The organism is Pseudomonas sp. LBUM1645 (genome assembly GCF_059716185.1).
Genome location: NZ_CP166811.1, coordinates 772,501 through 830,171 on the forward strand (window position 1 = coordinate 772,501; position 57,671 = coordinate 830,171).

Below are 57,671 nucleotides of genomic sequence, written 5' to 3' on the forward strand. Positions count from 1 at the left end.
CGGATAAAAGGTACTCCGGGGATAACAGGCTGATACCGCCCAAGAGTTCATATCGACGGCGGTGTTTGGCACCTCGATGTCGGCTCATCACATCCTGGGGCTGAAGCCGGTCCCAAGGGTATGGCTGTTCGCCATTTAAAGTGGTACGCGAGCTGGGTTTAGAACGTCGTGAGACAGTTCGGTCCCTATCTGCCGTGGACGTTTGAGATTTGAGAGGGGCTGCTCCTAGTACGAGAGGACCGGAGTGGACGAACCTCTGGTGTTCCGGTTGTCACGCCAGTGGCATTGCCGGGTAGCTATGTTCGGAATAGATAACCGCTGAAAGCATCTAAGCGGGAAACTAGCCTCAAGATGAGATCTCACTGGGACCTTGAGTCCCCTGAAGGGCCGTCGAAGACTACGACGTTGATAGGTTGGGTGTGTAAGCGCTGTGAGGCGTTGAGCTAACCAATACTAATTGCCCGTGAGGCTTGACCATATAACACCCAAGCAATTTGTGAACTCGAAAGAGGCCAGATTGCGGTGTGTGAAGACGAAACGAACCGAAAGTTCGAGATACTCGCAAAACACCAAACTATCGCATACCCATTCGCTGGAGCGTGAACCTGCAAAGGCCCACGACCTGGCTACCGAATTTCTTGACGACCATAGAGCATTGGAACCACCTGATCCCATCCCGAACTCAGCAGTGAAACGATGCATCGCCGATGGTAGTGTGGGGTTTCCCCATGTGAGAGTAGGTCATCGTCAAGATTAAATTCCGAAACCCCTATCTGCGTATGCAGGTAGGGGTTTTGTTTTGCCCGCAGGAAAGTTCTCACAGCAATACCGGACGGCTCCCGGCTGTCACAGTCTCCCGACAATGCTAAGGTTCGGCCCTAGCTTTTGTATTTTCCCAAGGAAGCCTTTATGCCGGACGCGACGTCCCTCAGTGCTGGTTTTATGGTGGTTCACGGCAACCGCCTGGACGAGTTGCGCAGCCTGGTGGTCAGCTGGATGCGGCGTTATCCGTTGGCTCCCTTGGAAAATGAAATTGCCCTGGTACAGAGCAACGGCATCGCCCAATGGCTGAAGCTGGCACTGGCGGAAGACCCTGAAGACGATGACACGGGCGGCTGTGGAATCGCCGCAGCCATCGACGTGCAGTTACCGGGTAGCTTCATGTGGCAGCTCTATCGCATGGTGCTTGGGCGTGACGAAATCCCGGTCAAATCCCTGCTCGATAAAGCTCCCTTGACCTGGCGTCTGATGCGCCTGCTTCCTCAGTTGATCAATCAACCGCACTTCGAACCGCTGCAGCGCTTCCTTACGAATGACACAGACTTACGTAAACGCTATCAATTGGCGGAGCGACTGGCGGACCTGTTCGACCAATATCAGGTGTACAGGGCCGATTGGCTCGAAGACTGGGCAGAAGGTCGTCATCAATTACGAAATGGCAGAGGTGAAACCAAACCTCTGACCCCGGCTAACTGCTGGCAGGCAGAGTTGTGGCGTGCGCTGTTGCTGGATGTGGGTGAACAAGGCATGGCGCAAAGCCGAGCCGGCGTCCATCAACGGTTTATCGAACGCATCAACAGCCTCGACGTCGCCCCCAGTGGATTGCCTTCACGGGTGATCGTTTTCGGGATTTCTTCACTGCCCGCTCAAGCCCTGGAAGCACTGGCGGGACTAGCCCGGTTCAGCCAGGTTCTGCTTTGCGTACATAACCCGTGTCGTCACCATTGGGCGGACATCGTCGCCGATAAAGACCTGTTGCGGCATCAATACAAGCGTCAGGCTCGCAAGAGCGGAATGCCGGTTGTGCTCGACCCGCAAACCCTTCACCAGCATGCCCATCCACTACTGGCGGCGTGGGGCAAGCAGGGGCGGGACTATATCAATCTGCTCGACAGCTACGACGATCCCAACAGCTATCGCTCGGCATTCCGCGATGGTCGTATCGACCTGTTCAGCGACAGCCAGCCACTGAACATGCTCAATCAATTGCAGGACGACACTCTTGAATTGCGTCCCTTGAACGAGACTCGCGAGCGCTGGCCGGCTGTTGATCCGGCAAAGGACGAATCGATCCGTTTTCACATCGCCCATAGTGCCCAGCGCGAAGTGGAGATCCTTCACGACCAGTTGCTTGCACGCTTCAGTGCTGATCCGGAGTTACGGCCTCGCGATGTGATCGTGATGGTCCCTGACATCGACAGCTACGCACCGCATATTCGCGCGGTGTTTGCTCAGCTTGAACGCCACGACCCGCGTTTCATTCCCTTCACGCTCGCCGATCAAGGTCAACGCGGCCGTGATCCGCTACTGATTGCTATCGAGCATCTGCTCAAACTGCCCGACAGCCGTTTCCCCGTGAGCGAGATCCTCGATCTGCTGGACGTTCCTGCACTACGCGCTCGCTTCGGTGTAGAGGAACGTGATCTGCCGACCCTGCACCGTTGGATCGAAGGCGCAGGCATCCGCTGGGGCATGAATGCCGAGCAGCGCGCGGGTCTCGGTCTGCCGCAAGAGCTGGAACAAAACAGTTGGCGTTTCGGTCTGCGGCGGATGCTGCTCGGTTATGCCGTGGGCAGTGCCAGTGCTTGCGAGGGTATCGAACCCTACGACGAGATCGGTGGTCTGGATGCCGCGCTCATTGGTCCTTTGGTCGCGCTGTTGGACGCATTGGAGATTGCCCACCAGGAACTCTCTCAACCCGCAGCTCCCAAACAATGGGGCTTTCGATTGCACGCACTGGTTCAGTTGTTTTTCCTGGCCAGTAACGAGCATGACGACTACGTGTTAGCCCAACTCGAAGAGCTGCGTGAAACCTGGCTTGAGACGTGCGAGTCAGTTGGCTTGCATGATGAATTGCCGTTGACCGTGGTCCGTGAAGCCTGGCTCGCCGGCCTTGATCAGGGTCGCTTGTCCCAGCGTTTTCTGGCCGGTGCGGTTAACTTCTGCACCTTGATGCCCATGCGCGCGATCCCGTTCAAACTGGTCTGCCTGCTGGGCATGAATGACGGGGACTACCCGCGCGCACAGCCGCCACTGGACTTCGACCTCATGGGCAGTGATTACCGCCCTGGCGATCGCTCCCGACGTGAAGATGACCGCTATCTACTGTTGGAAGCCCTGTTGTCGGCACGTGACCAACTCTATATCAGCTGGGTCGGTCGCAGCATTCGAGATAACAGTGAACGCCCTGCGTCGGTACTGATCGGCCAATTGCGGGATCATCTGGCCAGCGGCTGGCGACTGCATGATGTCGACGAAGATCTGCTTGAGGCCATCACTCAGGAACATCCACTGCAACCGTTCAGCGCCCGCTACTTCCATGAGGGCGATGATTTGTTCAGCTACGCGAATGAATGGCAGGTGCTGCATCAAACCAGTGAGTCGTCGACTGATATCGAGGTCCTTGATCCCTACGTTCAGGAGGAGCCGTTGAGTCTCGGCCAACTGCAGGACTTTCTGCGTAATCCTGTGCGACATTTCTTCAGTCAGCGACTGAAGGTGTACTTCGAAGCGGCTGAAGTGCCCTTGGCGGATGAAGAGCCATTTGTACTCGACGCGTTGCAACGTTACAGCCTTAGCGACAGCTTGCTCGAAGCGGCGCTGGGACATCTGGATAGCACCGACCAGGTACTGGAAGCACAGGCAAAACGTCTGCAAAACAGTGGGCTTCTGCCTATGGCCGGATTCGGCGAATGCCTTCAGCGAGAGTTGATCGAACCGTTGCCGGATCTGTTGCAGCGTTATCAACAGCTTTTGGCTTTATGGCCAACGCCGCTCACCAACGCTCTGCCAGTGAATCTGGAGTTGCAGGGGCTGCGTCTGGAAGGTTGGCTCAGCGGCCTGCATCAACGTGCGGACGGTGGTTTGCTATCAGTCACTACAATCCCCAACAGCATCGGCTCGATCAAGTCGCGCAAATGGCATCGGCTGACACGGCCATGGGTCAATCATCTGGTTGCCTGCGCCAGTGGTATGGCGATGACCACCGCGTTGGTGGCCAGTGACGACAGTCTGCTGCTCGGTCCGATGGCGGAGGATGCAGCGTTGCGGATTCTGGGCGACCTGTTAATGGCTTGGCAAACCGGCATGCGTCAACCACTGCCGATTGCGGTGAAGACCGGCTTCGCATGGCTTGGTCAAACTGATCCGGTCAAAGCCCAGGCCGCAGCCCGCAAGGCTTATGAGGGCGATGGCCTGACCACCGACGGCGAGCGTCGCGAAAGCCCGGCACTCGCCCGGCAGTTCGCCGACTACGACACGCTTACCGCAGACGAAACGTTCCCGGATTGGTGCAACGCGTTGTACCGGCCGCTGCTTGAAGCGCCTTGGCGTTCATTGAGCAGCGAGGAGGCGCGCTGATGACCACGAAGCCTCTGGCCTTGGCATTTCCCCTGCGCGGCAGCCAACTGATCGAAGCGAGCGCCGGGACCGGCAAGACCTTCACCATTTCTGCGCTTTATCTGCGCCTGGTCCTTGGCCACGGCGCAGAGTCGAGCGGCTTCGGACGTGAACTGTTGCCGCCACAAATCCTCGTTGTGACGTTCACCGATGCCGCGACCAAAGAATTGCGCGAACGTATCCGCACACGTCTTGCTGAAGCAGCGCGATTTTTCCGTGATGAAACACCGGCGCCCGATAGCCTTATCGCGGAGCTTCGTGAGGAGTACCTTCCCGAGCAGTGGTCCGGATGCGCGAACCGCCTGGACATCGCCGCGCAGTGGATGGACGAGGCAGCAGTTTCAACCATCCACAGTTGGTGCCAGCGCATGTTGCGCGAACACGCGTTCGACAGTGGCAGCCTGTTTACACAATCCCTGGAAACCGATCACAGCGATTTGCTGGGCGAAGTCCTGCGCGATTACTGGCGCCTGTTTTGCTACCCGATGCAAGGCGATGCGCTGAACTGGGTGCGTGGGAATTGGGGCGGTCCAGCGGCATTACTGCCGCGAGTACGTGGTTTGTTCGCCAGTGAGCGAGACAGCGTTGAAGGTAAAGAGCCTGCGGAGCTGATCACTGAGTGTCTGCAAGAGCGACGCGCAGCCTTGCTCGAACTCAAGATGCCCTGGCGCCAGTGGGCGGACGAGTTGCTTGCGATCTGTCATCAGGGCGTTGCAAGCAAGAGCGTCGACGGTCGCAAGATGCAGGCGCGCTATTTCGAACCCTGGTTTGAAAAGATCAGGGTCTGGTCTGAAGACGAATCCCTTGAGCAATTGGATATCGGTACCGGATTCACGCGCCTGACGCCCGATGGTATGGCTGAAGCCTGGAAGGGCGAAGTACCCAGTCATCCAGGACTGGATGCCATGCCCGGCCTCAAGGCCAGTCTCGATGGATTGCCGACGCCTGATGCTGCCGTGCTGCAACACGCCGCCCAGTGGGTCGGTACACGGTTCGAGGAAGAAAAGCGTCGTCGTGCGGAGATGGGCTTCGATGACATGCTGCTGCGCCTCGATGCCGCGTTGCAGTCCGATGGCGGTGAGCGGCTGGCGACCCTGATTCGCGAGCAGTTTCCGGTGGCGTTGATCGACGAGTTCCAGGACACCGACCCGGTGCAATACCGGATCTTCGAGAGCATCTATCGCATCGAAGACAACAATCCCGAATGCGGTCTGTTCCTGATCGGCGACCCCAAGCAAGCGATCTACGCGTTCCGCGGTGCCGACATCTACACCTACTTGCGCGCCCGCCAGGCCACCGCTGGCCGGCTGCATACCCTGGGTACGAATTTCCGTTCCAGCCATGGCATGGTCCGAGCGGTCAACCATGTGTTCGAGCGTGCCGAGTCTCGCGAGACCGGGCGAGGCGCGTTCCTGTTTCGTGAAAAGAATGGTGAGAACCCGGTACCGTTCCTGCCCGTCGAATCCCAAGGGCGCAAAGAAGTTCTGCACATCGACGGCCAGGTCGTGCCCGCCCTGAACATCTGGCACCTGTCCGCCGATCAGCCGCTGTCCGGCGCGGTGTACCGACAACAACTCGCCGCCGCCTGCGCCAGTGAAATCACCGCATTACTCAACGGCGGGCAACAAGGTCGCGCGGGTTTCATACAGGACGGCAAGGACTTCAGAGGGCTGCTGCCAGCGGATATCGCGATCCTGGTCCGCGACGGTAAAGAAGCCCAGGCTGTGCGTGGCGAACTCTCCGCCCGTGGCGTGCGCAGCGTCTATCTATCAGACAAGGACTCGGTGTTCGCCGCCCAAGAGGCCCACGATCTGCTGACCTGGCTCAAGGCTTGTGCCGAGCCGGATGTCGAGCGTCCACTGCGGGCCGCATTGGCCTGCATCACGCTGAACCTGTCGCTGGCTGAACTGGAGCGGTTGAATCAGGACGAACTGGCGTGGGAAGCGCGGGTCATGCAGTTCCGCCATTATCGCGAGCTCTGGCGCAAGCAGGGCGTGTTGCCAATGCTGCGTCGATTGCTGCATGACTTCCAGTTGCCACAGACATTGATCATGCGCAGTGACGGCGAGCGGGTGCTGACCAATTTGCTGCACCTGTCCGAGTTGCTGCAACAGGCGGCCGCCGAACTCGATGGTGAACAAGCGCTGATCCGTCATTTGTCCGAACATCTGGCGTTGTCCGGTCAGGCCGGCGAAGAGCAGATCCTGCGTCTGGAGAGTGACGAACAACTGGTCAAAGTCGTGACCATTCACAAGTCCAAGGGGCTTGAGTATCCCTTGGTGTTCCTGCCATTCATTTGCTCGGCGAAACCGGTGGATGGCAGCCGTCTGCCGTTGCATTACCACGACGCCACGGGCAAGGCTCAAGTGACCTTGAGGCCGACGGCCGAGTTGATTGTTCAGGCGGATGATGAGCGTCTTGCCGAGGATCTGCGCTTGCTTTACGTGGCCCTGACCCGGGCGCAACACGCCTGCTGGCTCGGAGTGACTGATCTCAAGCGCGGCAATAACAACAGCTCGGTGCTGCACCTCTCAGCATTGGGTTATCTGCTGGGCGGCGGTGCACCATTGGCCGAGTCGGCAGGTTTGAAGCGTTGGCTGGAAGACCTGCAGCAGGATTGTGCAGCGCTGAACTACGGTGAAATGCCTGAAGCGACCGTCGAGCACTACCATCCGCCGCACAACGATGCGACGTTGCTTGCTCCGCTGATACCCAAGCGCAAGGCCAGCGAAAACTGGTGGATTGCTTCCTACAGTGCCCTGCGCATTGGCGACAGCATGAGCGTGGGCACTGATGAAGCGCCGGAGAGCCCGCAGGCGCAAAAGCTATTCGACGACGAACGCCTCGATCCGCAAGCACCACGAGAAGTGGTGGCCGGTGGTGCTGATATCCATCGATTCCCTCGTGGTCCGAACCCCGGCACCTTTCTCCATGGTTTGCTCGAATGGGCCGGTGACGAAGGTTTTGCCGCCACGCCGCAAGCGGTGGAAGACGCCATTGCCCGTCGCTGCAATCGCCGTGGCTGGGAGGGCTGGATAACCGCCCTGAGCGACTGGCTAAAGCATCTGCTTACGTCCCCGCTGCATATCGGCGGCGGGCAGGCCCCAGTGGTATTCGAGCAGCTCACCCAATATCGCGTCGAGATGGAGTTCTGGTTCGCCAGTCATAAGGTCGATGTGCTCAAGCTCGATGAACTGGTGCGTCAATACACCCACAACGGCGTGGCCCGGGTGGCTGCCGAGCCGGTGTTGCTCAATGGCATGTTCAAAGGCTTCATCGACCTGACGTTCGAGCACGACGGCCGCTATTACGTCGCCGACTATAAATCCAACTGGCTGGGCGTCGATGACGCGGCCTACACCGAGCAGGCCATGGAGCAGTCGATTCTCGACAACCGTTACGACCTGCAATACGTGCTGTACCTGTTGGCCCTGCATCGCCAGCTCAAGGCGCGACTTGCCGATTACGATTACGACCGGCATGTCGGTGGCGCGCTGTACCTGTTCCTGCGTGGTACGCGTGCGTCCAGCCAAGGCGTTTATTTCGCCCGTCCTCCAGGAGAGCTGATCGAGCGTCTGGACCGGCTGTTCCAGGGCAAGCCAGAACCCAAGGCCGAACCCGCCTGGGAACAGGGAGTTTTGCTATGAGTCGCACCTTCGCTGATTTGCTGCCCACTTCATTGACAGCCGAAAGCCTTGCGGATCTGGCGCCATTGAGTCGCGCCGATGACTTGCTGTTGTTGCTGACGCGCTGGGTTGAGCGCGGCTGGCTGCGAGCGCTGGACAAAGCCTTCGTCGCTTTTCTTCATGAGCTCGCTCCCGACGATGATCCACTGGTGTTGCTGGCCGCTGCGTTGGCCAGTCATCAACTGGGCCACGGTCATGTGTGCCTGGATGTGTTCGAAACGCTCAAGGAACCAGACTTCGCCCTGTCGCTGCCACCAGAAGGTGATGTGCAAAGTGGTGCGATGTTGCTGCCGTCGCAATTGCTTGAGGCGCTGGACGGTGCCCATTGGTGCAAGGTCTTGGCCTCCAGTAGTCTGGTCGCATTGGCGGTTGATGGTCGCGAGGCGGCGCAGCATCGGCCATTGGTGTTATCGGGCAAACGCTTGTACTTGCGTCGCTACTGGGCTTACGAACGGCGTATCGACAACTCGCTGCGCCAACGGCTGGTGGAACACGAAACCACGCCGGATGATTTGTCCCAACGCCTCACCAGCTTGTTCGGCCCAGCCAGGCCCGGCGAAGTGATTGACTGGCAGAAACTCGCCTGTGCCCTCGCCACCCGCAGCGCATTCAGCATCGTTACCGGTGGCCCGGGGACCGGCAAGACGACCACGGTCGTGCGTTTGCTGGCGTTGCTCCAGGCGCCGGCAGTGGAGGCGGGCAAGCCGTTGCGTATTCGTCTCGCGGCACCCACCGGCAAGGCTGCAGCCCGCCTGACGGAGTCGATCAGTCAGCAGGTCAGAACCCTGGAAGTCGATGAAACCGTACGAGTGAAGATCCCGTCAGACGTCACCACCGTGCACCGTCTGCTCGGCAGTCGCCCCGGTACTCGACACTTCCGTCACCACGCCGATAATCGCTTGCCGCTGGATGTCTTGGTGGTGGACGAAGCCTCGATGATCGATCTGGAAATGATGGCCAACCTGCTCGATGCGTTGCCGGCCCATGCCCGTCTGGTGCTGCTCGGTGACAAGGATCAACTGGCATCGGTGGAAGCCGGCGCCGTGCTGGGCGACCTGTGCCGCGACGCCGAGGCCGGTTGGTACAGCCCACAGACTCGCGTGTGGCTGGAAACGGTCAGTGGTGAAAGCCTGGATGCCAGCGGTTTGCAGGAAGACACCCAAGGGACTCATCCGCTGGCCCAGCAAGTTGTGATGCTGCGTCATTCACGCCGGTTCGGCGAGGGCAGCGGCATCGGCCAACTGGCTCGTTGGGTTAACCAGCAGCAACCCGAGGAAGCCCGCAAGTTGTTGGCGGCTCGAAGCCATGACGACGTGTTTTCCCTGTCCCTCAAGGGGGAGCAGGACCGGGCGCTGGAACGCTTGCTGCTTGAGGGACATGGCGATGGACCGCAGGGTTATCGCAATTACCTGAGTCTCTTGCGCAGCCTGCGGCCACCGCTCGACAGCACGCTTGATGATCCCTGCTGGACCGATTGGGCTCGGCAGGTGTTGCAAGCCTTCGACGCCTTCCAATTGTTATGCGCCGTACGCAAAGGGCCGTGGGGCGTGGAAGGTTTGAATCAACGCGTGACCGCCGCGCTGCTCAAGGCTCGGCTGATCGACAGCGACCAGCAGTGGTACGAAGGTCGGCCGGTGTTGATGACCCGCAACGACTATGGTCTGGGTTTGATGAACGGCGACATCGGCATTGCCCTCAAACTGCCGGAACGCGAGGGGCCAGAGGTTGGGAAGCAGGTGCTGCGTGTGGCGTTCCCGCGTAATGATGGTCAGGGCGGCGTACGGTTTGTTCTGCCGAGCCGGCTCAATGATGTGGAAACCGTGTACGCCATGACAGTGCACAAATCCCAGGGCTCGGAATTTGCCCATACGGCGTTGATTCTGCCGGATGCCCTGAACCCTGTACTCACCAAGGAATTGATCTATACCGGGATTACCCGGGCCAAAAACTGGTTCACCCTGATCGAGCCTCGTTCCGGCGTATTCGAAGAGGCAGTGCGACGCAAGGTCAAGCGCTTGAGCGGGTTGATGCTGGAAATGGATGAGGTGAGCGCCGACTAATCGGCGAACAGGGTCTCCCGACTTTCACCCATCAACAGACCCTGATTCTTCTCAGTGACCGCACGGATGTAGTCCCACAACAGGGTGATCCGCTTGAGCTTGCGCAGGTCTTCGCGGCAGTACATCCAGAACTGTCGAGTGATGTTGATCTCTTCCGGCAACACCGGCAGCAATCGCGGATCCTGGGCCGCCAGGAAGCACGGCAGAATCGCCAGCGACCGCCCTTGCTGAGCAGCCACGAATTGCGCAATCACACTGGTGCTGCGCAGGTTGGCACTGGCGCCGGGCAGCACATTCGCCAGGTACAACAGCTCCGAGCTGAACGCCAGATCGTCGACGTAACTGATGAATGAATGTTTACCCAAGTCTGCCGGGCGGCGGATCGGTGGGTGCTTGTCGAGATAATCCTGAGTCGCGTAGAGCTGTAATTTGTAGTCACAGAGTTTGCAGCAGACGTACGGGCCATGCTCCGGGCGCTCCAGCGCGATGACGATGTCCGCCTCGCGCTTGGACAGGCTGATGAAGTGCGGCAACGGCAGGATGTCCACCGAGATTGCCGGGTAGGCGTCGACGAAATGGCTTAGCTGCGGAGTGATGAAAAAGCTGCCGAAGCCTTCGGTGCAGCCCATGCGCACATGCCCGGATAACGCGACCCCGGACCCCGAAACCTGCTCGCAGGCCATGTGCAGCGTGCTTTCAATCGACTCGGCGTAGCCCAGCAACCGCTGGCCTTCGGCGGTCAGGACAAAACCGCTGGTCCGGGATTTCTCGAACAGCAAAGTGCCCAGCGCCGCTTCCAGCGAGCTGATGCGCCTCGACACAGTGGTGTAGTCGACCGCCAGGCGCTTCGCCGCGGTGCTGGCCTTACGTGTGCGGGCGACTTCAAGGAAAAACTTGAGGTCATCCCAGTTCAACGAGCCTAGAGACGTGATGTTTTTTTGCATGATGGACCGGCTTTTATGTGCGTTCTTATTAGAAGTTTGCACATCTATACTCCAAAAACAGTCCGACAACCAATTCGCGACACACGTCTCATCTCAAGGCGACATTCTCGCCTTGGCTCCCTAGATAGCTCTCTAAATAAGAACAACGTCCCGGAGACCCAACATGAACGCATCGCTCACGCCAAACGAAACCACTGTCCAAACGGTAAAGCTGTTGATCGACGGCGAGTGGGTCGAGTCCCAAACCACCGAGTGGCACGACATCGTCAACCCGGCGACCCAGCAAGTGCTGGCGAAAGTACCGTTCGCTACCGCGCAGGAAGTCGATGCCGCCATCAGCGCCGCCCATCGCGCCTTCCAGACCTGGAAGCTGACGCCGATCGGCGCGCGGATGCGCATCATGCTCAAGCTCCAGGCGTTGATTCGCGAACACTCCAAGCGCATCGCCGTGGTGCTCAGCAACGAACAAGGCAAAACCATCGCTGACGCTGAAGGCGATATCTTCCGCGGCCTGGAAGTGGTCGAGCACGCCTGCTCCATCGGCAGCCTGCAAATGGGCGAGTTCGCCGAGAACGTTGCTGGCGGCGTCGATACCTACACCCTGCGTCAGCCAATCGGCGTTTGCGCCGGCATCACGCCGTTCAACTTCCCGGCGATGATTCCGCTGTGGATGTTCCCTATGGCCATCGCCTGCGGCAACACCTTCGTGCTCAAACCGTCCGAACAGGACCCGATGTCGACCATGCTGCTGGTGGAACTGGCGATCGAGGCCGGTGTTCCGGCGGGCGTGCTCAACGTCGTTCATGGCGGTAAAGACGTGGTGGATGCGCTCTGCACCCACAAGGACATCAAGGCTGTTTCCTTCGTCGGTTCGACCGCCGTCGGCACTCACGTCTACGACCTGGCCGGTAAACACGGCAAACGCGTGCAATCGATGATGGGCGCGAAGAACCACGCCGTTGTGCTGCCGGATGCCAACCGCGAACAAGCGCTCAACGCGTTGGTCGGTGCCGGTTTCGGTGCAGCCGGGCAACGCTGCATGGCCACATCCGTGGTGGTGCTGGTGGGCGCGGCCAAACAATGGCTGCCTGACCTGAAGGCGCTGGCGCAGAAACTCAAAGTGAATGCCGGCAGCGAGCCGGGAACTGACGTCGGTCCGGTGATTTCCAAAAAGGCCAAGGCTCGGATTCTGGATCTGATCGAGAGCGGCATCAAGGAAGGCGCCAAGCTGGAACTGGACGGTCGCGAAATCACGGTTCCAGGTTTCGAGAAGGGCAACTTTGTCGGCCCGACCCTGTTCTCCGGCGTAACCCCAGAGATGCAGATCTACACCCAGGAAATCTTCGGTCCGGTGCTGGTGGTGCTGGAAGTCGATACCCTCGATGAGGCTATCGCACTGGTCAACGCCAACCCGTTTGGCAACGGTACAGGCCTGTTCACCCAGAGCGGTGCAGCGGCGCGTAAATTCCAGACCGAAATCGACGTTGGCCAGGTCGGCATCAACATCCCGATTCCGGTGCCGGTCCCGTTCTTCAGCTTCACCGGTTCGCGCGGGTCCAAGCTCGGCGACCTCGGTCCGTATGGCAAGCAAGTGGTGCAGTTCTACACTCAGACCAAGACTGTCACCAGTCGCTGGTTCGATGACAACAGCGTCAACGACGGTGTGAACACCACCATCAACTTGCGTTAAGGAGCCGGACATGAAAATCGCTTTTATCGGTCTCGGCAACATGGGCGCGCCGATGGCGCGCAACCTGATCAAGGCCGGCCACGCACTGAACCTGGTCGACCTGAACAAAACCGTTCTGGCCGAGCTGGAACAACTGGGCGGCAGCATCAGCGCTTCGGCGCGTGAAGCCGCTCAAGGCGCAGAACTGGTGATCACCATGCTGCCAGCCGCTGTGCATGTGCGCAGCGTGTGGCTGGGTGAAGACGGCGTGCTGGCGGGGATTGGCAAGGGCGTGCCGGCAGTCGATTGCAGCACCATCGATCCGCAGACCGCACGTGATGTCGCCGCGGCGGCGGCCAAGCAAGGCGTGGCCATGGCGGATGCGCCTGTGTCGGGCGGTACTGGCGGTGCTGCGGCCGGGACCCTGACGTTTATGGTTGGCGCTACCCCTGAGCTGTTCGCCACCCTGCAACCGGTATTGGCGCAGATGGGCCGCAACATCGTCCATTGCGGCGAAGTCGGCACCGGGCAAATCGCCAAGATCTGCAACAACCTGCTGCTGGCGATCTCCATGGTCGGTGTCAGCGAAGCCATGGCGCTGGGTGATGCGCTCGGGATCGACACAACAGTGTTGGCCGGGATCATCAACAGTTCCACCGGCCGTTGCTGGAGTTCCGAGATGTACAACCCGTGGCCGGGTATCGTCGAAACGGCGCCGGCCTCGCGCGGTTACACCGGCGGTTTCGGTGCCGAACTGATGCTCAAGGATCTGGGGCTGGCCACGGAAGCGGCGCGTCAAGCGCACCAACCGGTGGTGCTCGGCGCGGTGGCTCAGCAGTTGTACCAGGCGATGAGCCAGCGTGGGGATGGTGGCAAGGACTTCTCGGCGATCATCAACAGCTATCGCAAACCTCAGTAAGGTCGGGTCTATTGCGAGTGGAGCTTTTGTGGCGAGGGAGCTTGCTCCCGCTGGTTCGCGAAGCGGACCCAGGTTCAGCGGATGCGGTGCTTCAGAAAGACTGTATTTGCTGATTTTGCGGCTGCTTCGCAACCGAGCGGGAGCAAGCTCCCTCGCCACAGGTTATGCATATTTACCGGGAAATCACGTCGGGTGATCTCCCGGTTTTTTTGTATCAGGCAAACACGAAATACTTGCGCACGGTTTCAACCACTTCCCACGTGCCTTTCATGCCCGGCTCAATGACGAAAATATCACCGGCGCGCAGATGGATCGGCTCCTTTCCTTCTGGGGTGATGATGCAGTACCCCTCGCGGAAATCGCAGTATTCCCACTTCACGTATTCCACATACCACTTGCCCGGCGTGCAGATCCAGGTGCCCATGATCTTGCTGCCGTCTTCGCTGGTGTAGGCGTTGAGGTTGACGGTGTGCGGGTCGCCTTCGAGTTTTTCCCATTTGCAGGCGTCGAGCACCGGCAGTGGGTGGGTATCGCGAAGAACGGTAATCGGTGCGGACATGATGACTCCGAGCGTTAGGGAGAACTGAAGTCGCACCCTATAGGGCTTGGTCCGGCACCAGTTGTCTGTGCTCGACATTGAGGTATCCAGAAGCGCAGCGGCCATCGTCTATTCAAACAACGCTCGACGGTGGAAACCGGCGATGGGCACGTTGAAATTTCCTCTCGATAAACCGCCGATTCCTGGCAGTTTGTGCGAAAGCCCCAGGCTTTTCCGAACGTTTTTGCAAGAACATGCACAGGTATCACTCGTATCATTCACTTCGGAAAAGGCCGAGAGCTTTGCAATGAAGAAAACAATGTCGTGGTGGGACATCAGCCCGCCCTTGAGTACCGCAACACCGACCTGGCCGGGTGATACGCCGTTCCAGGAGGAACGCGTCTGGACCTTCGGGCCTGAATGCCCGGTGAATGTCGGGCGTATCACGTTGTCGCCGCACACCGGCGCTCACGTCGATGCGCCGCTGCACTACAGCGCGGAGGGAGCAGCCATTGGCGATGTGTCGCTCGATGTCTATATCGGGCCTTGCCGGGTGTTGCATTGCCTGGACAGCGGCCGACTGGTGCAGCCTGAGCAATTGGAGAGTCGTCTGGACAACCTGCCCGAACGTGTCCTGCTGCGCACGTATCGACAAGCGCCGCTGACCAACTGGGACCCGGATTTCACCGCCGTCGCCAAAGACACCGTCGACCTGCTCGCCAGTCTCGGCGTGCGCTTGATCGGTATCGATACGCCATCGCTGGACCCGCAGCAATCCAAGACCATGGATTCGCACAACGCCGTGGCCCGTCACGGCATGGCTATTCTCGAAGGCATCGTGCTCGATGAGGTCCCGGAAGGGGACTATGAATTGATCGCGCTGCCGCTGCGCTTTGCCAACCTCGACGCCAGCCCGGTGAGGGCAATTTTGCGTCCATTGAATTCACCGCAACGTGAGGAGCCTGCTCAATGAGCCAATGTCCCTATTCACCTGCCAACCAGACAGAGGAATGGCATAACGCCGAGCTGAATTTTTCTGATTCCATGAGCTACGGCGACTACTTGGATCTGGGGCGCATTCTCAGTGCACAGCACCCGTTGTCGCCGGACCATAACGAGATGCTGTTCATCATCCAGCACCAGACGTCCGAGTTGTGGATGAAGCTGATGTTGCACGAGCTCAAGGCTGCCCGCGAACACGTCCGGCTGGGAGAGTTGCCGCCGGCCTTCAAGATGCTGGCGCGGGTCTCGCGGATTTTTGATCAACTGGTGCATGCCTGGACGGTGCTGGCTACCATGACACCCACCGAATACCATTCAATCAGGCCTTTTCTGGGGCAGTCGTCCGGTTTTCAGTCGTTTCAATACCGTGAGATCGAGTTCATTTTGGGCAACAAAAGCGCGACCCTGTTGCGCCCCCACGCCCATCGGCCGGAACTGTTGGAGGAGCTTGAAAAGGCGATCGCTACCCCTTCGCTGTATGACGAAGCGATTCGATTGATGGTCAGCGCGGGTCTGAAGATTGACCCACAGCGTTTCGAGCGTGACCCAACCCGCCCGACAGAGCATGACGCCTCGGTCGAAGCCGCCTGGCGCGAGGTCTACAAAGATCCTTCGCTTTATTGGGATCTCTATCAACTGGCCGAAAAGCTCATCGACCTCGAGGATTCGTTCCGTCAATGGCGCTTCCGCCATGTCACCACGGTTGAGCGGATCATTGGCTTTCAACCAGGAACCGGCGGCACTGAAGGTGTCGGTTATCTGCGCAAAATGCTCGATACCGTGCTGTTCCCGGAGTTGTGGCGGGTGCGTTCGACCCTTTGATCCCGTCCGTATAAAAAAGCCCCGGCATTCATTGAATGCCGGGGCTTTTTGTTGAGCTCCGGGACTATTGAGCGACTGGCAAGCCTCGATCCCTCGCTACACGCATCCGATAGAACACGTAGATGATCAAGACCCAGACCGGGATGGCGAAGACCGAGGCGCGTATCCCCGGAATCATCCACATCACGCAGATGATCATGGCCATGAACGCCAGGCACAGGTAGTTGCTGAAGGGAAACCAGAACGACTTGAAGCTTGGCACGATGCCTTGCTGGCCCATGATTTTACGAAACTTCAGGTGGGTCAGGCTGATCAGCGTCCAGTTAATCATTAGCGAGGCGACCACCAGTGCGAACAGCAACTCCAGCGCTTCATGGGGCGCGAGGTAGTTGACCAGCACGGATAACATAGTGATCAGCGCCGAGATACCCAGCGCCCGCAATGGCACGCCCTGTTTGTTCAGTTTCATCAGCGACTTCGGAGCGTCGCCCTGTTCGGCCAGGCCGTAGAGCATGCGGCTGTTGCAGTAGACGCCGCTGTTGTAAACCGAGAGCGCCGCGGTCAGTACCACGAAATTGAGGATATGTGCGGCGGTGTCGCTGCCGATCAGCGAGAAGATCTGCACGAACGGGCTGCCACTGTAGGCATCGCCCGAAGCGCCCAGGGTCTGCAGCAGTTGATCCCACGGATACAGCGAAAGCAGCACGGTGAGTGCGCCGACGTAGAAGATCAACACGCGATACACCACCTGGTTGATCGCCTTGGGAATCACCTTCCTCGGTTCGCTGGCTTCAGCGGCAGTGATGCCGACCAGCTCCAGGCCACCAAAGGAGAACATGATGAACGCCATCGACATCAGCAAACCGGTGGTGCCGTTGGGGAAGAAACCGCCGTGACTCCACAGGTTACTGACCGAAGCTTGCGGGCCCCCGGAGCCGCTGAACAGCATGTAGCAACCCAGGGCGATCATGCCGATGATCGCCACGACCTTAATGATCGCGAACCAGAACTCCATCTCGCCGAAGACTTTGACGTTCATCGTATTGATCAGGTTGACCAGCACGAAGAACACCGCCGCGCTGACCCAAGTGGGGACTTCCGGCCACCAGAACTGCACGTACTTGCCGACAGCCGTCAGCTCGGCCATGCCCACCAGCACGTACAGCACCCAATAGTTCCACCCGGACAGAAATCCGGCATAACCGCTCCAATACTTGTGGGCGAAATGGCTGAACGAACCGGCCACCGGCTCTTCGACAATCATTTCGCCCAACTGGCGCATGATCAGGAAGGCAATGAACCCGGCAATCGCATAGCCGAGGATCATCGACGGCCCGGCCGACTTGAGTACGCCGGCAGAGCCCAAAAACAGCCCGGTGCCAATTGCCCCGCCCAATGCGATCAGTTGAATATGACGATTTTTCAACCCACGCTTGAGCGTTCCCTGTTGCAAGAATTCATCCGCCATCTCGTTCCCTTCTGATTATTGTTGTCAGGCCTGATTTGAAAGATCAGATATTACTCTCGGTGAATTTTTCGTAATACAGGTGCACGCTGTCCAGTGCCTGAGTCTGCAACCAGCTCTTGATCGACTCGACCATGGGCGGTGGCCCGCAGACGTACATGTCGATCGGTGCGTCGCGCAGTTCACTGGTGTCGAAATGCTCGGCAATGTAGCCGCGCTTTCCTGCCCATTGTGGCGAAGGATCGCTGACGACCTCAGTGTAGCGAAACCCCGGAATGCGCTCGGCATAGGCCTCGATGCGTGTGCGTTCGCACAGATCGGCAGCGTCTCGCACGCCATAGTACAAATGCACCGGTTGCGCGCATCCGCGCTCGGCGAGTTCGTCGAGCATACCCAGCAGCGCGGAAAGCCCGGTTCCGCCGGCCACCAGGATCAGCGGTTTGGCGATGTGCCGCAGATAGAAGGCGCCCAGCGGTGCCTCCAAGGCGATTTCGTCACCCACCTGACAGCGTTCACGGATGTAGTTACTCATCACACCGTCGGGCAGCAAGCGAATCAGGAACTGCAGCTGATTGCTGTCGCTCGGTCGATTGGCGAACGAGTAGGAGCGCTTGCTTTGAGTCCCAGGGATCAGCAACCGGGCGTATTGCCCCGGCAAAAAATCCAGCAAGGCTGTCGTGCCGAGATCCAGATGCAGGATCGCGGTACTGGCCGAGACCTGCCTGATTTCAGTGACTTTGCCGTTGAGTTGCACGGGGCCCGAGGCATTGCACAGGCTGGAAGCGAAGTCGAAATAAAATGCCGCGTCGGACTTCACCCGAGTCTGGCAGGTGAGCATTTTGCGTTGTTGCAGGTCCTGGTTGGAGAGGGCTTCCTCATCCACATAGTCCTGGCTGTAGTCGCCCGATTCGCAGCGACCCTGGCACGTTCCGCAGACGCCTTCGCGGCAATCCAGAGGAATGTTGATGCCATTGCGCAGGGCGGCGTCGAGCAGTATTTCGTTAGGCTGTACGGGAAAGAACAGCGTTTTGCCGTCGGCAAAGCTGAACGCGACCTTGTGGTTCATGCCCCGGTCTCCATGGTTTCAGAGGTGGTAGAAATCGAGCACCGAGTTGATGGTGTCGTTGAGCAGCAGGACATGCTTGCGGGTGATCAGCCAGCTACCTGCGTGAGGCTTGAGGCGATAGGTCGCGCGGCCGTAGAACTGTTCGGACGTGGCCAGGCGATAGAACAAGGTGTGCCAGTTCAGACGCACCTCCAGCTCGCCGCCCTCGACCTCTTCGATTCGCACGTTGTTGATCAGGTGCAAGGTGCGCGGCATCGGCGTCGAGGACGCGGATTTGCCAGTGCGCAGGCGGAACACGCGGTCCTCCAGACCGGAGCGATTGGGGTAGTAGATCAGCGACATTTCGCGCTTGGGGTCGACGGTGTAAACGTGTTCCGAGTCCCATTGCGGCAGGTGAAACTCGCTGTGCTCGTCGAACAGCTTGATATAGGCGTCCCACTCCTGGGCGTCGCACAGTTCGGATTTGCGATAGAAAAACTGTTCGATCTGGTACTGCAATTGCGCATTCATGTTCACACCTCACGTAACTTCAGGGATTTCGCTTCCAGGCCATCGAGCAGGAATTTCTGCCAGTTGCTGTGCTGGTTGACGTAAAGCCCTTCGTGGGTGAATTCGGTGCCGGTCATGGCCGGGTCGATGCCGATCGACTCGCTGTTGGGCGTGGCGCCGGTTGCCCATTGGTGACTGCCACGGGAAATATCGCTCCAGCGTTCCAGGCGCGCCTGGAAACCACGCTGGGCTTCGCGGAACTCCACCAGGTCATCCGGAGTGCCCAGGCCGGACACGTTGAAGAAGTCTTCGAACTGACGAATCCGGTTTTCACGATCCGCGTCCGACTCGTTTTTGACGCCCAGGCACTGGCTGATGATTTCGGTCTTGTTCCAGGCCATCGGGCGGATAATGCGCAGTTGCGAGCTGATCTGATCGAGGAAAAACAGGCTCGGATAAATGTTCAGATTACGCAGTCGGTGCATCATCCACTCGGCTTTTTCCTGACCGTGTTCTTCGATCAGCCGCGGCATGATCGTGGCGTAACCGGAGCGCACCGTCGGGTTTGGCATGTCACTGAACAGCAGGCTGTGGCCGTTATCGAAGGCGAACCAGCCGTCATCGGTATTGGCGTCGCCGGCGCCGAGTTTGCTGTAGTCGAGGGTGGTGCCGCTGCTAGTGCCGTTCTCGCTGTTGACCTGCTGGCGGTGTTGCACGGTGGCCACGTAGTTGTAGTGGACAGTGCTGACGTGATAACCGTCGAGGCCGTTTTCGTTCTGCAATTTCCAGTTGCCGTCATACGTGTAGGCCGACTTGCCGGGCAGCACCTCCAGCTCACCGGTCGGCGATTGGGCAACCATCATGTCGAAGAACACTTTGGCGTCGCCGAGGAAGTCTTCGAGGCTGTTATCGGCATGAACATCCAGGCTGATAAACACAAACCCCTTGTAGCTCTCGATGCGTGCTTTTTTCAGGCCGCGTGTGGCCTTGTCGAACCCTTCGGGGTATTCGCCGGGCGCCTTGACCTTAACCAGGCGGCCGTCGCTTTTGTAGCACCAGGCGTGGAACGGGCAGGTGAAGGTCGACTGGTTGCCCTTGCCGACGCGGGTCAGAGTTGTGCCGCGATGCTGGCAGGCGTTGATCAACGCATTGAGCTGACCGTCACCGTCGCGGGTGATGATCATTGGCTGGCGGCCGGCGCGCATGGTGACGAAGTCGTGATGGTTGGCCAACTCACTTTCGTGACAGGCATAGATCCAGTTCTTCTCGAAGATCAGTTCCATCTCCAGATCGAACAACTGCGGTTCGGTGAAAATGTCCCGGGCGATCCGGAACACGCCGTCTGCCGGACGGAAGTCCAGGCAGCCTTCGATAAACGCTTTCCACTGCTCGACGTTTTTTTCGCCACTCATGGGTGTGTACCTTTTTTATTCGGGCCAATCGGTTGCGCTCATTAGAGAGAGTGGGGCGGGCAGGGGTCTATCCGGTTTGTCGACGAAGGCAGTCCATAAAATTTGTGCGGTAACACCCTCGTATCGAGCTGGGCAGGTACTACTCAAACAGTGCGCGAAGCGATGGACGGCTGCACCTGATTGCAGCAATCAGGTACTGTTTTGCGGGACGTCGGATGCTGTTCGATGGCGCTTGCGGGCTTCAAACCGGGCGCGTTGTCCGCTTAGTAGATGATTGCTATCCGCTGGGTTGGTACCGTCGTTTTGTGGCTTGGAACTTGCTCTTTCCTGCCTGATACGCGCCGTCAGAGCGCGCTTGAAAAATATCGCCGTGGGTGCCCCGTGATGAGTAGCAAAACTGATCCGCAGTTTCGCGACATTCGTATTGATAGCTTTGACGTTGAGGGAGCGCGGAACTGGATGTCCGGTATCTGCGGGCCCCATCGACTCGTGACCACCACTCCGGAGCGGATCCGCTTTCATCACAGCGCCAATGTGTTCAAGTCGATGGCCACAACCCTGGGCACGATTGAGTACGGTACCGACGTCACCGTCGATATCGAAGACCCCGAGCACTTCAGCAGTTACAGCCTGAGTTTGCCGTTGGTGGGCGAGCAGGAGCTGAGCAAGAACGGCAGCGTGGTGAAGTCCAATCGCGATCAAGGGGTGATCATTTCGCCGAATGAAAACCAGGTGCTGACGATCTCCGGCGATTGTCGCAAGGTCCAGGTGGTGATCACCCGCGCCGCCATGAGTGAGTCTCTGGAAGGCATGCTGCAGCGACCGCTGGATGCGCCGCTGCGTTTCGAGTCGGTGATGGATGCGGTCGACGGGGCGTCGGCATCATGGTGGCGCATGGCGCGTTATTTCATCACCGAACTGGAACGCAGCAGCGAACTGTATGAACAGGTGGCCTTCACCCGGGATGTCGAAAGCTCTTTGATCAAGGGGCTGATCCTCGCCCAGCCGAACAATTATTCCGAAGAACTGCGAGACGTGTTGGGCGTGAAGCTGCCGCACTATCTGATCCGGGCCCGGCAATACATTCACGCAAACGCCCGGGAAGCTCTGCATCTGGAAGACATCGAAGCCGCGGCCGGAGTCTCGCGCTTCAAATTGTTCGAAGCGTTCAAGAAGTACTTCGCGCTATCGCCGATGGTCTACCTGAAAAAATACCGCTTGAACGCCGTGCGTCAGGACATTCTTGAGCACGGTTCTGCGCGCAATATTTCCGAGATCGCCATGGGGTGGGGCTTCACGCACCTTGGGCGTTTTTCTGCCGAGTACCGCAAGTTGTTCGACGAATCCCCAAGCATGACTTTGCAGCGTAACGAAGCCCGGCGCATGCGCGGCTTCTGAGGATTACGACGTCCAGGGAGTTGTCGATATCTCCCTGGCGGTTTCTTTTTACTTACGCACCACCAGATCAAGCAACTCCTCTCGCTCCTTGATTTTTTGCAGGACGATTTCCGAGCGGATATCGGTGACACCTGCTGTGCGGTTCAAATGGTTGACGATGAAATCGGAGAAGTGTTTGAGGTTGCGCGCCTGGACCCGCAAAACATAGTTGCTCGCGCCGGTAATCACATAAGCGGTGACCACTTCCGGCCACAACTGAACTTTCTTGATGAAGGTCTCGTGCCAGTCCTCGACGTCCTGTCGCAACGATACATGGACGATGGCTTCCAGTTCGATTCCCAGCCGTTCGGCATTCAGTACCGCGCGATAGCCGGTGATGATTCCCTCACTTTCCAACAGGCGCAAACGGCGTAAACACGCCGACGGCGACAGGGCGACTTTCTCCGCCAATTCCTGATTGCTGATGCGGCCATCCTGTTGCAGTTGGTGCAGGATTCGCAGGTCTGTCGAGTCGAGATTCATAGTTGGAATAAATCCGCGTTTATTGGGGTTAGATTCGAATTTTCTGCGAGATAACTACTATAAGACCGCTCACTTTGCACGAAAATTCTCTAAAACATCGTTCATTATTTCTCCGCCGAGAAGGGGCGGAAAGCGCCTGAAACATGGCACTGAAACCTTGGATCGACCCGATTATCGCGATCTGCCCGGACGGCATGTCATTCAAAAAACAGGACACTCAATGACGACAAGAAACGATTGCCTGGCGCTTGATGCTCAGGATGCTCTGGCGCCACTGCGTCAGCAATTTGCACTGCCCGAAGGCGTGATCTATCTGGACGGCAACTCCCTGGGCGCGCGACCGGTTGCCGCATTGGCGCGTGCTCAAGCGGTGATCGCCGAAGAATGGGGCAATGGTCTGATCCGCAGTTGGAACAGTGCTGGCTGGCGCGACCTGTCCGAGCGTCTGGGCAACCAATTGGCCGGGCTGATTGGCGCCCGTGACGGTGAAGTGGTGGTGACCGACACCACCTCGATCAACCTGTTCAAGGTGCTCAGCGCCGCCCTGCGGGTGCAGGCCACTCGGTCGCCGAAACGGCGAGTGATCGTCACCGAATCCAACAATTTCCCGACCGATTTGTACATCGCCGAAGGTCTGGCCGACATGCTGCAACAGGGCTACACCTTGCGCCTGGTCGGTAGTCCCGAGGAGCTGCCGCAAGCAATAGACCAGGACACCGCTGTGGTAATGCTCACCCACGTCAACTACAAGACGGGCTACATGCACGACATGCAGGCCATGACCGCGCTGACCCACGAGTGTGGCGCGTTGGCCATCTGGGACCTGGCGCATTCCGCCGGTGCGGTGCCGGTCGACCTGCATCAGGCACGTGCCGATTACGCCATCGGCTGCACCTACAAGTACCTCAATGGCGGTCCAGGCTCGCAAGCATTTGTCTGGGTGTCGCCCGATCTGTGTGATCTGGTGGCGCAGCCGTTGTCTGGCTGGTTCGGGCATTCGCGGCAGTTTGCCATGGAACCTTGCTACGAGCCGAGCAAGGGTATCGCTCGTTATCTGTGCGGTACCCAGCCGATCACTTCGTTGGCGATGGTCGAGTGCGGTCTGGAAATTTTCGCCCAGACCGACATGGCCAGCCTGCGCTGCAAATCCCTGGCGCTGACTGACTTGTTCATCCAGTTGGTCGAGCAGCGTTGTGCCGCACATGAGCTGACGCTGATCACCCCGCGCGAACACACCAAGCGTGGCAGCCACGTCAGCTTCGAACATCCCGAAGGTTACGCGGTGATCCAGGCTCTGATCGCCCGTGGTGTGATCGGTGACTACCGCGAGCCGCGGATCATGCGCTTCGGCTTCACCCCGCTGTACACGACCTTCACCGAGGTCTGGGATGCGGTGCAGATCCTGGGCGAAATTCTTGATCAGAAAACCTGGTCGCAAGCGCAATTCCAAGTACGCCATAGCGTCACCTGAACCTCCGTCGTCCTTGTCCTGCTGCCGGGCTTTACCGGCAGCAGGGTTTCGGTCGCCTCCAATAAAAAGTTCTGTGAAAACACAATAATAAGGAGCACGCAGAATGAAACTGTTCCTCTGGCCCGCCTTGCCGCTCGCCATCACTAGTTGTCTCGGTCAAATGGCCTGCGCCGCCTCCGACAATGGATTCGTCGAAGACAGCAGCCTGACCCTGACTAACCGTAACTTCTATTTCTACCGCAACAACCTCAATAATCCTGGCGGTCAGAACTATCGGGACGAATGGGCTCACGGGATCATGCTCGATTACCGCTCCGGCTATACCCAGGGCACCGTGGGTTTCGGCATCGATGCCTATGCGCAACTGGGCATCAAACTCGACAGCGGCAGGGGCCGAACTGGCACCGGTTTGCTGCCGGTCGATTCCGATGGTCGCCCCGAGGATGAGTATTCCGAAGCGGGCGGTGCGCTCAAGGCGCGGATCTCGAAGACCGAACTCAAGTACGGCAACCTGACCCCGCTTAACCCGGTGTTCGGTACCGGCAATGCGCGACTGTTCACCCCTCAGGCCAATGGCTTTCAGCTGACCAGCAACGAATTGAAAGGGCTGATGTTCGACGCCGGACACTTCACTTCGGGTAACGACAGTACCTCGACCAACGACGATGGCGCCCTCAAGGCGCTGTATGCCGGGGTGGAAACCCGCAGCGTCGATTATCTGGGCGGCAGCTATGCGCTGAGTGATCAATTGAACGTCAGCCTGTACGGTTCACAATTCACCGATATCTGGCGGCAGTACTACGCCAATACCAACTACAGTTTCGCGCTGAGTGAAAACCAGTCGCTGAACCTTGATCTCAATATTTACCGCACCGATGACACTGGTCAGAGTCTGGCCGGCAAGATCGACAACACCACGTGGTCGCTGTCCGCTGCCTACAAGGTCGGCGCACACCGGTTGACCCTGGCGTACCAACGCGTCGATGGCGATGAGCCGTTCGACTATCTGGGTTTCGATCAGCAGCCGGGTACTTCGATTTTTCTCGCCAACTCGATTCAAGTCCTCGACTTCAACGCCCCCAACGAACGCTCCTGGCAATTGCGTTATGACTTGGACATGGCACCTTTCGGCGTGCCGGGCCTAAGTTTCATGTCGCGTTACGTCAGCGGTGACCATATCGACGACAGCCACTACGACGGCGGGGCCAATGGCGCTTATGGACGTTACGGCAGTGACGGCAAGCGCTGGGAACGCGACATTGAAGCGCGCTACGTCGTGCAGTCGGGCAAGGCCAGGGATCTGTCGGTGCGAGTGCGTCAGGCCAGTGTGCGTTCGACCGCTCAGGTGGCCCGGGCGGACACCACCGACAACAACGAAGTCCGGGTGATCATCGAGTATCCGCTGAGTATTTTCTGATCCGTGTCTTGCTGTGTGTGGCTGATCCCCACGGGTAATTACAACGACTTGCTCTCTTCAAGAAAGACAATATTCAGAGGACAGAAAAATGACCGATACCACCGGTTTTGAAAGCATATCCAAACGTGAGCAAGGCCTCAGGCGCCAGCTCACGTCGGGTCAGATGAGCATGATCGCCATTGGCGGCGCGATTGGCACCGGACTGTTTATGGGCAGCGCCTACGCCATTAGCTATGCCGGGCCGAGCGTGCTGCTCAGCTACGCCATTGGCGCGATCATCACCCTGCTGTTGATGGGCTGTCTGGCGGAAATGACCGTCGCCCATTCGACCTCGGGTTCGTTCGGTGCTTATGCCGAATTCTATGTCAGCCCGTTGGCCGGGTTTCTGGTGCGCTATGCCTATTGGGCGGCGATTGTGCTGGCGGTCGGGACGGAAGTGACGGCGGTGGCGATGTACATGAAGTACTGGTTTGCCAACGTGCCGGAATGGATCTGGATCGTCTCGTTTTCCAGCGTCCTGATCGTCCTCAACGCCATCAGCGTGAAGACGTTCGGCACTTTCGAATACTGGTTTTCGACCATCAAGATCGGCGCGATTGTCGGCTTTATCATCCTCGCGGTGTATGTGGTGTTCGGTTCCGGCAACGCGGATTACGGCGTGCACAATTACACCGCCCATGGCGGCTTTTTCCCCAATGGTCTGCAAGGGATGTGGATCGCGGTGATCGTGTCGATCTTCAGTTACTTGAGCGTAGAGATGATCGCGGTGGCCGCCGGTGAAGCGCAGGACCCGGAGCGGGCAGTGAAGAAGGCCTTTCGCGCGACCATCGTGCGGCTGGTGGTGTTTTACCTGCTGACCCTGGCGCTGATGTTGGCCATCGTGCCGTGGGTTCAGGCCGGTCACGCCCAAAGCCCATTCGTCACAGTCATGCAAACCATCGGCATTCCCGGCGCAACCGGGGTGATGAATTTCGTGATTCTGATCGCGGCGTTGTCGGCGATGAACAGCCAGCTCTACATCACTACGCGCATGATGTTCAGCCTGTCCCGTGGCGGCTATGCACCCAAATCCATGGGCGTATTGAGCAAGACCGGGATCCCGCTGAATGCCCTGTTGCTGTCGAGTTCGGGCATTGCCCTGGCGACCTTGCTGAACGTTCTGTACCCGGAAAGTTCGTTCACCTTGATGATGGCGATTTCTATGTTCGGCGCTATTTTCACCTGGTTCATGATCTTCCTGACCCACTACTGTTTCCGTCGCTACCACGAGCGCAATGGCGAACGAAAACTGTCTTTCCGTATGCGCCTGTTTCCGTACACCACCTTGTTGGGGTTGGTGCTGATGGGCGCGGTGATGATCACCACCTACTTCACCGAAGCCTTCAAGATGACCCTGGTGTTCGGTGTGCCTTTCCTGCTGGTCCTCATGGTTGTCTACGGCCTCTTTTTCAGAAAACCCAAGGCGGCCGGGGCATTGAGTCCGCTGCCAAAGGTTTAGACAGGAGATGCCTGGTGTCGGCCGGTGGTTTTCACAGACTGCCGAGCCGGCATTGATCCTGAGCACTCTTGAGGTTCGCCTCGAAGGCTTCCAGCCCGCAATGGAGTTGCTGCAGTGCGCTGATACTGTCCATCAGTTCGCGTTTCTTGTCCGCAATGGCTACTCGAGCAAGCTCCCACGGAAGTGCCTCGCCCCGGTGTTGTTGAAACATCGCCTGCAACTCTTTGAGCCTGAAACCCAGTTGTTGAGCACACTTGATGAAGATCAGCAGCTCGACGCTTTGCTGGTTGTAGATCCGGTATTTGCCCTGGCGCTGTGCGGGCGGTAACAAGCCGATGGCTTCGTAGTGGCGGATACTCTTGACTGTGCTTCCCGACAGCCGCGCAGCTTTGCCGATGTACATGAAAAATCCCTTTTTTGAATGTCCCTGAGTGCGCCCCAAAGGCCAGCGCATTATCCGGGAGATTCAACGGCTGGCGATAGCGTTCGCTTGTTTGAGCCACGTCTCCCGTTGCGCTGCTTTGGAGCCGAGAATCGGCCCGAAAGTGAGGGTCCTGGTTGGCTTGATGCCGCAGAATTCCAGGGTGGTTTTGCGTATCTGGTGCAGCCCGGGCATGCGATAGATCCAGCGGTAATACCAGGGTGGCGTGTCCATGGTCACCAACAAATGGGCGCTGCGACCGTGCAGGAGTTTGTCGGGAAAGGCTTTGCCTTCGCGGTATTTGAACGCGAAACCCGGCAGGAACACCCGATCGAAAAAACCCTTTAGCAATGCCGGAATTCCGCCCCACCAGATCGGATAAACCAGCGTCAGGTGCTCGGCCCACAGGATGTCGGTCTGCGCCTGACGCAAGTCGGCTTCCAGTGGCTGGACCTGTTGATAACCTTCACGCAGCACCGGGTCAAAGTCCATGGCGCCCAGAAACAACTGGCGCACCTCATGCCCGGCGCGCACCGCCGACTGTGCGTAACGTTCGGCGAGTGCGCCGCAGAAACTGTTGCTCGACGGATGACCCAGAATCACCAGAATTCGTTTGCCCATCGTCTCTGTCCTTGAAGATGAAAACTCAAGGGTAAAGTCTGCCCCTCAGGGGAGAGTCAAGGCGTGCAACAGGGCCTTCGCATAACCTGGCAGCGTCTCAAAGTCCCGTGCACAGAGCAGGAGTTTGCGTTGAGCCCAAGATTCTTGCAGGGCGAGGCGCTTGAAGGATTGTTCACCACGCCAGCGCTCAACCGCCGCCAGGGGCACGATCGCCAGCCCGGCCCCCCGAGCGACCATGCGCATCACACCCTCGAAACCGTCGGCGCGGATGCGGATTTGCATGCGTGACCCGGTGTGCAGCGCCTGTTCTTCCAGGTACACCGCCAACGCGCTGTTGGCGTTCAGGCCAACGTAGTCGTGGTGCAAGGTGTCGCTGAAGCTCACGACACCTGCGTGTGCCAAAGGATGGTCGGGGGGCATGATCAGCACCAGCGGATCGTCGCGAAACGGGCGGGTCTGCAGGTCATCGGTGTCCACGGCGTCAGAGACGATGCCCAGGTCTGCCGCACCTTGGCGCAAGGCGTGAGTGATGCGTGTGCTGGGCAATTCTTGCAGGTCGATGTCGAGATTGGGATGGTCGCGCAGAAAGTCCGCGAGCAACTCCGGCAGGTATTCGGTGATTGCCGTGGTGTTGCACAACAACCGCACTTGGCCTTTGACGCCGTTGGCGTATTCGGCCAGATCCTGCTGCATGCGTTCAGCTTGTTGCAGCAGAACGCGGGCGTGTTGCGCCAGAGCATTGCCGGCCGGGGTCGGGCTGACACCGCGGCGACCTCGCTCCAGGAATTCGATACCCAACGAAGCCTCCATAGCGCGGATGCGCGCACTCGCCGCCGCCAGGGATAGATGGCTGCGAGCGGCGCCGGCGGTGATGTTGCCGCTGTCGAGGATGTTCAGGTAGAGGCGCAGGTCGGTCAGGTCGAAGTGCATCGGCAACCTCTTGATCTATGTTGTCTGGAAGGCCGCTATCGCGAGCAAGCTCGCTCCCACAGTGGACCGAGTCGGTGCGGATGACGCGGTCACCTGTGGGAGCGAGCTTGCTCGCGATAGCGGCCTTCAAAACGACGAAGTTTTCAGCCTATTGCTTGACGAGAGGCTGCCTCAGTATATGGCAGATTTTCAAGCAGCCGATCCAGGCCCACGATAGCGCCATGAATACTCTCGCCGCGTTCTATCAAAACCTCGGTCTGGCCCTTTCAATGCTGGTCATCGCTACCTTTCTGCTGGCCGGCATGATCAAGGGCGTGATCGGTCTGGGACTGCCGACCATCGCGATGGGTTTGCTCGGTCTGGCTATGGCGCCGTCGCAGGCTGCCGCGCTGCTGATCATCCCCGCAACCCTCACCAATGTCTGGCAATTGGCATTCGGTGGGCATCTGCGAGGGTTGATCAAACGGTTGTGGCCGATGCTGTTGGCGATTTTCATCGGCACCGGAGCCGGCACGTTGTGGATCGGCATGGCGGGTGGTCATTGGGTCGTGCGGGGATTGGGCGCGGCTCTGTTGCTCTATGCGTTGAGCGGATTGTTACTGCCGACCTTGCGTGTCGGCCGTCACACCGAGCGCTGGCTCGGTCCACTTTGCGGCTTGTTGACGGGCGTCATCACCTCGGCCACCGGCGTCTTCGTGATTCCGGCCGTGCCTTATCTGCAAGCGTTGGGCTTGAGCAAGGATGAACTGGTGCAGACGCTGGGTCTGTCGTTCACCGTTTCGACCCTGGCCTTGGCCGCCGGCCTGTTATGGCGCGGTGCGCTGGGCGGCGGCGAGTTAACTGCGTCGTTGCTGGCGCTGATCCCGGCGGTGCTCGGCATGTTGCTGGGGCAATGGCTGCGTCAGCGGATCAGCGCCGTACTGTTCAAGCGTGTGTTCTTCATCGGCCTCGGCGTGCTCGGCGGCCACTTGCTGATCAGCGGGTAGCGGACGACGGGCTGAGCATGTCGATGGCGCGGATTTCGAAATCCCGTTCCAGGTACTCATCGCGCTGCTCGAGGAACTGCTTCATGTGCGGCAGGTTCGAGTGCACGTCGAGGTGAGCCTGGGACTGCCAAATCTCGTAGAAGATAAAGAGCGTCGGGTCCTGTTTGTCGCGCAGCATGTGGTACTCGATGCAACCGGGCTCGGCGCGGCTCGCTTCCACATAAGCGCTGAAAAACGCTTCAAAGGCGTCGGATTTTTCCGGGCGGGTCTTGGCGTGCAGGATGAAGCCTTGCATTTCACTCATTAGAAAACTCCTCAAGTTCAGAATCGGCGCAAGTCTATGGCAACAATCGCGTGTCGATTCGTGCGTATTGGTCAAATGAATTTTGTGAATTCAGCGCTTATTCCGCGCGAGGCAGATCGCTACTCTGCCGCCATCGAATTCCAACCTTCCGAGACTTCCCATGAAAAAAGTCCTGTTGCTCAATGGCGGCAAAAAATTTGCCCACTCCGATGGCCGCTACAACGCCACCCTGCATGAAGCCGCGCTGAGCGTGCTGGATCGCGGCGGTGTCGACGTGAAAGCCACCTTCATTGACGAGGGTTACGACGTCGCCGAAGAAGTCGCCAAATTCCTCTGGGCCGACGTGATCATTTATCAGATGCCTGGCTGGTGGATGGGCGCGCCCTGGACCGTCAAGAAGTACATCGACGAAGTCTTCACCGAAGGCCATGGCAGCCTGTACGCCAGTGACGGTCGCACCCGTTCCGACGCCTCGCAAAAGTACGGCAGCGGTGGTCTGTTGCAGGGTAAGCAATACATGTTGTCGCTGACCTGGAACGCGCCGCAGCAAGCCTTCGACGATCCGACCGACTTCTTCGAAGGCAAGGGCGTGGACGCGGTGTACTTCCCGTTTCACAAGGCCAACACCTTCCTCGGCATGACCGGTTTGCCGACTTTCCTGGCCGTCGATGTAATGAAGCGCCCGAACATCGAAGCCGATATCGCGCGCTATGAGCAGCATTTGACCGATGTGTTCGGTCTGCCGGCGTAAGCGTTTCGGGCTACTATCCGTCGCAACGGCCGGAAAGATCGCAGCCTTCGGCAGCTCCTACAGGTGTACGCATAATCATGTAGGAGCTGCCGAAGGCTGCGATCTTGGCGATTGATGCCACTCTGATTCGCGAAAGAGGACACACGTGAAAGCCAGATCCGATGAGTTGCAGATTTTCGTCTGCGTGATTGAGTGCGGATCGATTTCCGCTGCGGCCGAACAGGTCGGGCAAACGCCTTCGGCGGTCAGCCGTACGCTGTCGCGGCTGGAGGCGAAACTCGATACCACGCTGATCAACCGCACCACGCGGCGCATGGACCTGACCGAAGAGGGCAAGTATTTCTTCGAACACTCCAAGCTGATTCTCGATCAGATGGACGAGCTCGAAGAGCGCCTGACCTCCCGTCAGCAAACACCGTCCGGGCGTCTGCGGATCAATGCCGCATCGCCGTTTATGCTGCACGCGATCGTGCCGTACATCGACGAATTCCGCCGCCTCTACCCGGACATCCAGCTGGAACTCAACAGCAACGATTTGATCATCGATTTGCTGGAGCAAAGCACCGACATCGCCATCCGCATCGGCACGCTCGCCGACTCGACCTTGCACGCTCGATCGCTGGGTTGCAGTCCGCTGCACATCGTCGCCAGCCCGGCGTATCTTGAAAAACACGGCGTACCGGCTGAAGTGGCGGACTTGTCCGGGCACACGCTGCTGGGTTTTACCAACAACGAAGGTCTCAACCAATGGCCGTTGCGCTACGTTCACGGTGATCGCTGGCCGATTCAGGCTTCAATCAGCGCCTCCAGCGGCGAGACGATCAGGCACTTGGTGCTGGAAGGCCAAGGCATTGCCTGCCTGTCGCATTTCATGACGATTGATGACATCCGCGCCGGGCGTTTGCAGGTGCTGCTGGGGGATTTCAACAGCGGTTATCGTCAGCCGATCAACGCGGTGTACTACCGTAACTCGCAACTTGCGCTACGGATTCAATGCTTCCTGGACTTTATCCAGGGCAAATTGGCGGCTTACGCGAACGCGGACTTCAAGGGCTGATTCGTGATCCCTGCGCAAGAGTGAATTGGGCAACGCCGTCTGTTTCCGCAGGCATCGGTCCTCGATACTGGCTGCATCACTTATTAACGCAGGGAGTCTCTCCATGAACGTATTCATTACCGGCGCTGCAGGTTTTATCGGCGGCTCCATCGCCACTGGCCTGGTCCAGGCTGGCCACAAGGTGACAGGCCTGGTTCGCAGCACCGAACAAGCCAATGAACTGAGCGCTCTGGGCATCACCCCGGTTATCGGCACGCTTGACGACAGCGCACTACTGGCCGAACAGGCCCGTGCTGCCGATGCCGTGATCAACGCCGCCAGCAGCGACCATCGCGGCGCGGTGGACGCGTTGCTCAATGCACTTCGCGGTTCCAACAAAGTGTTCTTGCACACCAGCGGTTCGAGCATTGTCGGTGATGCGTCGGGCGGCAAATCCAGCGACGTTATCTATTACGAAGACAATCTGCCGGAGCCGACCGTCGACAAGGCTGCTCGCGTGGCCATCGACAACTTGATCCTCGCCGCAGCAAAGGACGGGGTGAACTCGGCAGTGATCTGTAACACCCTGATTTACGGTCACAGCCTGGGTGTGAAACGCGACAGTGTGCAGTTGCCACGCTTGCTGAAACAGGCGCGTAAAAGTGGTGTGGTCCGGCATGTCGGAACCGGCCAGAACATCTGGTCCAACGTGCACATCGAAGACGTGGTTTCCCTGTACCTGCTGGCGCTGACCAAAAACGTACCGGGCACCTTCTACTTCGTCGAAAGCGGTGAAGCGTCGTTCATCGAGATGACCACTGCGATTGCCCAAGCGCTGAATCTGGGTGAGCCACAAGACTGGCCGCTGAAGGATGCCGAAGCCGAGTGGGGTTATGAAATGGCCAACTATGGCCTGGGCTCCAACAGCCGGGTTCGCGGTAAAAAGGCGCGGGAGTTGCTGGGCTGGGCGCCGAAGCGGACTTCGGTGATTGAATGGATTCGTGACGAGATGGTGTGAGTTCGCTTTAAACCGCGTCATCGTTCATCGCGAGCAAGCTCGCTCCCACATTTGATCTCTATACGGCACAGATTTTGTGTACGACGAAGATCCACTGTGGGAGCGAGCTTGCTCGCGATTGCGTTTTCAGCAGCCCAACAACTGGCCGGGCCGCCCTCAATTCCGTAACATCCGCCCCCTCTTTTCCCGCCTGTATTTTAGGTCAGCCATGAAACCCCAACGTCTGCGCGCCGATACCCTGGCCGGGCTCACCACGTCTTTCGCCCTGCTACCCGAATGCATCGCCTTCGCGCTGGTTGCTCACCTCAATCCATTGATGGGGCTTTACGGGGCTTTCATCATTTGCACGTTGACCGCGCTTTTCGGTGGGCGGCCGGGCATGGTGTCTGGCGCCGCTGGGTCGATGGCCGTGGTGATCGTCGCGCTGGTGGTGCAGCACGGTGTGCAGTATCTGCTGGCCACCGTTCTGCTGGGTGGGCTGATCATGTTGGCGTTCGGGTTGCTGAAACTGGGCAAGCTGGTGCGCATGGTGCCGCACCCGGTGATGCTCGGCTTCGTCAACGGCCTGGCGATCATTATTGCCCTGGCGCAGCTGGAACACTTCAAGAGCGGCGACGTCTGGCTTAGCGGCACGCCGCTGTACCTGATGGCAGGGCTGGTTGCCGTGACGATGGCCATCGTTTACTTGCTGCCGCGTCTGACGCGCGCCGTGCCGCCGGCGCTGGTGGCGATTCTGGGTGTTGGTCTGGCGGTTTATCTGCTCGGTCTGCCGACCCGCACCTTGGGCGACATGGCGCACATCGCCGGTGGCTTGCCGACCTTTGCGCTGCCAGACATCCCCTGGAGCCTGGAAACCCTGCGCATCATCGCCCCTTACGCGATATTGATGGCGTTGGTCGGTCTGCTGGAAACCTTGCTGACCCTGAACCTTACCGATGAGATCACCGAGAGCCGTGGTTACCCGGATCGCGAGTGTGTGGCGCTTGGGGCGGCCAACATGGTCTCTGGTGTATTCGGCGGTATGGGCGGTTGCGCCATGATCGGCCAGACTGTGATCAACCTCAGTTCCGGCGGGCGCGGTCGGCTGTCCGGTGTGGTGGCCGGTGTACTGATTCTGCTTTTCATATTGTTTTTGTCGCCGCTGATCGAGCGCATCCCGCTGGCCGCATTGGTCGGGGTGATGTTCGTGGTGTCGCAGCAGACGTTTGCCTGGGCCTCGCTTCGGGTGGTGAACAAGGTGCCGCTGAACGACGTATTGGTGATCATCGCGGTAACGGTCATTACGGTGTTCACCGATCTGGCCACCGCCGTGCTCTGCGGGATCATCATTGCGGCGCTCAACTTTGCCTGGCAACAGGCCCGCGAGCTTTATGCAGACAGTCACCTCGAAGCCGATGGCAGTAAGCTTTACCTTCTGCATGGCACGTTGTTCTTCGCCTCGACTGCGCCTTTTCTCAACCAATTCGATCCCGCCAATGACCCGTCCGTGGTGACGATCGACTGTCGCCACTTGAGCTTCGTCGACTACTCGGCTATCGCCGCGCTCAAGACCCTGCGCGAGCGCTACGCCAAGGCTGGCAAACAGCTGCGCGTGCTGCACTTGTCCGAACGCTGCAAGAAACTGCTCAAGCGCGCTCGCGTCAATCACGACTAACGCCAATCCCGGCAGGCGTGATGAAAATCCGCCTGCCCGATTTTCATAACACACGACCCCGCATACCTCTGCGCGACAACCCTTACCCCTCAACGAAAATTACTTTCACCTCGTTTGAAAATCACACCTCGAAATGTTTTATGAGTTTCACAACCCATTCGACGTGACCCTTTCGAGGAGTACCGCATGACACCGTCCTTCGGCTATTGGCTGCTGGTTTACGCCGCCATCGCCATCATCGCGCTGATCGTTCTGATCGCCCGTTACCGGCTCAATCCGTTCATTGTTATCACCTTGGTGTCCATCGGCCTGGCGCTGCTGGCGGGGATGCCGCCGTCGGGCGTGGTGGGGGCGTACGAGGCGGGCGTCGGCAAGACGCTGGGCCATATCGCCCTGGTGGTCGCACTGGGCACGATGCTCGGCAAAATGATGGCCGAGTCCGGCGGTGCCGAGCAGATGGCGCGTACGTTGATCGACCGCTTCGGTGAGAAAAATGCGCACTGGGCGATGGTCTGCATCGCTTTTCTTGTAGGACTGCCGCTGTTCTTCGAAGTCGGTTTTGTACTGCTGGTGCCGATTGCTTTCACCGTGGCGCGGCGCGTGGGCGTTTCGATTCTGATGGTCGGTTTGCCGATGGTCGCCGGGCTCTCGGTGGTCCACGCCCTGGTGCCGCCGCACCCGGCGGCGATGCTGGCAGTGCAGGCTTATCAGGCCTCGGTGGGGCAGACCTTGCTCTATGCGATCCTGATCGGGATTCCGACCGCGATCATCGCCGGCCCCCTCTACGCCAAGTTCATTGTGCCGCGCATTCAACTGCCGGAAGATAACCCGCTGGAGCGTCAGTTCCTCGAGCGTGAACCGCGCGACAGCCTGCCGGGTTTCGGCATCACCATGGCGACCATTCTGCTGCCCGTGGTGCTGATGCTTGTGGGTGGCTGGGCCAATCTGATTTCTACGCCGGGCAGCGGCTTCAATCAGTTTCTGTTGTTCATCGGCAATTCGGTGATCGCCTTGCTGCTGGCGACTTTACTGAGTTTCTGGACCCTCGGTCTGGCCCAGGGCTTCAACCGCGAATCGATCCTCAAATTCACCAACGAATGCCTGGCACCGACCGCCAGCATCACCCTGCTGGTGGGCGCAGGCGGTGGCTTGAACCGGATTCTGGTGGACGCTGGCGTCACCGACCAGATCGTCAGCCTGGCCCAGGTATTCCACCTGTCGCCGCTGTTGATGGGCTGGCTGTTTGCTGCGTTGATGCGCATCGCCACCGGTTCTGCCACCGTGGCCATGACCACCGCGTCGGGCATCGTCGCGCCGGTGGCCATTGGTCTGGGTTATCCCCATCCGGAGCTGTTGGTGCTGGCGACGGGCGCGGGGTCGGTTATCTTTTCCCACGTCAATGACGGCGGCTTCTGGTTGATCAAGGAATACTTCAACATGACCGTCGCCCAGACCTTCAAGACCTGGACGGTGCTCGAGACCATTATCTCGGTGGTCGCCTTCGGTCTGACCGTGGGTCTTTCTTATCTGCTTTAGCCGGAGCCGCCTGCCATGGACATCCTCTACCAGATCCGCGCCCGTCAGGATTCCTTCAGCGCCGGCGAAGGACGCATCGCTCGGCTGATGCTCGACGACGTAGGATTTGCCTCCGCCGCCAGTCTCGATGAACTGGCGCTGAGAGCGGAAGTCAGCACCGCCACGCTCTCGCGTTTCGCCCGTACGGTCGGCTGCCGCGACTTGCGCGACCTGCGCCTGCAACTGGCTCAGGCCAGTGGTGTCGGCAGTCGTTTTCTCGACCCTGCGAGTGCGCCCGAGCAGTCGGCGTTTTACGGGCAGATCGTCGGCGATATCGAGTCGACATTGCGTCAGCATCTGTCGGCCTTCGACGAATCACGTTTCGCCGACGCGGTGAAACTGCTGGGCAAGGCGCGGATGATTCACGCCTTCGGCATGGGCGGTTGCTCGACCTTGTGCAGTGATGAATTGCAAGTGCGGCTGGTGCGTTTCGGCTACCCGATTGCGGTGTGCCACGACCCGGTGATGATGCGCGTTACTGCCGCCAGCCTCGATGCCGAACGCGCAGTTATTGCCTGCTCGCTGACCGGCATCACCCCCGAACTCATTGAAGCTGTCGAGCTGGCCCGTAACTACGGCGCACGGATTATCGCCATCACCCGGGCTGACTCGCCGCTGGCGCAATTGGCTGATGTGCTGCTGCCGCTGCAAGGCGTCGAAACCTCGTTCATCTACAAACCCACGGCGGCGCGCTACGGCATGTTGCTGGCCATCGATGTGCTTGCCACCGAGCTGGCGCTGGCCAATCCTGAAGACAATCAAGAACGTCTGCGGCGGATCAAACTCGCCCTGGACGATTACCGCGGCGGCGACGATCACTTGCCGCTGGGAGACTGACATGATGTACGACACGCTGATCCGCAACGCCCTGATTATCGACGGCAGCAACGCGCCCGGTTATCCCGCCGACGTGGCGATTCTGAACGGTCGCATCGAGCGTATTGGCGACTTGCACGATGCCAACGCCACCGAAGAAGTCGACGCCGCCGGCCGCGTGTTGGCGCCAGGTTTCATCGACGTGCACACCCACGACGACACCGTGGTGATCCGCCAGCCGCAGATGCTGCCCAAGCTCAGCCAGGGCGTGACCACAGTGATTGTCGGTAACTGCGGGATCAGCGCTTCGCCGGTGAGTTTGCGCGGCGATCCGCCCGATCCGATGAACCTGCTCGGCACCGCAGCAGCGTTCGTTTATCCGAGGTTCAGCGACTACCGCGCAGCCGTCGAAGCGGCAAATACCACGCTGAACGTGGCCGCACTGGTCGGCCACACGGCGCTGCGCAGCAACCACCTCGACGATCTGTTTCGCACTGCCACGCCGGACGAAATCAGCGCGATGCGCGAGCAACTGCGCGACAGTCTTGAGGCCGGTGCGTTGGGCCTGTCCACGGGGCTTGCCTATGCCAATGCCTTCTCGGCTTCCACCGACGAAGTTATGCAACTGACTGAAGAGCTGACCGCCTTCGGAGCGGTCTACACCACCCATTTGCGCAGCGAATTCGAGCCGGTGCTGGAGGCTATGGACGAGGCATTCCAGATCGGCCGTCATGCCAAAACACCGGTGATCATTTCCCACCTCAAATGTGCGGGCGCCGGTAACTGGGGGCGTAGTCCGCAACTGTTGGCGTCCCTCGAACACGCGGCGAAAACCCACCCGGTGGGCTGCGACTGTTATCCCTACGCGGCAAGTTCATCGACGCTGGACCTCAAGCAAGTCACCGACGCCCATCGCATCACCATCACCTGGTCCACGCCGCACCCTGAAGTGGGTGGCCGTGACCTGATGGACATCGCCGCCGAGTGGGGCGTGCCGCTACTTGATGCCGCTCGACGCCTGCAACCGGCCGGCGCGGTGTACTACGGAATGGACGAGGCGGATGTACGAAGAATCCTCGCGCATCCGCTGTCGATGGTGGGCTCTGACGGATTGCCGGAAGACCCGTTCCCGCATCCACGCTTGTGGGGAGCATTCCCACGCGTGCTCGGACATTTCAGTCGCGACGTTGGGCTGTTTCCGCTGCATACCGCCGTGCACAAGATGACGGGGTTGTCGGCGGCGCGATTTGGCTTGAAGGAACGTGGCGAAATCCGTGAAGGACATTGGGCGGATCTGGTGTTGTTCAATCCTGTGACCATTCGCGATGTGGCGGATTTCAATGATCCGCAACGAGCGGCGGAAGGGATTGACGGGGTGTGGGTCAACGGTGTCTTGAGTTACAGCGAAGGCCAGGCAAATGGAAGACGGGAAGGGCGGTTTCTGGCACGGCAAGGGGACTTGCGTGAGGGATTTCAGTAAACATTCCGAGTGCTGCGTCACAGTGATGGCACATTGAGACTAAAGAAAGCCATCGCCAAGCCGAAGCGCTGACATCTCGCCCAGCTACACTCTGGGCCTTATCAGTTTTGGAGCAACTCCATGAGCTTCGGCAAAACCACCCCGATCCTGCGGATTTTCGATGAAATCAAGGCCGTGGAGTTCTACGTCGACTTCCTGGGATTCAAGATCGACTGGCAGCATCGTTTCGAGCCCAACTTTCCGCTGTATCTGCAAGTGTCCCGTGGCGAATGCGTGCTGCATTTGTCCGAGCACCACGGTGACAGTACACCGGGCTCGGCGTTGCGCATCGAGACCGATGAACTGGAAGTATTCCAGCAGCAATTGCTGGCCAAGGCTTACAAATTTGCCCATCCACAAATCCAGGCCATGCCCTGGGGAAGCCAGGACATGACCGTGACTGATCCGTTCGGCAATCGGTTGGTGTTCACCAATGCGATTAGCGTATGAGGTTCATAATCTTTTGTATGGGTTAGGGTGCTGTTGCAGGTGACCTATTGCATAGATTTCAGGAAGTAACGCGATGGCATTCAGCCTGTTCCAATGGTTCGTGGGAACATTTGCGAAGTTGATGAAGCCATTGTTTGTAACACCCCAAACGTCATTGGAGTGCTGGTGTGATGACATTTGATTCCAGACCCAGCTGCTTACGCCGCTGGTGTTGAGATCATGTTGAATGTCTTGATCCAGATGCCTGGGCAATGGTTGCAGTGGTCCGGTGTACAGAGGCGCGTGGGCGGCGACGTTGGCATCTGATATGTGAAATCTCGGGTCTTGGGGCATGGCCGCCGAGGTGTTGAATTGAATCAAGTTCGGGTGGTTGTAGCGGCTGGTCGAAAGTTTACCCGGGATCGGATAAGACACCCAGGGGTCGACGACTATCGGATCCTGCACCGCCCTATCACCGAGCAAGGTAAAGGTATGCCCGGGTATTTGCGCGATAAAGACAGGTGTTCCGAATCCGCGCAATGACGAGGCGGCCAAATGTGAGCTGACCGCTGCAAACTCATCGCACAGTCCGGCACTGGCTGCGACGGCATGTTCTGCCACCAGTTGACTTGAAGCACCAGGGGCCAGGTTTGCTCTTAGATGACCCGTCAGCATGGAAGATAGCTCACCGCTGTTAAGTATGTCCCCTATCTGGTTGCCCGCTCCCATGTAGAGCAGACTTCGCGTTGTCCAGTTAAGGTCGTAGGCCAGTTGATGCCTATGTGTATCTTGCATGTTTGCTGTGAACGTCAATCCGTTCGGGTTGTAGTTGTGATTGGCTAGCTGGTGAACACTTGGCGGTACAGGTCCAGTGGCGCCGGCACTGTAGGGTTCTATTTCGTACTTCATCAGACCCAAATAATCTTGATGAGAGACCGGGTTGTTGCCGACGAACCGATACATATTCAACCCATCCATGGCCCCCGCCGGGTCGGGGCTAATCCAGCGCTGCAACCACGGTGCGTAATAGCGTCGGCCATAATAGTAAAGGCCGCTGGCGTCGCGCTCTTTGCCTGAGTAGCGGATAGTTCTGTATTTCGCCGCGAGCTCGTTACGCGCGGCCCTCCACGCCGTACCACCAAAGGGATAGTAGCTCTCCTCGCTGGTCAGTTCGCCGTCGGCGTTCAGCTCCAGGGTCGTTGAGCCCAAATGGTCGGTGAAGTTGTGACGCAAAGCGTCGTTAGCGATTTTCGGAGGAATGCCTCGGCTCCAATGGAGGCAGTGTACCGAACAGCCTCCAGCCTGAAGGGTGATGACCTCCAGTTCTTGAGCGTCGGTGACGCGGATTTCCAGCCCCGGCAGATAGCTCACGTCTCGAACATTGGTGAGGGTGCGCACTTTTTTCGTCTGTCGTTTGCGGGCACGCTGACCGTTGCCGTCGTAAAGATAGGTTTCGGTGTCCGCGGCCTCAGTGTCGCGTTCGATCAGTATCACGCTTTGTAATTGGTTGCTCGCGTTCCATTGCAGGGGTTGACCTGTCTGCAGCCACTGCAAGTTGCCGTTGCTGTCGAAACCTTTTGCAAAGTCGGGTGGCGACTCGCCTGATTTCCATGGCAATGCGTGATTGCTGTCAGTGGCGATATGCATTTCGCGGGTGTAGTTGTTGCCTTCGCTGCGGTGCTGCAGTTTGACCAGATTGGCGCGATCATCGTAGGTGTAGTGCTCAGTGAAGTTGAGCAGTCGGCTTCGGTCTCCCAGCCTTGCCGACCAATCGGGAAGCGGGGCACCTCTGCTTGCTCCCTGCTCTTCACGACCCGAAGCCTTGATCAGTTGATAGAGGCTATCGTAGACATAGGTGCTGATCGGCTCGATACGTTGGTTGGCGTTGTGTTGGATCGGTTTGGTGTGGTCGTGGATGCTCACTACATTGCCGACAGCATCATAGGCATAGCGGATTTTTTGCAGAACCCTGCCTTGCTCGCGCGAAATCGTGCGCTGAGTCACGCGACCATTTTCGGGTGTGTAAACTGCCTCGGTGACGATCTTGCCGTTCATGGTTTGCGATTCGATCTGCCCTTGAGCGTTGTATATAACCTTATCAAGGATCAGTTTTTGCTCGGCGCTGCCCTTGAGTTGCAACGTGACTTTTTTGAGCTGGCCGGCGACATCGAACCTGAAGCGTTGCACATTTCCTTTTGCGTCTTTCTGTTCCAGGTTTTCGCCCGTTGGTGCGTACCGCCAGGTGGTGGTGTAAGCGCTCTTGGCTTCAAGCAGCTTGTCGCGTTCATCGGGCGCTTGGGGCCAGCTCAAGCCCTGATGTTCTTTCACAAACTCTCGCGTCTCTTCCAGCACTCGCCCTGTCAGGTCGTACGCAGATACCAAACGCTTTCCTGCCTGATCATCATGGCGAGTCAGGCGTCCGCACTGGTTGTTTCGCGCATGGGCACTGGAGTTGTCCGCGTAGGTAAAGCGCTGGATGGCCTGGCGGGGTTGGCCGCCGGGCTGTTCGTAAATCACTTGTGGACGTATCTGGTCGTCATACTCCGTTTGCCAACGGCTGCCGCGAGAGTCCCAGCTCTGCAGCGCTTGACCGGCTTCGCCACACAGCGTCAGCCGCCACCCTGCATCGATACTTGAGGTCTTTAACAGAACACCCGACAAGCTATTGACCTGCATGAGGTCTGGCGTATCTCTGTCATTGGCGTGCGAGCGTTGCTCGAGCACCTGTCCATTGATGTCATGCAAATGACGAGTGATGCGTGCCTGGGGCCGGGTGATGGATTCATTACATAAGTAGGTGACTTCGCGGACTTGAACACCACGACCGTCGACGACGTTCAACGTGGGCGTATGGCGATGAATAGACGTGCTCATTGAACACCTCCCTGAGTCACAGTATCTGGCTGGGTATCGTTTTCGTCCTCGGTCGTTGAATACCAGGGATGATAGGTATACCGACGCTCGTCGCCCTTGGCATTGATGACACGAAGCAGGCGGCCCATCGGATCGTAGAAGTGCTTGTCGTACAGCCCTGATTTGCGCAGGGCGTCATCCTTGACGTAGCGGTGGCGTCCGCTGAAATAGGGGCGATAAGTACGAATGACCAAGCCTTTGTTGTCGTATTCGATTCGTTCGCTGACACGCCATCGAAAGTTGACTTCACGCTCTTGCACTGTGTCGTCTTCAAGTTTCAACGTGCCGTCTTCATTAATGTCCAGGGCTTTACCCCGGTCCACTCGTTGTTTTTTTTGCAGCTGTCGGCCAAAGCCGTCCCAGCACACAGTGGTGATCCTTATCTGCTTTTCGCTATCTGAATAGAGCCTGTCTGCCTGCATCGTCACGCAGTGAACCGGTTCACGCTGCACGCTGGCGATCGCCGTTTGAAGCGTTTGCTCGTAGGGCGTTTTGGTGCTCAATCTGGCAAGGCGAGCACGGGTGCTTGCGCGAATGTGTCCGGTGGGCAGCAAATCACCTTTTTTTACGGCATCTTTGTGCCAGATCTGGTTGTCCGCAGTGCGGGGAACTCTGCCCATCCAACTCAGCGAGTCGTAGTAAAAAGTGCTCGCGAGATCCTTGAGCGCAGCGCCAGGATCATTAATGGCGATGTCAGGACGGTCATCGGAGTTGCGCTGGTAAGTGTCCGAGGGTCTGAAGCCCGAACTGTCGTCCTTGTACCAGGTGAAGGCATGTACCTGTCCTAGAGCGCTGTACTGAGTTTCCTGTATGTTCGCGTTGGGGTCGGCCAACCGTGTTGGCTGAAGTGTTCGATAGTCAATCCTGGACAGGTGAGTCGTGCATAGGTCGGGTAGTTTTATTGTTGTGGTCAAGCAGTAATAGGGATCTGAGGTGAGGGTTGTCAGGCCCTGTTTTTGGCTTTTCCTGACAGTCAATGGCCGGTAAAAACCTGCCAGATTCTCGTATGTAATAAAACCGCGACGTGCGGACCACAGTTGATTCTGTTCATCCCTGCCGTTGTCAGTTGGTAAAGCAATGGGCATTTTTTGGTAGCCACTGCTTTGCAATTGCCGGGTCATATCAAAAGACGGCGTCGTTGCTTTAAGTACGTCATAGGCAGCCAGGGCGACGTCATTGAATTCGGCGGTTTCCTGGAACGCAATTAAACCTTCAATGCTAGCCTCGCCCTCATCGTAATTGCTGTTTGCATCAGGTTTTCGGTAACGCTGTGCCGACAGACCTGTCATGACCTGCATGGTTTTCCAGGATTGTGAGGCGCTCAGTTCAAGCAACTGTTCATGGTCGATGGATCGAGGCGATAACCCGCCGGTCAATGGCGCCTTTGGCAGCTTTAACGCATTGGTTCTCTGCAAAAAGGGCAAGCCCAGACGTTGTGCATCATCGGTAATGACATGAATGAATTGAGCCTTGGTTTCGCTCACGTAGTAATACTGTTGCTCCTCGTCATGGCTATCGTTCCACCATGTGTTCTGCCAGACATTTGTGTACGGCGAGGTGTCAGCAGGTGTTTTGCGCCGCGCGTAGCTGATCTCTACGCCGTGGGTGAGGTGACCATACTCGTTCCATTCAAGGTTGATTGTGTGGCTACAGCGAGGATCTTCAGGGATGCGCTCATACTGATAGCGGATGGATTCCGCTACCAACGCCTGCACGATCGAGTAGGGTTGATACGTACCCATACTCTGGAGTTCAACAACCCGATATCGATGATGCACAACCGAATAGGGGGGCTTTTGTTTTTCGTTTTCTTTGTCGAGGCCGAACGTTTCGACTCTTAATGTCCGCCCGCTCAGTGCTCGAGCGAACTCACGCTGTCGGTTATTCGCCATACCGGCCGCCACGTCGGGCGGCATCGGGTTATTGTCCAATGACAGGATTGTTTTTTTGAGCGCGATGACTGCCTTGTCACTTTGGTCGTAATCAAGGTTGAGTGGGTCTATGACCTGGCCAGTATGGAACCAGGTCTTTGTCAGGATGGGTGGGTTATGCAGGCTGGCTTGTGCATCAAGGCCGGCGGTAGGGTTATCGGTTTGGATGAGCAGCCCGAAACCCCGGAACTCTCGCTCGACACTGTCGTACACACCACGACGATATTTGAAGTGTTGGGTCAGTTTATTACCGGTAATTTCATCGTACTGGCTCTGATTTGTTACCAGAAACAGTGGAAATGGTAGATGAGAAATCACCGGTTTATTGTCTTCGAGCAACTGCTTCTTTTCATCCAGCCATTCCTGGGCAGAGCTGCGATAACTGACGCTGCAGGCAGCCCCCATGTTGTTGTTGCTGGTATCGAGCAAGTAAGGCTTGGTGTCGACAAAGTCGCAGCGCCAGTGACGGCGAGTATCCCCCGGCACCGTAAACACAAGACTTGAACAGCCAAGCCCCTGCAGATCGATTGCGCTGACCTTGCAGAATCGGTCATGGCGTAGCCCTTCGGGCCAGGGTAAATCTACGGCAGGCGCAAAACTGTTGCCGCCGCGGTTCATGAAAATCCTTGCGCAATCGGGTTGTAGATAAATCAGGTCTGCGGAACCCGAGCCATCCAGGTCGGCCAGCAGGATATGCGATGCATCGAAGTGCTCGTAGGAGAAGTCCAGAGAAGCCATTACGCGACTCTTACCAAAGCGTCCGTGACCCAAATTGGGCCAGCATTTCACTTCGTTATGTCGAATACGAACCAAGTGTTGTTGACCGCTGCCCAAAAGATCGCTGAAAGCCACCAGCTCACCGGGTAAGTTGCCGGGCAGCGGTAAATCATCTTCTTCGCGGCTTCGTGGTATTTCGGTGGCGGCGCCAAACTGGCCTGTTTCCTGATTGCTATACAGGCGCACGCTGCGGGGCCCGATCAATATCAGATCGTTACGGCCAGTCCCTATCACGTTCGCCAGCTGTCCTTGAGGATGAAAAAACTCGTTGGGAACCGCGTCAAAAGGTGTGAAACCGGACCAGTTTCCGTTTGAATCCTGGGTGAAGAAACCGCATAGCTCAGGGTGAGCTACGATCCAGTCCGGACGACTGTCCCCATTCAGGTCGGCCAGATACTGTCGTGTGGGTTTTCGGTGGTCTGACATCGGGATCTGAAGCAGCTCGCTCCAAGGTGCATACGTCACGTGATCGCCACCTTTCTCATCGCGCACAGGCGAGCTGTATCGCCAACTTTTATCCGTTCGATGAAGAATGCCGGGCAGCCCTTCTCCTCTTAGGTCAATGAGCTGAAATTGCTCTTGGTGATTGAGCTGGCTCAACGCCTCAAAGGGTTTAAAGGGGCGTCCCTCTGGCGTTAGCGTGAAACCGGTGTATGTAAATTCCAGAGGCGGCTGGTACATATCAGTGAGTGTGGCGCCATAGGAGCGGGGCAATGCTGCACTCAGGCGGCTATAAGACAATGCGCAAGTCTGGTACGTGAGCAAAAGGCGACGCACCAGTACCGGTTTGGCACCCATTGATGGTTCATTGGGGAAATGATGAAACATCAGGACTTGCCGGCACAGACGTCGAGTGCCCAATTCAAAGCCATACGCGAAGTGCGAAAACGGATCGCTGCGCAAGAAACCTGGAGCCGTCACTTCATATGCCGGAGTGTCCTGCAGCCCGACACTGCGTTCGCCATAGTCGAAACATAGGTCGAAATGCCATTTTTTATCGGTAAGGCCATCAACGGAGCGCAGATACAACTGTGAATCGGCGTTGAAGTTGCCATAGCGCACGCGACATAGATAACGTTGTGCCCGGTAATCGGCAGGGCCCTGATTTGCCGCTGTATCAACGCTGTATTCGTAAAGAATATGTTCGCCATGAGCATTCATGCTTTCTTCGAGCAGCCATTCTCCTACCCGTGAAGATGTGTCGGGGTCCGCGCACCGTGCCGCCGTGGTTTTTCCGAACAGATGTTGACTGCCATCCGCGCTGCGTATCAACCAATAGCCCGCTTTGTCGGTCGCGCTGGACCAGTGCTCGATCAGGTCGAAAGTGCTCTCGACCCGCGGGCGATATCGCACGACAGCATGTTGCTCCTGCGTACCCCCATTGCTGCGCGTTACATGCCTGGAGATCAGAATGCCGCTTGTCTTGTCTCGCTCAGGTAACCAGACCTCACCATCGGGGCCGCGAAACAGGTCGCTGTCGGTGTAAGTCGGCGCGCCCAGGTGAGTGCGCCGTTTGATTTTCCCCAGGGAAAGATTCCAGCCAAGGCCAAAGACGCCGTTGCCTTGAGAGCTGCTATAACGCAGCGCCAGTGCCGGTGCATACCCGCGCCCCGGCGTCACTGGTAATGGGATTTCAAAGGAGGCGGCGCCACTGGTCCCGACGGCGCCCATTTCGTTACCGATGCTTTGAATGGCCCCCCCGCCCTTGGGCAGAGTCGCGGTTGTAATCGGGATGGAAGTCGCATCGATCATTGCGCGCCTCCAGCAGCCCTGGCGGTGTACCGCACATGCACGATGATATCGGTCAGCGATTCGAGCATGGCTCTCTGAGCGCCGGGGTTGGGAAACGACAGCCTCCATTTTGAAACTGCACCGGTGTATTCAAAAGGAAGGTAGCGTTCGTCCTGAAAGTTCAGTGTGAACAGACCGTTGTCATCGATACCTGTCGAAAGAGCAATTTGTTGATTGGCCCGTTGAGTGCTCTTTGGCCGCTCGGCGTTGCTGCTCTCCCAAACCTCGGCGCTGACCTGGGTCAGGATGGCGCGGACGTCCTCATAAGGCCCCAAAATGGCAGGAAAAGAGATGCTGATGCTTTTTATGCGTCGTAGATAGTGATCGGGATAATCATGGTTAAACAAGGCTTTGGTGAGTTCGAAATCACAGGCGCCTTTGATGATATCCGCCTTGAGTCCCGAAACGATCGGCACCGCATCAGTTGAGTCATCCCATGGTTTGTTCAGGCTGCGCCTGGATGTTTGATCTTTGTTGTTGAGCTTGAATATCGCATCTTCCTTGTCCTTGAGCTGGCGCAACGACACGGTCTTGCGGATCTCCAGTTCGCGCTCACCACCGGCAAGGTAGGCATTCTTCATCTTCAGTAATCCCACTTTCATAGACTCACCAGGGCCCAGGCCGCGGTATGTACTGTTCCAGGTCTGTGGCTGAAAAAAAGATTGTGCCGATTCGTCGGCCATCTCGTAGCGCCAACACGATTCGGCAAGTCGACCCAACGACAACGCTTCGTCATACACCTGCTGATGGAAGCTGGAGAGTTGCCCAATGAACCATTGATAAAGCTGCGAATTGGTAAAGCGCTTGCTCAAGAACTCGTAGGACATTCTGGCTTGGGCGAGTGCTTTTTTGGTTTGTTGTAACTGCAACAAGGAAGCGATTTCGCGTTCAGCTTCAACGCGCAGCAATGTGTCCAGATGCGCGATTTCAAGCCTTGCCTGGTCACGCGCGAGTGTCCACTCTTGGTGGCGACGCCGGTATTGCGCAGTACGTTCCAGGGTCTCCCCCGTACCATGAGCCACTGCCGCCAGGCTCTGAGCACCTGCCATGAACGCAAAGGGCATGCCTTCGGCACGATGGCCGCCGTCCGCCAGACCGAAGATGTTGGGCAGGACCTTGACCCCTTGACCGATCGCTTGGGCCGCATGGCCAGAGACTTCTGCAAGGCGTCCCGTCAGGTGCAATGCGGCGGCCATTACTTCTTCCGGATTGACCACTTCATCGACCAATTGACTGTAGTGATTCAGACGGTCTTCGATAATGTTCCTACTCGCCAGCAAGGCTTCCTTGTTTTTCTGGTCGACCTTCAATGCCTGGGTTTGAAGCTGTACTGCGACGTTTGCCAGGTCCCATAGATGTTGCTGCTGAATTTCCTGATAACTGGATTGCTCGGTTCGCTCGATGAATGACAGCAACGTATTTGAAAACTGGATCACGGTGTCCACGGCATTCGTGGCTTGGGCGTGTATGACACTGAAGCGGTAAGGCGGGATGTCATTCGACTGACGTTGGTAAACACCGGGCTCGGCAGCGCGTTGAGGATTAGGACGCAGCAGATCTGCCGGGGCGGCGACTTGCGCAAAAAACGGGAGTCTCAATGGCTTGCCGACGATATCGAGGTTGTGCCTGAGGTTGTGCAGGCGAGTTTCCAGCTTTTCCCAGCGAGCGATCAGCGTCGGGTTGAATGGCAGGCGCAAACGAGGGGTATCAATAGCGTGAACCGACGGTGCAAAAGCATAAGGTCGTACACACACTTGCGGAGCCAGATGGGGGGTGTCTGCTGCAGGCTCGTGTTTGCCCTCTATGCCCAGTTTGTTTTCGAAGTCGCGCAGTGACGAGCTTTTCCCGTCGCTGAAAGTTTTCAGTTTGACGCGTGCCCAGACATCGGTTTGTTTGAGATCCGGGCGAGGGCCCAGCAAATCCAATGCGCGAATGTATCTCAGCTTGGCCTCTGTCAATTCGTCCGGCGTCAATGTGCGGTAAGCCGCATCACCACGATTGAGCAGGATATCGATGTAGAGCATGTACAAGGCTTTACGAAAATGTACCGGGTGGCTCAGGGCAATTTGATGAGGATCCAGGGGGCCCTGGATTGCATAGCTCAGTTGGCCGGGCGCTGGGGTTGAAGAGGCGTTGAGCAAGGGCACGGCGTTCCAGTAATCAGGATTGCCACCGGCGATTTTTTTACGGCCCGGGTCGAACAGGTATTGCAACCAGCGTTCGGCTTCGTTGTATTGAGATGACTGGTTGAAACGGTGGGCGATCAACCATGGCAAGTACACAAACAACTCCACGAAGTACCGCCCATAGGCACCGTAGAAATTCATTTTTTCCGGTTTACCGCCGCTTACCAACGACGGTTCTTCAAGATGCTGAGTCTCCCAGCTCAGCAGTGTGTTCATGTGGGTCTCGGCACGATCGATTAAATGTCGGGTGAAAGTGATGTTCAGCCGAATCCCGGAGCGGTCGGGATCTTTAGTCTCTCCATTCTTCCCGTCACTGAGTTTGATTGTTGACATTGAGAAGTCGACGTACTGTATGTTGCCTGATTGCTCATCGGGGCGAGTTACGATGACTGGAGGTTTGAATTTTTCGAAGTCATGCTCATCAGTAAGTTGGTATTGCAGTGCTCGTGTAGAATCAGCCGATGTCTTGGTAAGCGATCGGATTTTCTTTTTAATGGGATCTTCGTCCTTTTCGGAAGGTTCTCCTTTGAGCGAGCTGGAGATAGTATTGAAGTCTTTGTCGACATTCACTGACATCCAGAAAAAATTGTTTGTTCTACTGTTGTCTTGAGAAGGCTTGTCTTTAACGTACAGTGCGAGAAACAGATGCTTGTCGTTCTGCGTGGCAACGGTGTTAGTGCACTTGTTGATTTCGCTTAACGTCAGGCCATGCAAGAACTCCTGCGAAGCGTAAGCTTGCTGGCAAGTTTGTGGAGTACTCCAGCTGTCGTCATATTTTTTGTAACACAGGTTCAAACGAAATTGCGGGTTCGTGGTTTTTCGGGTGGGTTCTGCTGAACGGGGCTCTGACACTTGGCTGGCAGCATGAGTGTTGTCTTGAAAGATGCATTCGGCCCATATGACGTATAAGCGATTGTTGAACATGACCGGGCGGATGGTTTGTTCAATCGTATTCTCGTTGATGGGTAAATTGATGCGGTGCCACTCTGACCAAGCCTGGGGCTCGGGCGCATCGTACTTGGCCTGAGAGCCGCCGGAAGTTTGAGGCTCATGCGTATTGGGGCGCTTTGCCATATTCAGAGATCGCCAGTAATAGGAGTTCGCTGCGCGGGATTTGGCAATGAAGTAATAAACACTGTTGGCAAAATCTGTCCCGTCTATATAGCCGTTGAGTGTATTTAAGTTGGCCACTTCCTCGAGTCTGCCCAGATAAGCCAGTACTGCCGTTTGTACAGACTCAGCGTTAAGTTGGTTTTGGTTGATGTCATTTTCCAGACTCTGGAAACTTTCGGTTCTGGTATGGCGAAGGGTCGGGTCCAGATAAACCGCCGGGAAATAATGAAGCTGCTGATTTGCCGCCCACGTGGGGTAGTGATGCATCACGGTGCGCCAGGTTTCGATCTGGTCTGCCGGAATGTCCGCGGCGTGATAACCGGGCTCCATGTTGGCGAGAATACTGTTGATGTATTGCTGCAGGCTTGCAATGGCACAGGCTACCGGGGTAGTGGGCACGTCCTGACTGACCAGGACATCCAGCAACCAGTATTGGTACAAGTCGTTGGCGGTCAGTAAATGCTCTGCGATCCCAAGTCTCACCAAGTTCTCGTTTTTGGGCACAAATTCGTGCAGGTACAGGGCAAGCTGAGTATCACGCAGGGTTTCGTTAAGTTGCTTTTCAATGGTTGCGGACATGTTCATTCCTTGAGCATGTAATGGGATCAATGACTGGCGGCCATGACGGCTTCACCGACGGCCTTCCAGGCGCTGGCTGGACTGTCTTTATTCAGGGCGGTAGCGCCGAGTAGTGATGCGACGGATAGCCCCGTGGCTGTGCAGGCGGTGAGGGAGCGCATGACCCAATCCAGGTCCTTCATCGTGCGCGCACGGTGATCTGGCAGCTTTGCGGTCAAGATGCTGATTTCAGCTTCTGACCCATTCAGCAGTTTGGCCAGAAAACCGTTCATGGTGGCCGAATTGGCAGAGTCTGAATTGGCGAGGCGCAGGTAACTCAGCAAGTCTTCTTCAGGATGGTGATTGGTGGTCATGCAATGATTGAAGCGATCCAGCCAATACAAGTTGCCCAGGGTCATTGCCAGCCGCGTATTTGCAGGTTCCAACCAATCGGGATGGCTTAGGAACTGGCGCAGGGCGCTGTTGCTTAGATGCAGTTGAACGGTTGCTGCGGCGTGGCGCATAACGGGTGCAAGTGTCTGGGCAAGCGGGGCTGGTAGTGTGTTGTTCAGAGCGTCGGTCAAGATTGTGTGGGTCGACGTGTTTGCCCAATACAGCACTGCTTTTGCGCAATTCATCGGGAGCCTGCAGATTTCTTGCAAAAGCTTTTCGATCAGGTGCAGTTGCCGCTCATGAGCAGTCAGCAGCAGGTCTTTGAGTTTTTTTTTGCAACTGTCGTCAATTGCCTTGGCTAGCTGTAACGGATTGAGCATGCGTGCTAGCGCAGCGTCCAGTTGCAGTGGCACATCGTCTTCAATGGCGGGTGCGATATTTTTTACCAGGCCCTGCGCATCCAGCAGTTCAGCTGCCATCAGAGTGCGCCATTCGATTGATTTTGGAAGCGACAGCTTTGCTATTTCTTCCGGTGTGACCGCGCACTTGATGGTGTCGCTGTTCAATTTTGTCAGGTACTGCTGCAAGCCCCGAAACGAATGATCATCGCCGCTTATGGGCGCCAGTAGATATCGCAATGTAGGGATGTTGTACACCGATTCGCTGAGCCACTTCGTGATCCAGTCCATTTGTAGAATGACATCGCTAATGTTGAGTTCATTGATTTCCTGAGGAGCGTTCGTCAGCGTTACATGGGTGTAGTTACTCGTGTCAGGGATAGCGTTCGGGCTTACTTTGCGTGGTGACAGCGCCACGATCGCCGACAGGTTTATATTTTGTATAAATGCATCAGGATTGCTGCCTGGCAGCTCTATCAGGTACCCCTCCAGAGAGATCGACGTATTGGCTGCTACCGCCGGTAACTGTTTGATTGCAATCCTGGGGACATCATCCTCATCGATATCATCATCAGTCACCGTTCTCGGCAACTGGATGAAAAGTGATCCCACCATTTCGCTGTCGGCAAACTTCGAAGTACTGGTTGTCAGGGTTGATCCGGACATGAGCCGCGTGGTGACCTTGGAAGCCGTCTGGCCAGGCATACGAAAACGTGCAATGAGCTCAAATGACTCGCCGGAATTACTGATTTTTATCCGAATTGTCTGGTTGTCCTGGACGTGTCCAGTTGCCAGGCATTTAGAGGCGCTTTCACCCGCCATCAAACGTGCGAGCGCTGCGCAGTCAGCGACCGAAACTCCAAACATTTGGGCTATTCGCGCTTGTCGGTAAATGGATGACAGGGTGCGCAAGTCGCATTTCAGAGGGCCCTGGTGTCGCTGCGTATTCTTGACTATCAATAACAGCGAATCATCGGTCATGGGCAGACCAAGGCTCGCACTCAAATGCTGCAGTATGGTGTGAGAGGCAGGGTTCGCATCGTCGGTGGAGAATGTCTGATCATCGAGTGCCAGTGGCGTGTCGAACAATCGGGAGGGGTTGAATACGTGATCGAATAAGGCCGGAGTATCACTATTGGTATTGGTTGATACCTGATAAAGCAAGGCTGCAAATTCTTCAGCGGTGATCGAGTACTGTCGGTTCAGGTAGCGATAAACACCCAAAGTACGCACGGTATGAGTATCTATCTGCATGAGCGCGTTGCGCGAACTTTGCGATTCAAAGGCGCTGATGATCAGCGTGTCCAATTCAGCAAAAGAAATACCCGACCAACGTTGCAAGCGGATCATCCGTTGCAGGCGTATTAGTCGTTGCTCTGTCGCCTGGGCAATTGTTTTTTTGCCCGCATCGTTAAGAATCGCCAAGTTGGAGGTGGTGGAAGGGCCGTTTATATAAAGAGCACCATGGGGGGGAGGGGGTGTACCTTTCTCCGAGTAATTACTCGGATGGCGCGGAGCATGTTTGCCTTGTGAGAGCAGCGCTTCGATTTGCCGGGCATTCAATTCGGTACGCTTCATAAAACTAGTCATGTTGCTCAGGCTAGCGGGTTCGGATGTGCCATAGAGGTTTGTCCAATAGTCATCTTTGCGCTTCTGTTGCTCTGTGGTGAGCGTTGTTCCAGTCTGCGGCTGCTCGTCCAGCGCAGGTTCGGTCAGTAGCGCTTGTTGTTGAGGGCTTAGCCCCGACAACAACTCTTGGGCTTCGGCGGGAGACGATGAGAGCACTTGACCATATTGATTGTCGAAGTATTCACTAATGGGCAGTCGAGTGCTGATGAGGTAGTTCAAGGCCCCCAGGGATGGTTTATGACCACTGAGACCCAGCAGGCACTGATGGTGGGAAACGTTATAGGGCAACGCAAAGGGATAGCACCTTTTTGCCAATACGCTGTATGTCGATATGCCGTTTTTGGAGGTGGTCTCCAGTGCCTTCTGAATACTTTTATCCAACAGCTCATTAATAATCTTGAGCATGGGTTGCGGGTCGAACGTGCTGCTTTGATCTATCCATAAATCCGCCAGATCAGGGCGTCTGTTTTCCAATAGCAGTCGTTTGTCTTTATCCGTTGCAGGCGAACCACTGGTTTCCAGTTGCGAGGCAAACAGGTACAGCGCCCTGAGGTAGGCAACTGGAGAATCAATGGCCGCGATCGAATCGACTTTGCAGGAGTCGTCCCAGTTTTCCTTGAATAAGTTGGTGTAGCTGGGGCCTTGCTTTTCGACAGCACGAATACCTGGAGGATGCCAGTGGTGTTGCGCTTCGCCGGAAGACAGCTGTTGCTCTCTGTATAGGTGAGCGACCTGCGCAGAAAAGCACTTGGCATTATCGTAAAGTTTTTTGACGTCGATAATTGATGGCGTTTCTTTTAGCTTTTCATCAATGGCCATGGCTGTTTCGACCTTTGCCTTGAAGTCAGCCTCGGTCAGCCGGGTGATATCGAAAATCGATGTGATCTGCAGTGTGTCCTTGAAAAGTGTTTGCACATCCGCATCGTTGCTTCTGGTGTTTGCCTTGATCAATGTCTGGAGTAGCGGGTAGTTGTTCATGACGATGAGACTCCGGTAGGCGGAGCTCGACATTACTGCGTCATGACGGCAAGTACCGTCAGCCGTTCGTTTTATGAGTGAGTGGAAAACTCGCTGCTTAGTCGGGGAAAAATCTCGACGAATCGTAGGCCGTTTTAATGCTGCGGTCTTGCCCGGGACCAGCGGCATATTTGCGTTGGGTTGGCCGGATGCCCCCGGCAGCATCAGGCTGCCGGGGTCCGGTTGCGCGAGGGATTACACCCGGAAGTGACTCACCATCATCTGCAACTGATTACCCAATCGCGCCAGTTCAACACTGGATTTCGCGGTTTCGTCGCTGGCGGCGGCGGTCTGTTCGGACACGTCGCGCACGTTGATGATGCTGCGGCTGATCTCTTCGGCCACGGCACTTTGCTGCTCGGCAGCGGCGGCGATCTGCTGGTTCATCGACTGGATATTGGACACCGTGCGGGTGATGTTTTCCAGTGACACGCCAGCCTTGCGGGTCAGCGCGACGCTGCTGTCGGTCAGGGCGCGGCTGTTGTTCATCACCGCCGACACTTGTTGCGTGCCGTTCTGCAGACCGGCCACCAGGCCTTCGATTTCTTCGGTGGATTTCTGCGTGCGCTGAGCCAGGCCACGGACTTCGTCGGCAACCACGGCAAAACCACGACCGGCTTCACCGGCGCGGGCCGCTTCGATGGCGGCGTTGAGCGCCAGCAGGTTGGTCTGTTCGGCCACGGCCTTGATCACGTCCATGACGCTGCCGATCTTGTCGCTTTCCTGTTGCAGCACGCTCATGGCTTCGGTGGAACGCGCCACTTCGGTGGCCAGGCGTTCGATCTGGGCGATGGCTTCGTTCACAACCTTGTCGCCTTCGCGGGCTTCGCCATCAGCAGCGGCCGCCGCCTGGGAGGCTTCTTCGGCGTTGCGCGCGACTTCCTGCACGGTGGCAGTCATCTCGTGCATGGCGGTGGCCACTTGATCGGTTTCGATCTTTTGGCTGTTCACCCCGGCGCTGGTTTGCTCGGTCACGGCGGATAGCTCTTCGGCAGCGCTGGCGATCTGGGTGACGCCGTCGCGGATGCCGCTGATCAAGTCGCGCAAGGTCACGCCCATGCGAGCGATGCCTTGTTGCAACACGCCGAGTTCGTCGCGGCGAGTCACTTTGACATCCTGGGACAGGTCGCCGCTGGCGATGCGTTCAACCACGGCCAAGGTGTCACGCAGCGGGCCGGTAATCTGACGGGTGATGATCACGGCAGCAATGATGCCCACCAGCAACGCCAGCAAGGTGCTGATCAGCTGCAGGGTGCGAGCCTGAGCGCTTTCGGCGTCACGGCGGTCGAGCTGGATCTGATACAGCTGATCGCTCAGGGTCACGATGGCGGCGCCCTGGTCGGTCATTTCCTTGCGCGCCTGCACGGCATCGGTGTTCGCCGCTTTATAAGCCTGCAAGGCGATGCGGTAGTTGGTCAACGCGGTTTCCAGCTGACGCAAGGCGTCTTGCTGAGTGTCGGCGAAATGCACGTTGAGGGGTTTCAGGCTGGCGATGGCCACGTCCAGTTGGCCGACGGCTTTTTGCTCGGTCTCGGCGTTGGTGGTCGCGGTGTAGCCGCGCACTTCGTAGCGGGCCAGCAAGAAGGCTTCCTTGGCCGCCGTGATGGCCTGGAATTGTTCGAAGCGTTGGTCGCTCAGAGGCATTTGCTGCACGTTGGTGTTGATGGCGTTGATTAACGTGTTCGCGGTGTCGGCATTGGCGCCCATGGTGTCGCGCGCGCTGTTACCGGTGCGGTACGCGCTGCGCATTTTGTTCAGGGACGTCTTGTAGGCGTCGATGACGGCGCCTTGCTCTTTGAGCAGCTTGAGGTTTTCCGGGCTCTTGAATTTCACCAGCAGCGCTTGTTGCTGGGCGGAGAACGCCTCGAGCGTGGTCTGGACGTTCTGCGCGGCGGTTTCGTCGCCGTTGGTCAGCATGTATTGCAGGCGAACCACACGCAGCTTGGTCAGGCCGGCATTGAGCTGGGTGATGTCGCTCATCCAGTTGCTGCGGTCAATCAATCCGCCCAGGCTCGTCCAGCCGGTCAGGGCGAGGACGCAGGTCAGGGCCAGGACCAGGCCGAACCCCAGGCCCAGCTTCATGTTCACGCTGATATTGCCGAACCAGCTATTCATCAAAAGTCCTCCAGGAACGTTGTGCATCTTGATCGTCGGTTGGCTGGAAGATTGTTGTTTTTGGTCGCCAGCAAGGTGTGTAGCAGGACTGTATCGGCAGCAATTGCGAGAGCTGAATGGTTTTTGTAGGGCGGATGTGTAACAAGACTTTCGTGCGGTCTTAAGCTTTTTTTCACATGAGTTTCACCGGCTGCCGACGCCTGCCTCTTTAACCTCGCGTCATCGAATGACAGTGATGCGTGCCGGCGAGGCGGTTTGATGTGGAATTGAGACTGAGTCTGTTCGGGATAAAACGCTCGATTGATCTGAGCCGTTTTGCTCGCTATCGCAATGCGACTGTCGTGCTCGCTTCGGCGCTGTTGGTGATTCCGCTGACGGTGTGGCTGTTGCAGCCGGCCGCTGTACCGGACCTGGCCCACGGCAATGTGGCCGGAGCCCGGGCATTGGCGGCCGATTGGGCCAAAGGCAACGTGATCGTGCTGGTGCGCCACGTCGAACGCTGCGATCACTCCAGCGCCGCCTGCCTGAACGGTAACGATGGCATTACCGATCGCTCTCGCAGCGTCGCGGTGGGTGTTGGTGCGCAGTTCGAACAACTGGGGCTGAACAAGGCTGATATCTACAACAGCCCCATGATCCGTACAGCGCAGACCGCTGGCTACATGTTCAATAAGGTCGGGGTCGGCGAAGAATGGTTGATCAATTGCAAGGGCACCATGCTGCGTGACGCTCTAGCGCACAAGGTGGCCGGGCGAAACCTGATTCTGGTGACCCACAGCGAATGCATGTCGCAACTTGAGAAAGACCTCAAGTTGCCGGCCTCTACCCTCGGTTACGGCGCTTCTTTGTTTATCTCGGCCGAAACGCCTCAAGCACCCCGCATGCTCGGTTTCATCGAAGCCTCGGACTGGCGCTCGGTGACTGCCAAATGAATTCACTTTCTGGATCAGGACGCACGATGCTGACTTCTTCCCGCTACCGCTTTTACTGGGTGAACTTCGGCATTCCGCTGGCCTGTGCGGTCGTGGTTTTCCTGATGTTCGACCTGACCAAAATCGACATCGCATTCAATGATCTTTTTTATGACCCGGTCACGCAGACGTTTCCGCTGGATCATGTCCACCTGTTTGAAAAGATCACCCATAAATGGGCGCGGATCATCCCGAACTGGACCGGAGAGTTAGCGATCGTCGGCGCCTTGCTGTCGTTTCTCTGGCCGCGTTTGAAGGCCGAAAAGCATTCGAAAATCATCGCATTCCTGGAAAAAATCAAAGTCGCACCGGTGCTTCGGTTCGCCAGCAAGCACCGCCGGGACTTCCTCTACGTGGTGTTCGCATTCTCCATCTGCACCGGTGTGATCCACTACCTCAAGGGCCACACCAGCGTGTACTGCCCGATCGAAACGACCCAGTACGGGGGGAAAATCGAACACAAGGAGTGGTATGAGAATTTCGACCTGCTGAAAGTCGCTGGGGAAGGTCGCTGCTGGCCGGGCGGACATGCTTCGGGCGGTTTCACCATGCTGGCGTTGTACTTCGTGGCGCGTCGTTACCGCTGGCGCTACTCCAAAGCGGTGATGTACGGCTCGCTGCTGCTCGGTTTCGTCTACGGCACGACGCGGGTTCTGCAGGGCTGGCACTACATGTCCCACACCTTCTGGGCCGGGATCTTCGTATGGCTGGCGTGTTTGCTGACAGCGCTGGCGTTCTATGGGCGAGCGCGGCTGGAGCAACCGGTGCTCCAACAGGCTGCGCGCCCCATCGCTGAGCCGCTCATTGATTTACAAAATGGTAAGCCTGACGGCCGACCCGCATAACCTTCAGCACTTTCAAGGGCGGGCCCGAGCAGACGAAGTATTACGAGAGAGGTCTGGACCAGCGCTGTTCCGGTGCTTCAAAGCGATCATTGATCAACGCCGTCAACACATGATCCTGCCAGCGCCCGGCGATACTCAGGTAGGCCTTGGCATAACCCTCGCGTTCAAATCCCAGACGCTCCAGTAGCCGCGCACTGC

The 57,671-nt window shown here is 57.6% G+C and carries 39 protein-coding genes, 2 rRNA genes and 1 pseudogene (2 of these 42 only partly in view); 24 read left to right on the plus strand and 18 right to left on the minus strand.

Annotated features, from left to right (window positions below):
- From ACA079_RS03310 to recD, 5 genes are all read left to right on the plus strand, one after another.
- Positions 1-478 (plus strand): 23S ribosomal RNA (locus tag ACA079_RS03310); it begins 2,414 nt to the left of the window's first position.
- A gap of 159 nt (positions 479-637) precedes the next feature.
- A 5S ribosomal RNA gene (rrf, locus tag ACA079_RS03315) occupies positions 638-753 on the plus strand.
- A 156-nt stretch (positions 754-909) separates the two neighbouring features.
- Positions 910-4,359 carry an exodeoxyribonuclease V subunit gamma gene (gene recC / locus ACA079_RS03320; protein ID WP_497702568.1) on the plus strand — a complete coding sequence of 1,150 codons (3,450 nt, stop codon included), beginning with the start codon at positions 910-912 and terminating at the stop codon, positions 4,357-4,359.
- On the plus strand, positions 4,359-8,045 hold the full coding sequence (recB, locus tag ACA079_RS03325) for an exodeoxyribonuclease V subunit beta (RefSeq protein WP_497702569.1): 3,687 nt from the start codon (positions 4,359-4,361) through the stop codon (positions 8,043-8,045). Before recC ends, recB begins: the two co-directional genes overlap by 1 nt.
- Entirely contained in the window at positions 8,042-10,144 is a 2,103-nt protein-coding gene (gene recD / locus ACA079_RS03330; RefSeq protein WP_497702570.1) for an exodeoxyribonuclease V subunit alpha, read from the plus strand. The genes recB and recD overlap by 4 nt, the downstream gene beginning before the upstream one ends.
- Here recD and ACA079_RS03335 read toward each other — a convergent pair.
- Positions 10,141-11,088 carry a LysR family transcriptional regulator gene (locus tag ACA079_RS03335; protein WP_008149109.1) on the minus strand — a complete coding sequence of 316 codons (948 nt, stop codon included), beginning with the start codon at positions 11,086-11,088 and terminating at the stop codon, positions 10,141-10,143. The two genes, recD and ACA079_RS03335, sit on opposite strands and share 4 nt — an antisense overlap.
- Positions 11,089-11,251: 163 nt before the next feature.
- On the opposite strand from ACA079_RS03335, the gene ACA079_RS03340 reads away from it, so the two are divergent.
- Positions 11,252-12,778, plus strand: a complete 1,527-nt coding sequence (locus ACA079_RS03340; protein ID WP_046055588.1) for a CoA-acylating methylmalonate-semialdehyde dehydrogenase — start codon at positions 11,252-11,254, stop codon at positions 12,776-12,778.
- A gap of 10 nt (positions 12,779-12,788) precedes the next feature.
- On the plus strand, positions 12,789-13,676 hold the full coding sequence (gene mmsB / locus ACA079_RS03345; RefSeq protein ID WP_497702571.1) for a 3-hydroxyisobutyrate dehydrogenase: 888 nt from the start codon (positions 12,789-12,791) through the stop codon (positions 13,674-13,676).
- 214 nt (positions 13,677-13,890) lie between these two features.
- Here the strand turns inward: mmsB and ACA079_RS03350 are convergent, their stop codons facing one another.
- Positions 13,891-14,235: a cupin domain-containing protein gene (locus tag ACA079_RS03350; protein ID WP_008024653.1), complete on the minus strand. Its 345-nt coding sequence runs from the start codon at positions 14,233-14,235 to the stop codon at positions 13,891-13,893.
- 286 nt (positions 14,236-14,521) lie between these two features.
- Here ACA079_RS03350 and kynB point away from each other — a divergent pair, with 286 nt between their 5' ends.
- Together kynB and kynA are read left to right on the plus strand one after the other, a co-directional pair.
- Entirely contained in the window at positions 14,522-15,187 is a 666-nt protein-coding gene (gene kynB, locus ACA079_RS03355; RefSeq protein WP_497702572.1) for an arylformamidase, read from the plus strand.
- On the plus strand, positions 15,184-16,038 hold the full coding sequence (kynA, locus tag ACA079_RS03360) for a tryptophan 2,3-dioxygenase (RefSeq protein ID WP_497702573.1): 855 nt from the start codon (positions 15,184-15,186) through the stop codon (positions 16,036-16,038). Before kynB ends, kynA begins: the two co-directional genes overlap by 4 nt.
- Positions 16,039-16,102: 64 nt before the next feature.
- On the opposite strand, the gene ACA079_RS03365 is transcribed toward kynA, so the two are convergent.
- The 4 genes from ACA079_RS03365 to antA are packed head-to-tail and all read right to left on the minus strand — an operon-like array spanning position 16,103 to position 20,470.
- Positions 16,103-17,506 (minus strand): amino acid permease, encoded by a 1,404-nt coding sequence (locus ACA079_RS03365; protein ID WP_497702574.1) that lies wholly within the window; start codon positions 17,504-17,506, stop codon positions 16,103-16,105.
- A 43-nt stretch (positions 17,507-17,549) separates the two neighbouring features.
- Complete coding sequence (gene antC, locus ACA079_RS03370; RefSeq protein WP_497702575.1) at positions 17,550-18,569, minus strand: anthranilate 1,2-dioxygenase electron transfer component AntC; 1,020 nt, start codon at positions 18,567-18,569, stop codon at positions 17,550-17,552.
- A gap of 18 nt (positions 18,570-18,587) precedes the next feature.
- Positions 18,588-19,079: an anthranilate 1,2-dioxygenase small subunit gene (antB, locus tag ACA079_RS03375; protein ID WP_497702576.1), complete on the minus strand. Its 492-nt coding sequence runs from the start codon at positions 19,077-19,079 to the stop codon at positions 18,588-18,590.
- A 2-nt stretch (positions 19,080-19,081) separates the two neighbouring features.
- Positions 19,082-20,470 carry an anthranilate 1,2-dioxygenase large subunit gene (gene antA / locus ACA079_RS03380; protein ID WP_497702577.1) on the minus strand — a complete coding sequence of 463 codons (1,389 nt, stop codon included), beginning with the start codon at positions 20,468-20,470 and terminating at the stop codon, positions 19,082-19,084.
- A 384-nt stretch (positions 20,471-20,854) separates the two neighbouring features.
- Between antA and ACA079_RS03385 the strand changes: the two genes are divergently transcribed.
- On the plus strand, positions 20,855-21,868 hold the full coding sequence (locus ACA079_RS03385; RefSeq protein ID WP_497702578.1) for an AraC family transcriptional regulator: 1,014 nt from the start codon (positions 20,855-20,857) through the stop codon (positions 21,866-21,868).
- Between the two features lie 48 nt (positions 21,869-21,916).
- Here the strand turns inward: ACA079_RS03385 and ACA079_RS03390 are convergent, their stop codons facing one another.
- A complete protein-coding gene (locus ACA079_RS03390) occupies positions 21,917-22,390 on the minus strand; it encodes an Lrp/AsnC family transcriptional regulator (protein ID WP_140681733.1) in 474 nt (157 codons plus the stop codon).
- Positions 22,391-22,610: 220 nt separating this feature from the next.
- Here ACA079_RS03390 and kynU point away from each other — a divergent pair, with 220 nt between their 5' ends.
- From kynU to ACA079_RS03405, 3 genes are all read left to right on the plus strand, one after another.
- Entirely contained in the window at positions 22,611-23,861 is a 1,251-nt protein-coding gene (kynU, locus tag ACA079_RS03395; protein ID WP_497702579.1) for a kynureninase, read from the plus strand.
- 103 nt (positions 23,862-23,964) lie between these two features.
- On the plus strand, positions 23,965-25,278 hold the full coding sequence (locus ACA079_RS03400) for an OprD family porin (protein WP_497702580.1): 1,314 nt from the start codon (positions 23,965-23,967) through the stop codon (positions 25,276-25,278).
- A gap of 88 nt (positions 25,279-25,366) precedes the next feature.
- Positions 25,367-26,776, plus strand: coding sequence for an amino acid permease (locus ACA079_RS03405; RefSeq protein WP_497702581.1), 1,410 nt, complete (start codon positions 25,367-25,369; stop codon positions 26,774-26,776).
- Positions 26,777-26,807: 31 nt separating this feature from the next.
- On the opposite strand, the gene ACA079_RS03410 is transcribed toward ACA079_RS03405, so the two are convergent.
- From ACA079_RS03410 to ACA079_RS03420, 3 genes are all read right to left on the minus strand, one after another.
- Positions 26,808-27,179 carry a MerR family transcriptional regulator gene (locus ACA079_RS03410; protein WP_497702582.1) on the minus strand — a complete coding sequence of 124 codons (372 nt, stop codon included), beginning with the start codon at positions 27,177-27,179 and terminating at the stop codon, positions 26,808-26,810.
- 63 nt (positions 27,180-27,242) lie between these two features.
- Positions 27,243-27,818, minus strand: coding sequence for an NAD(P)H-dependent oxidoreductase (locus tag ACA079_RS03415; RefSeq protein WP_497702583.1), 576 nt, complete (start codon positions 27,816-27,818; stop codon positions 27,243-27,245).
- Positions 27,819-27,863: 45 nt separating this feature from the next.
- Positions 27,864-28,748 carry a LysR family transcriptional regulator gene (locus ACA079_RS03420; RefSeq protein ID WP_497702584.1) on the minus strand — a complete coding sequence of 295 codons (885 nt, stop codon included), beginning with the start codon at positions 28,746-28,748 and terminating at the stop codon, positions 27,864-27,866.
- 221 nt (positions 28,749-28,969) lie between these two features.
- Between ACA079_RS03420 and ACA079_RS03425 the strand changes: the two genes are divergently transcribed.
- The gene (locus ACA079_RS03425) at positions 28,970-29,734 is read left to right on the plus strand and encodes a sulfite exporter TauE/SafE family protein (protein ID WP_497702585.1); all 765 of its coding nucleotides are present in this window, start codon (positions 28,970-28,972) and stop codon (positions 29,732-29,734) included.
- On the opposite strand, the gene ACA079_RS03430 is transcribed toward ACA079_RS03425, so the two are convergent.
- Positions 29,724-30,038 carry a putative quinol monooxygenase gene (locus ACA079_RS03430; protein ID WP_497702586.1) on the minus strand — a complete coding sequence of 105 codons (315 nt, stop codon included), beginning with the start codon at positions 30,036-30,038 and terminating at the stop codon, positions 29,724-29,726. The two genes, ACA079_RS03425 and ACA079_RS03430, sit on opposite strands and share 11 nt — an antisense overlap.
- A 160-nt stretch (positions 30,039-30,198) precedes the next feature.
- Here ACA079_RS03430 and mdaB point away from each other — a divergent pair, with 160 nt between their 5' ends.
- The 8 genes from mdaB to ACA079_RS03470 all read left to right on the plus strand — a co-directional run bounded on the left by mdaB (position 30,199) and on the right by ACA079_RS03470 (position 38,857).
- Complete coding sequence (gene mdaB, locus ACA079_RS03435) at positions 30,199-30,789, plus strand: NADPH:quinone oxidoreductase MdaB (RefSeq protein ID WP_497702587.1); 591 nt, start codon at positions 30,199-30,201, stop codon at positions 30,787-30,789.
- 145 nt (positions 30,790-30,934) lie between these two features.
- Positions 30,935-31,846: a LysR substrate-binding domain-containing protein gene (locus ACA079_RS03440; protein WP_497702588.1), complete on the plus strand. Its 912-nt coding sequence runs from the start codon at positions 30,935-30,937 to the stop codon at positions 31,844-31,846.
- 103 nt (positions 31,847-31,949) lie between these two features.
- The gene (locus ACA079_RS03445; protein ID WP_497702589.1) at positions 31,950-32,843 is read left to right on the plus strand and encodes an NAD-dependent epimerase/dehydratase family protein; all 894 of its coding nucleotides are present in this window, start codon (positions 31,950-31,952) and stop codon (positions 32,841-32,843) included.
- A gap of 208 nt (positions 32,844-33,051) precedes the next feature.
- Complete coding sequence (locus tag ACA079_RS03450; protein ID WP_497702590.1) at positions 33,052-34,497, plus strand: SulP family inorganic anion transporter; 1,446 nt, start codon at positions 33,052-33,054, stop codon at positions 34,495-34,497.
- A 186-nt stretch (positions 34,498-34,683) separates the two neighbouring features.
- Positions 34,684-36,033: a GntP family permease gene (locus ACA079_RS03455; RefSeq protein WP_008149082.1), complete on the plus strand. Its 1,350-nt coding sequence runs from the start codon at positions 34,684-34,686 to the stop codon at positions 36,031-36,033.
- A 15-nt stretch (positions 36,034-36,048) separates the two neighbouring features.
- Positions 36,049-36,909, plus strand: coding sequence for a MurR/RpiR family transcriptional regulator (locus tag ACA079_RS03460; protein ID WP_497702591.1), 861 nt, complete (start codon positions 36,049-36,051; stop codon positions 36,907-36,909).
- 1 nt (position 36,910) lies between these two features.
- Positions 36,911-38,368, plus strand: coding sequence for an N-acyl-D-amino-acid deacylase family protein (locus ACA079_RS03465; RefSeq protein WP_497702592.1), 1,458 nt, complete (start codon positions 36,911-36,913; stop codon positions 38,366-38,368).
- Between the two features lie 120 nt (positions 38,369-38,488).
- Positions 38,489-38,857 carry a glyoxalase superfamily protein gene (locus ACA079_RS03470; protein ID WP_497702593.1) on the plus strand — a complete coding sequence of 123 codons (369 nt, stop codon included), beginning with the start codon at positions 38,489-38,491 and terminating at the stop codon, positions 38,855-38,857.
- Positions 38,858-38,860: 3 nt separating this feature from the next.
- Here the strand turns inward: ACA079_RS03470 and ACA079_RS03475 are convergent, their stop codons facing one another.
- The 6 genes and pseudogenes from ACA079_RS03475 to ACA079_RS03500 all read right to left on the minus strand — a co-directional run.
- Positions 38,861-41,710 (minus strand): RHS repeat domain-containing protein, encoded by a 2,850-nt coding sequence (locus ACA079_RS03475; RefSeq protein ID WP_497702594.1) that lies wholly within the window; start codon positions 41,708-41,710, stop codon positions 38,861-38,863.
- The gene (locus tag ACA079_RS03480) at positions 41,707-46,209 is read right to left on the minus strand and encodes a SpvB/TcaC N-terminal domain-containing protein (RefSeq protein WP_497702595.1); all 4,503 of its coding nucleotides are present in this window, start codon (positions 46,207-46,209) and stop codon (positions 41,707-41,709) included. The genes ACA079_RS03475 and ACA079_RS03480 overlap by 4 nt, the downstream gene beginning before the upstream one ends.
- Positions 46,206-50,126, minus strand: coding sequence for a Tc toxin subunit A-related protein (locus tag ACA079_RS03485; RefSeq protein WP_497702596.1), 3,921 nt, complete (start codon positions 50,124-50,126; stop codon positions 46,206-46,208). The genes ACA079_RS03480 and ACA079_RS03485 overlap by 4 nt, the downstream gene beginning before the upstream one ends.
- A gap of 26 nt (positions 50,127-50,152) precedes the next feature.
- The gene (locus ACA079_RS03490) at positions 50,153-53,503 is read right to left on the minus strand and encodes a Tc toxin subunit A (RefSeq protein ID WP_497702597.1); all 3,351 of its coding nucleotides are present in this window, start codon (positions 53,501-53,503) and stop codon (positions 50,153-50,155) included.
- Positions 53,504-53,737: 234 nt separating this feature from the next.
- A complete protein-coding gene (locus ACA079_RS03495) occupies positions 53,738-54,601 on the minus strand; it encodes a methyl-accepting chemotaxis protein (protein ID WP_497704277.1) in 864 nt (287 codons plus the stop codon).
- 42 nt (positions 54,602-54,643) lie between these two features.
- A pseudogene (locus tag ACA079_RS03500) lies at positions 54,644-55,684 on the minus strand (methyl-accepting chemotaxis protein); the annotation flags it as partial.
- Between the two features lie 233 nt (positions 55,685-55,917).
- Here ACA079_RS03500 and pmrG point away from each other — a divergent pair.
- Both pmrG and ACA079_RS03510 read left to right on the plus strand, forming a co-directional pair.
- Positions 55,918-56,589, plus strand: coding sequence for a lipopolysaccharide core heptose(II)-phosphate phosphatase PmrG (pmrG, locus tag ACA079_RS03505; RefSeq protein ID WP_497702598.1), 672 nt, complete (start codon positions 55,918-55,920; stop codon positions 56,587-56,589).
- A gap of 26 nt (positions 56,590-56,615) precedes the next feature.
- A complete protein-coding gene (locus tag ACA079_RS03510; RefSeq protein ID WP_497702599.1) occupies positions 56,616-57,473 on the plus strand; it encodes a phosphatase PAP2 family protein in 858 nt (285 codons plus the stop codon).
- 40 nt (positions 57,474-57,513) lie between these two features.
- Here the strand turns inward: ACA079_RS03510 and rimJ are convergent, their stop codons facing one another.
- Positions 57,514-57,671: the 3' portion of a ribosomal protein S5-alanine N-acetyltransferase gene (rimJ, locus tag ACA079_RS03515; protein ID WP_497702600.1), read on the minus strand. The gene runs 430 nt beyond the window's last position; only the last 158 of its 588 coding nucleotides appear in the window; its start codon lies beyond the right edge, outside the window; its stop codon occupies positions 57,514-57,516.

What these genes read in the sequence shown, in the direction of transcription:
- ACA079_RS03455 (WP_008149082.1), top strand. Translation starts at nt 34,684, where the DNA reads ATGACACCGTCCTTCGGCTATTGGCTGCTGGTTTACGCCGCCATCGCC.
- ACA079_RS03425 (WP_497702585.1), top strand. Translation starts at nt 28,970, where the DNA reads ATGAATACTCTCGCCGCGTTCTATCAAAACCTCGGTCTGGCCCTTTCA.
- kynB (WP_497702572.1), top strand. Translation starts at nt 14,522, where the DNA reads ATGAAGAAAACAATGTCGTGGTGGGACATCAGCCCGCCCTTGAGTACC.
- ACA079_RS03445 (WP_497702589.1), top strand. Translation starts at nt 31,950, where the DNA reads ATGAACGTATTCATTACCGGCGCTGCAGGTTTTATCGGCGGCTCCATC.
- ACA079_RS03340 (WP_046055588.1), top strand. Translation starts at nt 11,252, where the DNA reads ATGAACGCATCGCTCACGCCAAACGAAACCACTGTCCAAACGGTAAAG.
- ACA079_RS03465 (WP_497702592.1), top strand. Translation starts at nt 36,911, where the DNA reads ATGATGTACGACACGCTGATCCGCAACGCCCTGATTATCGACGGCAGC.
- ACA079_RS03350 (WP_008024653.1), bottom strand. Translation starts at nt 14,235, where the DNA reads ATGTCCGCACCGATTACCGTTCTTCGCGATACCCACCCACTGCCGGTG.
- recC (WP_497702568.1), top strand. Translation starts at nt 910, where the DNA reads ATGCCGGACGCGACGTCCCTCAGTGCTGGTTTTATGGTGGTTCACGGC.
- ACA079_RS03460 (WP_497702591.1), top strand. Translation starts at nt 36,049, where the DNA reads ATGGACATCCTCTACCAGATCCGCGCCCGTCAGGATTCCTTCAGCGCC.
- ACA079_RS03510 (WP_497702599.1), top strand. Translation starts at nt 56,616, where the DNA reads ATGCTGACTTCTTCCCGCTACCGCTTTTACTGGGTGAACTTCGGCATT.
- ACA079_RS03480 (WP_497702595.1), bottom strand. Translation starts at nt 46,209, where the DNA reads ATGATCGATGCGACTTCCATCCCGATTACAACCGCGACTCTGCCCAAG.
- ACA079_RS03400 (WP_497702580.1), top strand. Translation starts at nt 23,965, where the DNA reads ATGAAACTGTTCCTCTGGCCCGCCTTGCCGCTCGCCATCACTAGTTGT.
- kynU (WP_497702579.1), top strand. Translation starts at nt 22,611, where the DNA reads ATGACGACAAGAAACGATTGCCTGGCGCTTGATGCTCAGGATGCTCTG.
- antB (WP_497702576.1), bottom strand. Translation starts at nt 19,079, where the DNA reads ATGAATGCGCAATTGCAGTACCAGATCGAACAGTTTTTCTATCGCAAA.
- ACA079_RS03405 (WP_497702581.1), top strand. Translation starts at nt 25,367, where the DNA reads ATGACCGATACCACCGGTTTTGAAAGCATATCCAAACGTGAGCAAGGC.
- recD (WP_497702570.1), top strand. Translation starts at nt 8,042, where the DNA reads ATGAGTCGCACCTTCGCTGATTTGCTGCCCACTTCATTGACAGCCGAA.
- ACA079_RS03420 (WP_497702584.1), bottom strand. Translation starts at nt 28,748, where the DNA reads ATGCACTTCGACCTGACCGACCTGCGCCTCTACCTGAACATCCTCGAC.
- ACA079_RS03410 (WP_497702582.1), bottom strand. Translation starts at nt 27,179, where the DNA reads ATGTACATCGGCAAAGCTGCGCGGCTGTCGGGAAGCACAGTCAAGAGT.
- ACA079_RS03495 (WP_497704277.1), bottom strand. Translation starts at nt 54,601, where the DNA reads ATGGGCGTGACCTTGCGCGACTTGATCAGCGGCATCCGCGACGGCGTC.
- mdaB (WP_497702587.1), top strand. Translation starts at nt 30,199, where the DNA reads ATGAAAAAAGTCCTGTTGCTCAATGGCGGCAAAAAATTTGCCCACTCC.
- ACA079_RS03470 (WP_497702593.1), top strand. Translation starts at nt 38,489, where the DNA reads ATGAGCTTCGGCAAAACCACCCCGATCCTGCGGATTTTCGATGAAATC.
- ACA079_RS03490 (WP_497702597.1), bottom strand. Translation starts at nt 53,503, where the DNA reads ATGAACAACTACCCGCTACTCCAGACATTGATCAAGGCAAACACCAGA.
- antC (WP_497702575.1), bottom strand. Translation starts at nt 18,569, where the DNA reads ATGAACCACAAGGTCGCGTTCAGCTTTGCCGACGGCAAAACGCTGTTC.
- ACA079_RS03485 (WP_497702596.1), bottom strand. Translation starts at nt 50,126, where the DNA reads ATGTCCGCAACCATTGAAAAGCAACTTAACGAAACCCTGCGTGATACT.
- ACA079_RS03430 (WP_497702586.1), bottom strand. Translation starts at nt 30,038, where the DNA reads ATGAGTGAAATGCAAGGCTTCATCCTGCACGCCAAGACCCGCCCGGAA.
- kynA (WP_497702573.1), top strand. Translation starts at nt 15,184, where the DNA reads ATGAGCCAATGTCCCTATTCACCTGCCAACCAGACAGAGGAATGGCAT.
- recB (WP_497702569.1), top strand. Translation starts at nt 4,359, where the DNA reads ATGACCACGAAGCCTCTGGCCTTGGCATTTCCCCTGCGCGGCAGCCAA.
- ACA079_RS03390 (WP_140681733.1), bottom strand. Translation starts at nt 22,390, where the DNA reads ATGAATCTCGACTCGACAGACCTGCGAATCCTGCACCAACTGCAACAG.
- mmsB (WP_497702571.1), top strand. Translation starts at nt 12,789, where the DNA reads ATGAAAATCGCTTTTATCGGTCTCGGCAACATGGGCGCGCCGATGGCG.
- ACA079_RS03385 (WP_497702578.1), top strand. Translation starts at nt 20,855, where the DNA reads ATGAGTAGCAAAACTGATCCGCAGTTTCGCGACATTCGTATTGATAGC.
- ACA079_RS03475 (WP_497702594.1), bottom strand. Translation starts at nt 41,710, where the DNA reads ATGAGCACGTCTATTCATCGCCATACGCCCACGTTGAACGTCGTCGAC.
- antA (WP_497702577.1), bottom strand. Translation starts at nt 20,470, where the DNA reads ATGAGTGGCGAAAAAAACGTCGAGCAGTGGAAAGCGTTTATCGAAGGC.
- ACA079_RS03450 (WP_497702590.1), top strand. Translation starts at nt 33,052, where the DNA reads ATGAAACCCCAACGTCTGCGCGCCGATACCCTGGCCGGGCTCACCACG.
- ACA079_RS03335 (WP_008149109.1), bottom strand. Translation starts at nt 11,088, where the DNA reads ATGCAAAAAAACATCACGTCTCTAGGCTCGTTGAACTGGGATGACCTC.
- ACA079_RS03415 (WP_497702583.1), bottom strand. Translation starts at nt 27,818, where the DNA reads ATGGGCAAACGAATTCTGGTGATTCTGGGTCATCCGTCGAGCAACAGT.
- ACA079_RS03365 (WP_497702574.1), bottom strand. Translation starts at nt 17,506, where the DNA reads ATGGCGGATGAATTCTTGCAACAGGGAACGCTCAAGCGTGGGTTGAAA.